We start from the raw sequence: 48,150 nt of genomic DNA on the forward strand, positions 1-48,150 counted from the left end.
GATGTAGTCGAGCAGCGAGGTCTTGCCGTGGTCGACGTGGCCCATCACGGTCACGACCGGCGGACGGGTCTGCGCCTCGGCATTCGTCTGCTCCTCAGCGCCCTCGATCAGCAGTGCTTCGGGGTCGTCCAGCTTGGCAGCAACCGCCTGATGGCCCATTTCCTCGACCACGATCATCGCGGTCTCCTGGTCCAGGACCTGGTTGATCGTGACCATCTGGCCGAGCTTCATCATCTGTTTGATGACCTCGGCGGCCTTCACCGACATCTTGTGCGCCAGATCGGCCACGGAGATGGTTTCCGGCACGTGCACTTCGCGCACCACCGGTTCCGTCGGTGCCTGGAAGGCGTTGCGATTGTCGTCGCCGTGACGGTTGCGGCCACCCTTGGAACCCGCACGCCAGCCGTCCACACCACCGCCGGTGTCGCCGCGCGTCTTCAGACCGCCGCGCTTGCCACCGCGGGAATCTTCCTGCCAACCCGACTTGCCGCGGCCACCCTTCTTGTCGCCGGACGGTGCGGCCGCAGGTGTAGATACCGGTGCAGCAGCCTTCTTGGCAGCGGGAGCGGTGCGCGCTTCGCCCGCCGGCTTAACCGGCTTGTGCAGCGTGCCCGATTGCTCGGCCTTCTTCGTTTCTTCGGCCTTGCGCTCGGCAGGCGTCTTCAGCACGCGCGCCGGCGCGTTCATCATTTCGCGAATAGCGCGCGCCTCGGCCTCGGCAGCTTCGCGGCGCTTGCGTGCAGCGTCCTCTTCAGCCTTGATCTTGTCGGCGGCAACGCGGGCCTCGTCGGCGGCCTTCTGCGCGGCTTCGCGCTCGCTCGCCAGACGTGCGGCGTCCTCCTCGGCCTTGCGGCGCGGGGCTTCGTCCGACGCTTCGGCTGCGGCGCGGGCGGCTGCAGCTTCTTCCTCCGCCTTCTTGGCGGCGAGTTCAGCCTGGCGCTTCTGCTCCGCTTCGGCAGCTTCCTGGCGCGCGCGACGCTCGGCCTCTTCGCGCTCCATCGCTTCCTGGCGCGCCTTGAGCTCGGCTTCCTGGCGGGCCAGCAACTCGGCCTGACGGCGTTGTTCTTCCTCGCGGCGCGCCATCTCTTCAGCATCGACCACCGGAGCAGCCGGTGCGGCTTCCGCGTCCGCGGCCGCCGAAGTCGGCTCATCACGCTTGACGAGCACGCGCTTCTTCTTGACTTCCACTTGCACGGTGCGCGTCTTGCCGGTGGCATCCGCCTGGCGGATCTCGCTGGTTTCGCGTTTCGTGATCGTGATCTTCTTGCGCGCGCCATCCTCGGCGCTGCCGTGTGCTCGCTTGAGATAGTCGAGCAGACGGGTCTTGTCCGATTCGGTGATGACGTCTTCCGGCGTCGCCTTTTGCACGCCCGCGGCCTGCAATTGTTCCAGCAGCGCCGATGCGCTACGGTTCAATTCGCCAGCGAGTTGGGCAACTGTTGTGCTTGCCATTCAAACCCTTTCGATGCTTGGTTTCAGTGAGGATTGCGATAAACGATCAACGTTTATGCGACTCACGAAAACCAGTGTTCACGCGCCTTCATGATCAGCGCCTTGGCCTGTTCTTCGTTGACGCCGGTCATTTCGACCAGTTCGTCTACGGCCAGCTCGGCCAAGTCGTCACGCGTCTGGATGTTCCCCTCGGCCAGCTTGCCGATCAGCTCCGGGGTCAGCCCCTCGAGGTCGCGCAGGTCTTGCGACACCTTCTCGACCTTTTCTTCCTTCGCCAGCTCCATCGTCAACAGCACGTCACGGGCGCGGTTGCGCAGCTCGTTGACGGTGTCTTCGTCGAACGCTTCGATTTCCAGCATTTCCTGCAGCGGCACGTAGGCAACTTCCTCGAGCGAGCTGAAGCCCTCTTCGATCAGGATGTCGGCCACTTCCTCGTCCACGTCGAGCTTGTCCATGAACAGCTTGCGGACCACGGAGCTTTCCTCGGCCTGCTTCTGTGCCGATTCGGCCGGCGTCATGATGTTGATCTGCCAGCCGGTCAGCTCGGACGCCAGGCGAACGTTCTGGCCACTGCGGCCAATGGCCACTGCGAGGTTTTCCTCGTCGACCACCACGTCCATGCTGTGCTTTTCTTCGTCAACGACGATGGACTGCACCTGCGCCGGCGCCAGCGCACCGATCACGAACTGCGCCGGGTCTTCCGACCACAGGACGATGTCCACAGCCTCGCCGCCGACTTCATTGCGCACAGCCGTCACGCGCGTACCGCGCACACCGACGCAGGTGCCGATCGGGTCGATGCGCTTGTCGTGCGCGACGACCGCGATTTTCGCACGCACGCCCGGGTCACGCGCAGCGGCCTTGATCTCGAGCAGGCCCTGTTCCATTTCAGGCACTTCGTTCTCGAAGAGCTTGATGAGGAACTCGGGGCACGTGCGCGAGAGCTCGATCTGAGGGCCGCGTGCGCTGCGGTCGACGTTCAGGATGTAGGCACGCACGCGGTCGCCGGTGCGCAGATTTTCCTTCGGGATCATCTGGTCGCGCGTCAGCAGCGCTTCGACGCGGCCGGATTCGACGATCAGGCCCTTCTTGTCGGCACGCTTGATGGTGCCGGTCATGATCTTCTCGCCGCGATCCAGGTAGTCGTTCAGGATCTGCTCGCGCTCCGCATCGCGGATGCGCTGCAGGATCACCTGCTTTGCCGCCTGGGCGCCAATGCGGCCAAACTCCACCGACTCGATCTGCTCTTCGATGAAGTCGTCGACATTGATATCCGGGTCCTGCTCCCGGGCTTCGAACAGCAGGATCTGCTTGTCCGGCTCCTGCAGCCCAGCATCGTCGGGAACGACGAGCCAGCGGCGGAAGGTTTCGTGTTCGCCCGACTCACGGTCGATCGCCACGCGCACATCCACGTCTTCTTCAAAGCGCTTCTTGGTCGCCGAAGCCAGTGCAGCTTCCAGCGCCCCGAACACCACATCCTTGTCGACGTTCTTTTCGCGCGCAAGCGCATCGACGAGCAACAGAACTTCGCGGCTCATTGCTTGTTCCCTTTGTTTCGATTTCCTTTGAAGTCCAGCACGGGCACGAGCCGGGCGCGGTCGAGTTCCGACAGCGTGAATTCCAGCAGCGCCGGGCCATCCTTGCCCTCGAATTCGAGGCCGATCCGTTCCTGGCCGGGCTCTCCCGTCGGAGCCTGAACGATTCCCGTGAAATTCTTCTGCCCACCCACCGGCAGGCGCAGCGTCACCTTGGCCTCGAGGCCTGCGAAACGCGTGAAGTCGGCCAGTGTGCGCAGCGGGCGGTCCAGCCCCGGCGAGGACACTTCGAGCCGCTCGTAGTTGACATTTTCAACTTCGAACACACGCGTGAGCTGATGGCTCACTTTTTCGCAATCTTCAATGACGATGCCGCGTTCCGCCTGATCGATATACACACGCAGCAACCCTGCCGGCGCGCGTTCCACTTCCACCAGCTCATAACCCATGGCGGCGAGGGTTTTCTCAATCAGATCAGTCAGATGCACGTTTTTCCTGAAGAATGTCCCGGTATTGCCAACCTGCCGAAGCAAAAAAAAATGGGCGCAACGCCCATATCATTCGCCCATCTTCTGCAGGATGACCTTTGATTAGACTCGCATTGTACTGCGTCTTGTGGCAAAACGCAAAAGTTGCCCACCATGGCTGCTCGGGCGGGCGCCGTGGCGAATTCCGCACACAACGCCCTTCAACGCCATCTCAGCGCTTGCCGCCACGTTTGCCGCCGCGAGCCTTGTTGCCGTTCGGCATGCCGCCGCCTTTTCCGCCCGGGCGCTTGTTGCCTGGCACGCGGTTTCCGTCTCGCATCGCCCCGCCTGGGCCGCGCCCGTCCGGGCGGCCGCCCATGCGGGTGCGCGCAGTCAGCGTGGTGGGGCCGCCCACGTTGATGTAGCCCATCGAGGTCTGCATCGGATCAGGCTGCCGGGGGCTGGACTGCCGGCGTTGCGGCGGCAGCGCGCGGTTGCCGTTCTCGATCCCGAGGCCGCGCGACTGGAAGTTCGCTTCGCCGGTGAAGCCGGAAGACATCGGCCCCATCAGCACGGGCGCCGGCTGGCGGCGACGATTGCCCTGGCGGTTCTGCTCACCGGAGCCGGCCGCGGGCACCTTCATGCCTAGCGTGCTCATCAGCGTACGCACGTCCTCGGCCGGCACCTCCTGCCAGCGTCCCCGCTTGAGGCCGCGCGGCAGCACGAAGCTGCCGTAGCGCGTGCGGATCAGCCGCGACACCGTCAGGTTGACCGCCTCGAACATGCGCCGCACTTCGCGGTTGCGGCCTTCGGTCAAGGCGACGTGATACCAGTGGTTGACACCCTCGCCGCCGCCGTCAACACAGCGCAGGAAGTTCGCTTCGCCATCCTGCAGCTGGATGCCGTGAAGCAATTTCTGGCGGTCGGTTTCCGTCAGCTCACCAAGCGTGCGCACCGCGTATTCGCGCTCGACGCCGTACCGCGGGTGCATGAAACGGTTCGCAATATCGCCGGAGGTGGTGAAGATCAGCAGCCCTTCGGTGTTGAAATCCAGGCGACCAACGGCGACCCACTTGCCGGTCTTCATGCGCGGCAGCGCGTCGAACACGGTCGGACGGCCTTCCGGATCGGACTGGCTGACGATTTCGCCGGCCGGCTTGTGGTACAGCAGCACGCGCGGCGGCTTGTTGGGCAGCTTGCGCTGGATGAGCTTGCCGTTGACCCGCACCTGATCGGTCGGAAGGATACGCTGACCGATGTGCGCTGGAAGCCCGTTCACGGAAACACGGCCCTGCAGGATCAGGTCTTCCATGTCGCGGCGCGAGCCCAGGCCGGCATCCGCCAGGATCTTGTGCAGCTTGGGGGCGTCGTCCTCGGCGGTGAGCTCCCGGACCTTCGGGGGCTGCGGATTGCCGCCCGCGTCGGTCTCGGAGTCATACGCGCCCGAAATCACATACTGGAAGACATCCTCGGCGCCCTTGACACCCTTGGGGCCCTTGCCGCCGCGGTTCTGGTTCTGCGCTCCAGCCTTGCCCTGCGGCTTGCCGCTGCGGTTTTGACCCTTGGCGCGGCCGCCCGCGTTCTTGCCAGCCGCGCCCTCGGTACGCTCGGCGCCTTGCTGGCCATCGTTCTGGCGACGGCGGTTCTTGCCGAAGCGGCCCCGCGGGCCCCTGCGCTCGTCCTGGCCCTCGGCTGATGCAGGCTCGGGCTGCGCAGCGCCCTCTGCTGCCGCCACCTCAGCGGGGGCTTCCTTGGGTTTCCGCGTGCGCGGCGCGCGGCTCTTGCGCGGCTGCGCCGACTGGTCGGCATCGGGCGCAGCGGCAGCATCCGCCCCCTCACCTTCCGGGCGGCTGTCCTGCTGCTGGCGTCGCGAAGCGACAAGGTTGCGCAGACCGCGGCGCAGTCCCTTGCGACGAGGCGCGGACGATTCGGCGCCGTCGCTGCCTTCTTGTCGGGGCGGCTGCGCGTCGGCGTCGGCCGGCATACGTGTATCCATGGAATCTGGCTCGGTGCTCACAACGTCTTTCAAATTTGGGGGTTCAGGCCACGCGCCGACTGAGCGGCTGGCGCGGCATTAAGAGTGTTCGTTGGCGGGGGCCGAAGGTGCCTCCGCCATTGCCTTGTGTTCGTCGACCGGCGTGTCTTCATCGACTTCCGGCTCAGGTTGCGCTGCGGCGTCGGCCGGCATGGCCACATGGGCGGCCTCCGCTTCTGCCTGCGCTTCGGGCACCGCTTCGGCGACGGCCTGTTCCGCCTCGGCCACGCCCGACGATTCGGCCGCCTCGATCGCCTCGACCGTCGGGCCCGCGTTGGCGGCGCCGTCATCCGGCGCCCCGTTGACGAGCGCCGTCAGCTCGTCCACTGCAGCCGCGCCGCCCGCGCCACCGTCGAACTCGATGGCGCCTTGCTCCAGCAGACTGGCTTGCGCCTGGGCACGCGCATCTTCGAGCGGCGGCAGCTCGTCGAGCGAACGCAGGCCCAGGTCGTCGAGGAATTGCTTGGTGGTCGCGTACAGCGCCGGACGGCCAGGCACGTCACGATGGCCGATCACCTCGATCCAGCCGCGGTCTTCGATCTGCTTGATGACCTGCGTGTTGACCGTCACGCCGCGGATATCTTCGATGTCCCCCCTGGTAACGGGCTGGCGGTAAGCGATGATCGCCAGCGTTTCCATCACTGCACGCGAATACTTGGGCGGCTTTTCCGGATGCAGGCGATCAAGGTACACGCGCATCTCGGGGCGGCTCTGCAGGCGCCAGCCGGAGGCCAGCGCAACGAGCTCCACACCGCGATTCAGCCAGTCCTGTCGCAGTTCTTCGAGCAGCACGCGGATCGTGTCTGCCGAGACGTCCTCGTCGAAGAGCTTGCGCAAGTCATTGACTCGCAACGGGTCCTGCGCGCAGATCAGCGCGGTCTCGAGGACGATCTTCGCCTCTTGGGTATTCATCGGGTTGAGCGGCTCGTCATTGCTCGCGCGCGGCCGGTTGCCGTCACGCTTGAGGTTTGTCGTCCCACCGCGAAGCACGCGGCATTTCTGAATGCTGTTGCCCACCCGGGCCCGGCGCGCGAGGCCCAATGACGCCATTGGGCCTTGCACCGAAACGCAGTGGCTGTGCCCGCAAAATAGGGCCGGAGGAGCGAGTTGATCCGGTGCCGGTCAGGCACCACAAGGGCAATTTCTTCCGCCGCCGCGAGGGGCGGATACTGCGCCGGGCGGCCGCCAACGAAGAATGGCGGCTTGCCCGAATCGACTGTCCAGGGCGGCCTCTCGCGGCCTTTGCGCTGGATGGCATCGCTGGGCGCCGCGCTTGGCATTGTTGATGTGCGCGGCTGGCGAGTCGAATTGTTGTCGATTGTAGGGCAATTTCGCGCGGCGCCGCAACCACGAAGATCTTGAGCGCCCATCCCCTGCGCCGGATGGCGGTTGGCCCGTGCTTCAAACGGCTACAGCACAAGACAAAAGCCGTGTGAAGAAAGCATCTCGGGCAGCCACATCGCACGCGCAAGCCCCGCGAGGCCAAATGCGGCAATGGCGGCGGCGGCCAGGCGGCGCGCCCAGCGCCTGCGTGAGAACTCGCGTGCCCAGCCGGCCACGCCCGACATCAACAGCAGGTTGGGCAGTGTGCCGGCACCAAAGGCGAGCATGACGATCGCGCCCGACGCCGCGTTGCCAGCCAACAACGCTACAGCCAATGTGCCGTACACCATGCCGCAGGGCACGAGGCCCCATGCCAGGCCCGTGACGTAGCGCTGCACGAGCGGCGGTTGCCCGCGCAGCTTGGCACCCAAAGCTGCAGCCACGCCAGATACGCTGCCGGTCAGCCGGCCGAGCACGCGCTCGAGCCGCGAACTGCGCCACGCATCCCCGCCCGATCGCACAAGCAGCAGCAACCCGTAGGCAAGCAGCAATGCGCTGGCGAACGCAAACAGACCGCGCTGAATGGGCAGCCACTGCTGGCGCCAGACCGTTGCACCCATCGCTCCCATGGCCGCACCGAGCACGCCGTACATGGTCAATCGTCCGGCATGCATGACTGCCTGCTCAAACCACAGGCGGCGGCGCGAGACCACGCGCACCACCACGCCACGCTCTGCGGCCAGCGCGATACCACCGCACATCGCCACGCAATGCACGCCGCCCAGCAGCGCAATCAGGAAGACACTCGTGAGGACAGCCGCCGTCATTTTTCTGAGGTAATTTTGATATGGCGCAAGGTTGGTGTTTTACCGCGACAAATCCGCGGCAAATCGTGCGCTTTACGGAATGGGAGCTGCCCGATAACGGGGAGGCCGCCGCTATAATGGGCGCCAGTTGCGCCAAACGCATTACTCATCCCGACCTCCTGATAATCACAATCACTGCGCCCTGTGCTCACACGAATCGCCCTCTCCGACCAAGCCTCGCGTTGTTCCACCTGCGTTCTCGGGCAAATCTGCCTGCCGGTGGGAATGAGCTCGGATGACGTGCGCAAAATGGACGAACTCGTCGAAGAGCGCATCCGCATCAAGAAAGGACAGACGCTCTACGCGCTCGGCGAGCCGCTCGAAGCGGTGTATGGCATCCGTTTCGGCACGCTCAAGACGCATGTGACGCTCGAAGACGGGCGGCACCAGATCACCGGTTTCCATCTGCCGGGCGAGATCGTCGGGCTGGACGGCATTGGCGAGATGCGGCACGTATCGGACGCCACGGCACTCGAAGACACCGAAGTGTGCGTCGTGCGTTACGACGACCTGCAACAGCTCTCGCGCCGACTGCCCTCGCTGCAGCATCAGTTCCTGCGCATCATGAGCAAGGAGATTTCGCAGGATCACCTGATGCTGCTGACACTCGGTTCCATGCGCGCGGAAGAACGGCTGGCGGCGTTCCTGCTGAACCTTTCCAAGCGCTCGGCGCAGCGCGGTTATTCTTCGACCGAGTTTGTGCTGCGCATGAGCCGCGAAGAGTTGGGCAGCTATCTGGGCTTGAAGCTCGAAACCGTGAGCCGGCTGTTCTCGCGCTTTGCCGAGGCCGGGCTCATCCAGATCCGCCAACGCCACGTCAAGCTGATCGACCTGGCAGGCCTGCGCCAGGTGATGAGCGGCCAGGCTGCCTAAGCTGCCACTCACCGCCCGCCCCTCTTACACGAGCGGGTGTTCATGCGCTTCGAGTTTGCCGATGCCCGGCGACACGTACAGCGTGAGCGCGCTCGACAATCCGCACAACAGCCAGAACACGAAGAACGACACGGTATAAACGGCCTCGTCTGATACCGTGATCTGCTCGCCAAAGAAGCTCAGGTCGGCCGGGTTCACGACCGCGAACACGACCAACTCGGCCAGCGCGGCGCACAGGAACGCCGGCCACAGGATCCACATCAGCAGCCGACGCTTCATCGAGCGCCTCCGCGAACGTCATGGACCGGCACCGCGACAGGCTTTTCGACGACGAGCCCGCGTCGCACCACGTTGTCGTGGATCACCGCATCCGGGTGCGATGCCGCCAGCCAGATGGTCACGCCGCAGCCGATCATGGCAACGAACGGGCCGGCCATCAGGAGCCACGGCCAGGGTTCGCGCCACCACGGCCGGGCGGACGAGGAAGATTGCGTTGCATGCATCGTTGCCTCCTGTTGAGATGCCGCCTCAGCGCGGCACGATGAAACTGGACGGCTCGCGCAGCACGAGGCTGTGGCTGTCATTGTCTGCGTGGATGACAAACTGAATCTTGTGTGAACCGGGAGCCGTGTCATCAGCCGGTCGGCGCACGCGCACCGGCAGCAGACGGTTGGCCGCGGGAGGCAGCACCAACGTGGTGGATTCCCCCCGAGCGCCCTGCACGTCGAGTTGCGGCAACCCTTCTGCGGCAATGGTCACGTGCAGCGGCTGCTCGGAAGCGTTCATCAATTGGAGGCGATAGACGTTCTCGATCTTGCCGCCATCCACTTCGCGCGCGAGCGCACCGCGATCGCGGATGACGTCCACCTTGAGCGGTTGACGCATGGCCAGCGCAGCAACAAAGCCGGCGACGAGCACCACCATGATGGTCGCGTACACCAGCACACGCGGGCGCAGCATGTACCGGCGAGCCTCCTTCGGGTTGAGCCCCTCGAGCATGGCCCGCTCAGACGTGTAGCGGATCAGGCCGCGCGGATAGCGCATCTTGTCCATGACCTGATCGCACGCGTCGATGCAGGCACCACACCCGATGCACTCGTACTGCAAGCCCTGGCGGATGTCGATGCCGGTCGGACACACCTGCACGCAGATGCTGCAGTCAACGCACGAACCCAGGCCTTGCGCTGCAAAGTCGGCATTGCGCGAACGGCTGCCGCGCGGTTCGCCGCGCTGCGTGTCGTAGGTCACGACGTAGGTGTCGCGGTCGACCATCACGCTCTGGAAGCGTGCATACGGGCACATGTAGCGGCACACCTGCTCGCGCATGAAACCGGCATTGCCCCACGTGGCGAAGGCGTAGAACAGCATCCAGAACATTTGCCACGGCCCGAGCGAGAGCGTCCACACCTGCAGGCCCAGTTCGCGGATCGGCGTGAAGAAGCCGACGAAGGTGAAGCCCGTCCATAGCGCGATCAGCAGCCAGGCGGCGTGCTTGGCTGCCTTCAGGCGCAGCTTGCGCAGGCTCCAGCGCTCGCCGTCGAGCCGGATGCGGGCGAAGCGGTCGCCTTCGATGCGCCGCTCGATCCACATGAAGATTTCGGTGTAGACCGTCTGCGGACACGCATAGCCGCAGAAGAGCCGCCCGGCCACCGCCGTAAACAGAAAGAGCCCCAGCGCGGACAGCACCAGCAGCACCGTCAGGTAGATCACGTCCTGCGGCCACAGCACGAGGCCGAACAGGTAGAACTTCCGTGCGCCCAGGTCGAACAGCACCGCTTGGCGGCCATTCCACTGGAACCACGGCAAGCCATAGAAGACGGCCTGCGTGGCGAGCACCAGCCAGACGCGCCAGCGGGCAAACGCCCCTGTCACCGCGCGCGGGTAGATCTTGCGCCTGACCTCATAGAGCATCTGCTCGGTCGGGCCTTCGTCTGCGCCCGCGGCTGCAGTGGCCGGCGCCATGGGGCGCCAGGCGGCTTCCCGATCGCTCATGGCCGTGCGCCCGCGCCCGTGTTCGACAGGCCCCACACGTAGGCGGCGAGCATGCGGATCTTTTCGGGGGACAGCAGGTTCTCGTGTGCCGGCATGGTGTTGCTGCGGCCCTTAAGGATGGTCTCGACGATGGTCGCTTCGGAACTGCCGTACAGCCACGTGCGGTCGGTCAGGTTGGGCGCGCCCAGTGCCTGGTTGCCCTTGCCGGTGGCCATGTGGCAGGCCGCGCAGACGGACTTGAACGTGGGCTCGCCGCGCGCTGCCTTGATCGGGTCGTACGACAGGCCCGAGAGCGAGCGCACATAGTTCGCCACATTCACCGCCTGGTTGGCATCGACCACACCAGCCAGCGACGGCATCGTGCCCTGCCGCCCCTTGGTGATCGTCGTCAGGATCGTGTCCGGATCGCCGCCGTACAGCCAGTCGTTGTCGGTCAGATTCGGGAAGCCCTTGGAGCCGCCGGCGTCGGAGCCGTGGCACTGCGCGCAGTTGTTCAGGAACAGGCGCTGGCCGATCTCGTGCGCCTGCGGGTCTGCGGCGATCTGCTTGATGTCCATGCTCGCGTAGCGCTCGTAGACGGGCCGTACCTGCGCATCGGCCGCGGCCCGATGCGCGGCCAGCTCGCCACGCGTGGAGAACCCGAGCACGCCGCCATAGGCACCGAGCCCTGGATAGAGGATCAGGTACGCCACGGCAAAGATGCACGACAGCAGGAACATCCACATCCACCAGCGCGGCAGCGGATTGTTCAGCTCGCGCAGGTCGCCGTCCCATACGTGACCGGTATCGTCGCCCGCCTTCTGCCCCGGGGCGATCTGGATACGCCGCTGCGAGAACAGCAGCCACACGCACCACGCGATGCCCACCAGGGCTATCGCCGCGATGTAGTACCCCCAGAAATCGGAAATGAAGTCGCTCATGATTGGGTGTCCTTATTGACGCGGGTGCGACGCATCGATGCGCGCCCCGGCGACCTCAGCCTCATCAGGCAGCATGAAGGGCAGCATCGCCGATTCGGCATTGGCGGCGCGACGATGCGCCGAGAATGCCCACCAGGAGATGCCCACGAACAGCACCAGAAACACTGCCGTAGCGATTGCACTCAACATGGCCATGGTTTACTCCTTTGCCGCCACCGTGGACGGCGCGGCGGCTGCGGCCACATCGCCCACGTTGCGCAGTTCCACGCCGAGGCCCTGCAGATAGGCCACCACGGCGTCTTCCTCGGTCTTGCCGGCAAGCTGCTCGCGTGCACCGGCAATCTGCGCATCGGTGTACGGCACGCCAAGCTGGCGCAGCACATGCATCTTCGTTTCGATGTCGCGGTTGTCGAGCGGCGTCTTGGCAAGCCACGCGTACGACGGCATGTTCGACTCAGGCACCACCTCGCGCGGGTCGCGCAGGTGGATGCGATGCCAGTCGTCGGAATAGCGCTGGCCCACCCGCGCCAGATCCGGACCGGTACGCTTGGAGCCCCACAGGAACGGGTGATCGAACACCGATTCTCCGGCCAGCGAGTAGTGCCCGTAGCGCTCGGTCTCCGCACGCAGCGTGCGCACCTGCTGCGAGTGGCAGCCGACGCAGCCTTCGCGGATGTAGATGTCGCGCCCGGCCAGCCGCAGCGGCGAATACGGCGCGATGCCCTTGACCGGCTCGGTGGTCGAATGCTGGAAGAACAGCGGCACGATCTGCACGAGCCCGGCAATGCTGACGACGACGAGCGTCAGCGCGATCAGCAGACCGACGTTTTTCTCCAGTGTCTCGTGCGAGAAGAACTTCTTGGATGCGTTGCTCATGTTCGTCTCCTCACTGTGCCGCGACCAGCGGTGCCTGCGCGGGTTGAGGAATGGGTGCGTCGACCGCCTTGCTGCCCTGGATGGTCTTGAACACGTTGAAGGCCATCAGCAGCATGCCGCCGAGGAAGCACAGCCCCCCGAGCAAGCGGATCACGTAGAACGGATACGTTGCCTTCACCGCTTCGACAAAGCTGTAGGTGAGCGTACCGTCGGCCTCGGTGGCGCGCCACATCAGGCCCTGCATCACACCGGCAACCCACATGGCGGCGATGTAGAGCACCACGCCGATGGTCGCCACCCAGAAGTGCACTTCGATCAGGCGCGTGCTGTACATGCGCTGCTGGCCGAACAGGCGCGGAATCATGTAGTACATCGAGCCGATGGTGATCATCGCCACCCAGCCCAGCGCGCCGGAGTGCACGTGGCCGATGGTCCAGTCGGTGTAGTGCGACAGCGCGTTGACGGTCTTGATGGACATCATCGAGCCCTCGAACGTCGCCATGCCGTAGAACGACAGCGCCACCACCAGGAACTTGAGGATCGGATCGGTGCGCAGCTTGTGCCAGGCACCCGAGAGGGTCATGATCCCGTTGATCATGCCGCCCCACGACGGCGCCAGCAGAATCAGCGAGAACACCATGCCGAGCGATTGCGCCCAGTCCGGCAGCGCGGTGTACTGCAGGTGGTGCGGGCCTGCCCACATGTAGGTGAAGTTCAGCGCCCAGAAGTGCACGATCGACAGACGGTACGAATAGATCGGGCGCTCCGCCTGCTTGGGCACGAAGTAGTACATCATCCCGAGGAAGCTGGTGGTCAGGAAGAATCCCACCGCGTTGTGGCCGTACCACCACTGCACCATCGCGTCCTGCACGCCCGCATAGGCCGAATACGACTTCCACAGCGACACCGGCAGTTCTGCGTTGTTGACGATATGCAGCAGTGCAATCGTGATGATGTACGCGCCGAAGAACCAGTTCGCCACGTAGATGTGCTTGGTCTTGCGTTTGACGATGGTGCCGAAGAACACGATGGCATAGGCCACCCACACCACGGTGATGAGGATGTCGATGGGCCATTCCAGTTCGGCGTATTCCTTGGAACTGGTGATGCCCAGTGGCAGCGTGATGGCCGCTGCCAAGATCACCGCCTGCCAGCCCCAGAACGTGAACGCCGCGAGCTTGTCGGAAATCAGCCGCACCTGGCACGTGCGCTGCACGACGTAGTACGACGTGGCAAACAGCGCGCTGCCGCCAAACGCAAAGATGACGGCATTGGTATGCAGCGGACGCAGCCGGCCGTACGTCAGCCATGGCACGCCAAAATTCAGTTGCGGCCAGATCAACTGGGCCGCGATCAGCGCACCGACCGCCATCCCGACGATGCCCCACACGATCGTCATGATCGAGAACTGGCGCACTACGCGGTAATTGAAGGTCTGGGTGTGCCGCAACGCGCTGGACGATTCCATGCTTGCTCCCCAAGAGTGTTGGTGTAATACGACCATGTTAAGAAGCGGGCGGCCACCCGGCCTTGACGTGCATCAAGGCTGCGGGCCACGCGCTGTCAAGAAGTTCCATCTCGCGACACGGCGTCGCGCGCAGGCGTGTCGGGGTCGAGCAGGATCGATTCAGCGGGGGCCCGGAGGTCGTCGTACTGGCCGGAACCCACAGCCCACCACAGCGCACCGACGATCGCCGCCACCAGCATCAGCGAGAGCGGAATCAGCAGAAGCAGCGTTTCCATGAGCCCGCCTAAGCCGCGCGTGACAGGCGCCACGCGTTGAGCGCAACCAGTAGCGACGACACCGACATGCCGATGCCCGCAGCCAGCGGCGAGAGCCACCCGAGCGTGGCAAGCGGGATGCTGATCGCGTTGTAGGCGAACGCCCAGCCGAGGTTCTGGCGCACCACGCGCATGGTGCGGCGTCCGATCGATATGGCTTCACTGATGGCGACGAGGCGCGGCTCCGTCAGCACGGCGTCCGCGCCGGCCTGCGCGAGCGGCGCGCCCGAGCCGATCGCGATGGAGACCTGCGCCTGCGCGAGCAGCGGCGCATCGTTGATGCCGTCGCCCACGGCCAGCACGTGTGCGCCTCGCGCCTGCAGCCTGCGCACATAGGCACGCTTGTCTTCAGGGCTGGCACCGCCGACGGCATGGTCGATGCCAAGGCCGTTCGCCCACCACTGCACGGTTTGAGGCGAATCACCCGACACCAGATGCAGGCACAGCCCCTGCGCACGCAGCGCGTCGAGGCAGGCACGCGCATCGGCGCGCGGCACATCGGCCAGCGTGAAGCGCGCCAGCGGCAACCCGTCGCGGCCAAGCCAGACCGACGTGCACGCCGCATCGGGCGGTGCCTCCTGCATCGGCGGTTCGCAGCCATAGCGCAGCGAGCGCGGGGGCTCATCCGCATAACGCCGTGCCGCGAACGACCGCACACCCAAGCGCATCGTGCTGTCTCCGACACGGGCGTGGACGCCCTGTCCAGGCACGTTTGTCACTGCCGACACCTCGGGCTCGGCAGCCCATCCGGACGCGGCCGAGCGCAGCGATTGCGCGATCGGATGGTTTTCGGATTGCTCCATGGCCGCGGCTATCGCGAGGCACGATTCCGCATCGACGTCGGCGAAGGTCTCGATGCGCACCAGGCGCAGTCGGCCTTCGGTGAGCGTGCCTGTCTTGTCCAGCAGCACATCGGTGACGGCGGCGAGGTGTTCGATGGCGTGGCCGCGCGTGACCAGCACACCGCGCCGCGCCAGCGCTCCACTGGCTGCTGCCAGCGCAGAAGGCGTTGCCACCGACAGCGCACACGGACAACTCACCACCAGCACCGCCACCGTGACGGCAAACATGCGTGACGGGTCGATCCACCACCACGCCACTGCAGCCAACAGCGCCCAGCCGAGCACGACCGCCACAAAGCGCCCCGCTACCCGATCGGCGAGTTCCGCAATGCGCGGCTTGTCAGTCAACGCACGTTCGAGCAGATCGACAATCGCGGACAGGCGCGTCTGCGCTCCAACACGCCCCACGCGCACGCGAATGGCACTGGCCACGTTGTAGCTGCCGGCCAGCACCGTCGCACCGACATCGCGCGGTTGCGGCAGGCTTTCACCGGAGAGGAGCGATTCGTCGATCTCGGTAGCGCCCCGCTCAATGGCGCCGTCGGCCGGCAGGACTTCGCCGGCGCGCACTTCGACGCAATCGCCCGGCTGAAGCAGCGCCACCGGAATGGTCTCGAGGGCGCCTGTCGCCGCGTCGATCCGTCGGCACGTGGCCGGCAACTGGCGCACCAGCGCTTCGGCGCCGGACACTGCGCTCTGCCGGGCGCGCAGCTCGAGATAACGCGCCGCGAGCAGGAAGGCGACGAACATCGTCACCGAGTCGAAATACGTTTCACCGTGGCCGCGCACGGTGGCCAACACGCTCGCGCCAAAGGCGGCGCCGATGCCGAGCGCGACCGGCACATCCATGCCGACATGCGCGTGGCGGAGTTGCTGCCACGCACTGACGAACATCGGCCGCGCCGAAATCAGCATCACGGGCACCGTCAGCGCAAGGCTTGCCCACTGCATGAGGCGCGTCTGGCTAAGCGGAATATCGCTACCATGCAGATACACCGGCCACGCATACATCATCACCTGCATCATCCCGACCATGGCAATGCCCAGGCGGATCAGCAGGCTGCGGCGCTCACGGGCCTCGGCCGTGCGGCGCACCGAGGGCTGGTCCGGCCATGCCTCGTAACCGACGTCCGCAATGGCGGCAAACACGCTGGACAACTGCGTGGCGCCGGCATCGCAAACGATGCGCGCACGTTCCGTGGCGTAGTTCACGGTCACGTCACGCACGCCCTTCACCTGCGACAACGCACGCTCGATGAGCCAGACGCAGGCCGCGCAACGCATGCCGACCAGGACGAGAGCCAGTTCTTCCGTGCCATCAGCACGCGCACGCACGAAGCGTTCGCGCATGACCGGCAGATCATAGGTCGCCCACACGGCTTCGGCCTCGGTGCGGCGCTCGCCGTCGATCGGCTTGGCAAATGCGATGGGGCCGTCGTAGACGTGCCCCATGCCGGAGGCGTGCAGCGTCTGTGCGACGACCTGGCAGCCGGCGCAGCAGAAGTCGCGCCGCTGTCCGGCGATATCAGCGCGCAGCGGAGCCGCCCCTTCCAACGGCGCCGCACAGTGATAGCAAGCGACGCTCGAGGCCCCCGCAAGGCGAAGCGACCCTCCGCCATCGACCGGCAGGGAGGGGCTGGGGGCAAGGGTGGTCCTCATGATGAAGACCATGCTAGCGGGCCCCGGCGTGCTGGCCCTTGATGCGTATCAAGGCTTGTCGATTCAAGGCGTGGGAGCATTTGCGGCGATTACTGCACTCGCCGCGGCTGGTCACCCTCACGCAAGAATGAATCGGCGCCTATAGTAAAAAACTGCACCGGGCAAACAGGAGGGCGCGACGTGGCAACCGAATTCAGCCTGTACAACATCCACTGTGAATGGGGCGAGCACGGGGCCTCTGCCCTGGCGCCGCACTGCGACGCAGTCATCGTGGTCGACGTGCTGTCGTTCTGCACCTGTGTGGACGTCGCCGTGGCGCGCGGCGCACGTATCTATCCATACCCCTGGCGAGATGGCAGTGCAGAAACGTTTGCCCGGCGCGCCGGCGCCATGCTCGCGGGCAATAACCGGAGCCAGCCGGGCTATACGCTCTCGCCGGCGTCACTGCGTGGACTGCCGGCGGGCAGCAGCCTCGTCCTGCCGTCCCCCAACGGGGCAACGCTGGCGCTGGCCACGGGTTCCACGCCGACATTCGCGGGCTGCCTGCGCAATGCGCGCGCAGTGGCGGAAGCCGCTTCGCGCCTGGGCCGGCGCGTGGCGGTCGTCGCTTCGGGCGAGCGCTGGGCGGACGGCAGTCTGCGCCCAGCCCTTGAAGACTGGCTCGCAGCCGGGGCCATCGTGCATCACCTGTCGGAAACGGTGGCGGGCTTCCTGCCGCAGGCGCTGTCGCCCGAGGCGCTGGCGGCGCGCGCGATCTACCGTGAAGCATCGCAGACCGGCATGATCAAGACGTGGCTGCTCGATTCGGTGTCCGGCCGCGAACTGTGCGAACGCGGCTTTGCAGAAGACGTGACCATCGCTGCGCAGACCGACGTGAGCGACTTCGCGCCGATGCTCGTGGAAGGCGCATTCCGCAACGTAAACCGCAAGACCGAGCGCGCGCCGCAAGATTTCTTTGGCGCGAGCCTGCGCCCGGCCCCGGTGCCGCCGTCGCACCGCAATCCGCCGCTGCCGCACTGACCGGCCGGCACGCGGCGGCGGAGGTGCCGTCAGGTCAGTGACGTATCGATGTCGCGCCGCGGCGACTCGAGGTATTCGCGCGACTGCATCTCGATGATGCGCGAGACAGTGCGATGGAACTCGTGGGCCATCTGGCCCTCGGTGTACAGCTCGTCGGCGGGCACCTCGGCCGACATCAGCAGCTTGACCTTGTGGTCGTAGAACACGTCGATCAGCCAGGTGAAGCGGCGCGCCTCGGACGCCATGCGCGGCGTCATCTTCGGCACATCGGCCAGGATGACGGTGTGAAAGCGCGAGGCGATCTCCAGATAGTCGTTCTGCGAGCGCGGCCCGCCACACAGCGTGGCGAAATCGAACCACACCACGCCTCCCGCCTTGCGCTGGGCGCGGATTTCGCGATGTTCGATATGCAGTACCGGCGATTCGTCCGGCACTTCGGCCACGGCGGCAAACGCATCGCGCAGCGCCGAGTTGGCCTTGGCGCCCAGCGGGGTGTGATACGCCTGCACCTGCTCCATCGCGCGCTTGCGGTAGTCGACGCCGGCGTCGACGTTCAGGATGTCGAGCTTCTCCTGCAGCAGCGCAATCGCGGGCAGGACGCGTTCGCGGTGCAGCCCGTCGGGGTACAGCTGGTCAGGCCGATAGTTCGACGTCATCACGAACTGCACGCCGTTGGCGAACAACTGGTCCAGCAAGCGGTGCAGGATCATTGCATCGGCCACATCGCTGACGTGGAACTCATCGAAGCAGATCAGCCGGTACCGCTTTGCGATGCGGCGTGCGAGTTCGTCCAGTGGATCGGCGCGACCGCGCAGCTCCTCCAGCTGACGATGCACCTCGCGCATGAACTCGTGAAAGTGCAGCCGCGTCTTGCGCACCACGGGCACGCAGCTGTAGAACGCGTCCATCAGGAACGACTTGCCGCGCCCCACCCCGCCCCACATGTAGACGCCGCGCGGCAGGTCCGGACGCACCAGCATCTTGCGCAGGGCATTGGAGCGCCGAGCCTTGTAGGCGACCCATTCGTCGTAGCACTGCTGCAGGCGATCGACGGCACGCTGCTGCGCCTCGTCGGGCTGGTAGCCCCGTGCCTTCAGTTCCTGTCGGTAGGTTTCCTGGACGTTCATCTGCTTGAAAGTGCGTAGCGCCGGCCTTTTAGCGGCTCAAATGGACCGATGCCCGGCATCTTGTGGATGACCGGGCACCGTGTGCTCGCCTGGCGGCGTGCGATTACATGTTGAGCTGACGCTTGTCGACGGCCAGCGCGGCTTCGCGCATCACTTCCGACATCGACGGGTGCGGGTGGCAGATGCGGCCGATGTCTTCCGACGCAGCCTTGAACTCCATCGCCACCACAGCTTCGGCGATCAGGTCCGACGCGTTGGCGCCGATCACGTGCACGCCCAGGATCTCATCGGTCTTCGCATCGGCGATGACCTTGACGAAGCCATCGGATGCGCCCATGCCCAGCGCACGGCCGTTGGCCATGAACGGGAACTGGCCGGCCTTGATCTCGCGGCCCTCGGCCTTGAGCTGCTGCTCCGTCTTGCCGACCCATGCGATTTCCGGGTACGTGTAGATGACCCACGGAATGCAGTTGTAGTCGATGTGGGGCTTCTGGCCGACGATGCGCTCGGCGACCGCCACGCCTTCGTCTTCAGCCTTGTGCGCCAGCATCGGGCCGCGCACCACGTCACCGATCGCCCACACGTTGGGCAGCTTGGTCGCGCAGTGGTCGTCCACCTCGATGAAGCCGCGTTGGTCCGTCGCCAGGCCGATCGCTTCCAGACCCAGGTTGTCGGTGTTCGGCACGCGGCCGATCGAGACGATCAGCTTGTCGCACTCCAGCACCTGCGCAGCGCCGGCGGCGTCGGTGTAGTTGACCTTCACGCCCTTGGCGGAGGATTCGATCTCGCCAACCTTCACGCCGACGTTGATCTTCAGGCCCTGCTTGGTCAGCAGCTTGTTGGCTTCCTTGGCTACGGATTCGTCCGCCGCACCGAGGAAGCTCGGCAGCGCTTCGAGGATCGTCACTTCGGCACCCAGACGGCGCCACACCGAGCCCAGCTCCAGGCCGATCACGCCAGCGCCGATCACGCCCAGCTTCTTCGGCACTTCGGCAAACTTCAACGCGCCTTCGTTGTCGGCGATGGTCACGTTGTCCACCGGCACGTTCGGCAGGTGGCGCGCCTTCGAGCCCGTGGCGATGATCACGTGCTTGGCAGTCACGACTTCCGTGCCGGCCTTGCCCGCGATCTCGACCTGGTAGCCGGCGTCGGTCTTGCCGACGAACTTGCCGTAGCCCTTGAGCAGCGTCACCTTGTTCTTGCGGAACAGGAACTCGATGCCCTTGGTCATCTTGCCGACGATGTCGTCCTTGCGCTTGAGCATCTTGGCCACGTCGACCTTGACGCCGTCCACCGTGATGCCGTGGTCGGCCAGGTGGTGGTTCACGTTCTCGAATTCTTCGGACGAGGCCAGCAGCGCCTTGGACGGAATACAGCCCACGTTCAGGCACGTGCCGCCCAGACGCGGCTCGCTCTTCGGATCGTCATAGGCGTTGCCTTCGCAGCACGCCACGTTCAGGCCCAGCTGGCCAGCGCGGATGGCGGCGATGTAGCCGCCGGGGCCGGCGCCGATCACCAGCACGTCAAATTGTTTGCTCATGGAGAAATCCTTTGGTCCGTCGTTTCCACTCAAGCGGAAACGTCAACAATCGGTTTCAACCTGTTCACGTCCGTTGCGAGCGGCCCGAAGTTGATCCGAGACGTGCAACCGTACATGGGTACGGTGAACATCGCAGGTTCAAGATCGGGTCGCGCAACAGGACCGTGGGCAGGTTTACAGATCCAGCAGCAGGCGGGCCGGGTCTTCCAGCGCTTCCTTCATCGCCACCAGGCCCAGCACGGCTTCGCGGCCGTCGATGATGCGGTGGTCGTACGACATGGCGAGGTAGTTGATCGGACGGATCACGACCTGGCCGTTCTCGACCACCGGGCGCTCCTTGGTAGCGTGCACGCCCAGGATGGCCGATTGCGGCGGGTTGATGATCGGGGTGGAGAGCATCGAGCCGAACGTACCGCCGTTCGAGATCGAGAACGTGCCGCCGGTCAGGTCGTCCAGCGTCAGCTTGCCGTCCTTGGCCTTCTGGCCGAATTCGGCGATCTTCTTTTCGATGTCGGCCAGGCTCATCTGGTCGGCATTGCGCAGGATGGGCACCACCAGGCCGCGCGGCGAGCCGACCGCGATACCGATGTCGAAATAGCCGTGGTAGACGATGTCGTTGCCGTCCACCGAGGCGTTGAGGATCGGGTACTTCTTCAGCGCGTGGACAGCCGCCTTCACGAAGAACGACATGAAGCCCAGCTTCACGCCGTGGGTCTTCTCGAACTGGTCCTTGAACTTGGCTCGCAGGTCCATCACCGGCTTCATGTTGACTTCGTTGAAGGTGGTGAGGATTGCGTTGGTCGACTGCGACTGGATCAGGCGCTCGGCAATACGGGCGCGCAGGCGGCTCATCGGCACGCGCTCTTCCGGACGGTCGCCCAGGGCAGCGAAGTCCACGGGCGCGGCCACTTGCTGCAGCGCCGGACGTGCGGCTTGCGGAGCCGCGGCAGCAGCCGGCTTGGCGCCACCGGCCACGGCACCCAGCACGTCGCCCTTGGTGATGCGGCCATCGCGGCCCGTGCCGGCCACCTGGCCAGCCGACAGGTTGTTCTCGGCCATCAGCTTGGCGGCCGACGGCATGGCCACGCCACCCGTGGCTGCGGCAGCCGGTGCCGGCGCAGCGGCGGCCGGAGCCGGTGCAGCTGCTGCAGGCGCCGGTGCGGCGGCGGCCGGGGCGGCAGCGCCAGCCTTGCCTTCGGTGTCGATCTTGGCCAGCAGCTGCTCCGACGTGACGGTCGCGCCGTCCGCCACCAGCACCTCGGCCAGCACGCCAGCGGCCGGCGCCGGCACTTCCAGCACGACCTTGTCGGTTTCGACTTCGATCAGGATTTCGTCCTGGGCCACGGCTTCGCCCGGCTTCTTCTTCCAGGAGATCAGCGTGCCTTCTTCAACGGACTCGGAAAACTGCGGGACCTTGACATCAACGATAGCCATTTCAGTGGTTCCTTGGATTCATGTGCGCGCGCTCGATTGCATTTGCGACGCGGCGCTTCTATTCGGTAAACGGTGAAATCGGGAGCGGAGATGCGCCAAGGCGACAGCCGAAGCTGCCGCCCTGGTGCGCGCGTCGCTTACTTGGTCAGCACGAAGCCCTTGAGCTTGGCGAATGCTGCGTCGATCAGCGCCTTCTGCTGCTCGTTGTGCTTCGCGTAGTACCCCACTGCCGGCGATGCAGAGGCCGGGCGGCCCGCGTAGCCCAGCTTCTGACCTTCTGTCATGTTTTCCATGATGTAGTGCTGCACGAAGAACCAGGCGCCCTGGTTCTGCGGCTCGTCCTGGCACCACACCACCTCGGTCAGGTTCGGGTATTTTTTCAGCTCAGCCGCGAACGCCTTGTGCGGGAACGGATAGAGCTGTTCCACGCGGATGATCGCGGTGTCGGTCAGGCCACGCTCCTTGCGGGCGTTGACGAGGTCGTAGTAGACCTTGCCCGAGCATGCGACCACGCGCTTGACCTTGGCCGCGTTCAGGTCTTCGGCCGTGTCGCCGATGACCGTCTCGAAGTGGCCCTTGGCCAGGTCCGACAGCGGCGAGACGGCATCCTTGCTGCGCAGCAGCGACTTCGGCGTCAGGATGATCAGCGGCTTGCGGAACAGGCGGATCATCTGGCGACGCAGCAGGTGGAAAATCTGCGCCGGCGTGGTCGGCTGCACCACTTGCATGTTGTGGTCTGCGCAGAGCTGCAGGTAGCGCTCCAGGCGCGCCGAGCTGTGCTCCGGGCCTTGGCCTTCATAGCCGTGCGGGAGCATCAGCGTCAGGCCCGAGGCGCGGCCCCACTTCACTTCACCCGACGAGATGAACTGGTCGATGACGACCTGCGCACCGTTGGCGAAGTCACCGAACTGGGCTTCCCAGATGACGAGTGCATTCGGCTCGGCCGTCGAGTAGCCGTACTCGAAGCCCATCACGGCTTCTTCGGACAGCACCGAGTCGATCACGGTGAACGGTGCCTGGTTGTCCGACACATTCTGCAGCGGGACGTACGTACCGGCATCCCAGCGCTCGCGGTTCTGGTCGTGCAGCACAGCGTGGCGGTGCGTGAACGTACCGCGGCCGGCATCCTGGCCGGTGATGCGCACCGGGTAGCCCGATGCCACCAGCGACGCAAAGGCGAGGTGTTCGCCCATGCCCCAGTCCAGCGGCAGCTCGCCCTTGCCCATCTTGGCGCGGTTGTTGACGACGTTCTCCACCAGCGGGTGCAGCTTGAACTGCTCGGGGATCGTGGTGATGCGCTCGGCCAGGCGCTTCAGCTCGGCCATCGGCACGGCGGTGTCGGCGGCATCCGTCCACTTGCGGTTCAGGAACGGCATCCAGTCCACGGCGAACTTGTTCTTGAAGTTCGACAGGACCGGGTCGACCGTGTGCTTGCCGGCGTCCATGGCGGCGCGGTATTCCTGCACCAGCGCGTCCGGCTCTTCCGGCTTCAGCGTGTTCTGCGTGACGAGCTTGTCTGCGTACAGCTTGCGCGTGCCGGGGTGCTGGCCGATCTTCTTGTACATCAGCGGCTGCGTCATTGCCGGCGTGTCCTGCTCGTTGTGGCCGAGCTTGCGGTAGCAGATGATGTCGACCGCCACGTCCTTCTTGAACTCGGTGCGGAAGTCGATGGCCAGTTGCATGGCCAGCACGACGGCTTCCGGATCGTCGCCGTTCACGTGCAGCACCGGCGCCTCGATCATCTTGACGACGTCGGTGCAGTACAGCGTCGAGCGCGAATCGCGCGGGTCCGACGTCGTGAAACCGATCTGGTTATTGATGACGATGTGGATCGTGCCGCCCGTGCCGTAACCGCGCGTCTGGGCGAGGTTCAGCGTTTCCATCACGACGCCTTGGCCGGCGAAGGCCGCGTCACCGTGCACCTGCACGGCCAGCACCTGCTCGCCGGTCTTGTCGCCGCGGCGCTCCTGGCGCGCCTTGACGGAGCCTTCCACGACAGGGTTGACGATTTCCAGGTGCGACGGGTTGAACGCCAGCGACAGGTGCACGGGGCCGCCCGGCGTGGTCACGTCGCTCGAGAAGCCCTTGTGGTACTTCACGTCGCCGGCCGGCAAGTCGTCCACGTGCTTGCCTTCGAATTCGGCAAACAGGTCGGCCGGCATCTTGCCGAGCGTGTTGACCAGCACGTTCAGACGGCCGCGGTGGGCCATGCCGATGACGATTTCCTGAACGCCCTTGGCACCGGCGTGCTGGATCAGTTCGTCCATCGCCGCGATGAAGCTCTCGCCGCCTTCGAGCGAGAAGCGCTTCTGGCCGACGTACTTGGTATGGAGGAAGCGCTCGAGGCCTTCGGCGGCCGTCAGGCGTTCCAGGATGTGCTTCTTCTTTTCAGCCGAGAAGGTCGGCTTGGAGCGGATCGACTCCAGGCGCTCCTGCCACCAGCGCTTCTGCGCCTGGTCGCTGATGTACATGAACTCGGCGCCAATGGAGCCGCAGTAGGTTTCGCGCAGGTTGTTGATCAGCTCGCGCAGGCTCATCGACTCCTTGCCGAAATACGTGTTGCTGGCATTGAAGATGATGTCCTGGTCGGCTTCGGTAAAGCCGTAGAAAGCGGGGTCGAGGTCCGGAACCGGCGGGCGCTCCTGGCGCTTGAGCGGATCCAGGTCGGCCCAGCGCAGGCCCACGTTGCGGTACGCGGCAACCAGCTGCGTCGCGGCCACGCGCTTGCGGCCCATGTCGGAGTCGGCAGAGGCGACGATCGTGCGGATCGGGCCTTGCTTGGCGCGCTCGGCAAACGACGTGATGATCGGGGCGTGGGGGATATCCCGGGCGTTCGAGCCGTCGACGGCGGGGACGTTCTGCAGCGCATCGAAATAGGCGCGCAGTGCCTCGCTAACGGACGTGGGATCTTGCAGATACGCTTCGTACTGGTCTTCAACGTAGGCGGCATTGCCACCGGACAGGTACGAGGTGTCCAGGTACTGCTTGTACAGCTCAGTCATGGGGCGCTCACTTTTCTCCGGGTCTGCCGGAGTTCAGCGGGTTCATCAACCTTCCGCGACACGGCTTGACCGGTTAGCGGATCGCAAACTTTGAATCGCCTGAAATCACCTGGTCGGACCGGATCTCGCGTGGCGGGAAGGAGGGACCGAGACAGCTTTTACAGACAAGTTGTGCGGGAAGGACCTAAGTCTTCACGGACAGGAAGCATAGCACGTTTATGATCAATATTCCGGTTCTTTGACGCGTCAATGAAACGTTGCTTTATCGCGTCGAAAGCATGACTTTGATCACATTCCGGCCGGCGAGATGCGGTCCACCCAATCGGTGATCAATCCGTCCAGTCCGGCGCTCCACAGCCGCTGCGCGCGGTCGACGTCGTTGACGGTGTAGCAACAGACGCGGAAGCCTGCCGCGTGGGCCTGCGCGATGATCTCCGGCGTCAGTTCGCGGTGGTTGGCGTCGAGCGCCACGCAATCGAGGGCACGCAGGCGAGCCAGCCAATCCGCTGGCAGCTTGTCGAGCAGCAGCGCACGCGGCAGTTCCGGCGCGGCATCGCGCGCGGCGGCCAACGCCTCTTCCGAGAATGACGACAGCAGCGGCGGCACGTCCGCGCCCGCCCACAGCGCGCGGGCATCGAGCGCAACCGCCGCCCCCGTGCGCCATTCCGCGCCCGGCACCGGCTTGATCTCGATGTTGGCGAGCAAGCCGTTGGCGCGCAGATAGCGTGCGATGGCCGCAAGCGTCGGCACCGGCTCGCCGGCGTAGGCAGCGCTATGCCAGCCGCCGGCGTCCAGCTGGACGATCTGGTCGAGCGTGAACGCATCGAGCCGGCCGGTGCCGCTGGTCGTGCGATCCAGCGTCGCGTCGTGCAACAGCACCGCAACGCCGTCGCCCGACAGCTTCACGTCGAACTCGAACATGCGGTAGCCGAAGGAGGCGCCGTGGCGGAACGCGGCCAGCGTGTTTTCCGGCGCGAGCTTGCCTGCGCCACGGTGCGCGATCGCGCGCGGATACGACCAAGCCGGCAAGGGGCGCACGTCGCTCATGCCAGGGCCTCGATGCGGCGCGTCGTCTGCGGGTCGAACCAGTGCAGGTGATCGGCCGAGGCCGTGATCGGCAGCTTGTCGCCTGCCTTCACCGTCGCGTGCGGTTCCAGGCGCACGACGATCGGGTGCCCGGCCAGGGAGCCGTACGCGAACGCATCGGCGCCCAGCGCTTCCACCACGCGCACATCGACGAAGGCGATGGCCTGATCCGCCGAGCATGGCTCGATATGCTCCGGACGCAGGCCCATCAGCGCACGCTCGGGCAGGTGCAAGCCCATCGGCAGGTGGCCCAGCGTTGCCGCGGCATCACCCTCCTTCGCGCCATCCACGCGGATCTGCGTGCCGCCGCCGGCATGGCGTGACACGGGCACCAGGTTCATCGGCGGCGAACCGATGAAGCCTGCCACGAACGTGCTCGCGGGGCGCGAATACACCTCCAGCGGCGTGCCGATCTGCTCGACGCGGCCAGCGTTGAGCACCATCATGCGGTCGGCCAGCGTCATGGCTTCGACCTGGTCGTGCGTGACGTACAGGCTGGTGGTGCGCAGGCGGCGGTGAAGCTCCTTGAGCTCCAGGCGCATCTGCACGCGCAGCTTGGCGTCGAGGTTGGAGAGTGGCTCGTCGAACAGAAACACCGCCGGCTCACGCACGATCGCACGGCCCATGGCCACACGCTGGCGCTGGCCGCCAGAGAGCTGCCGCGGCTTGCGATCGAGGAGCTTGCCAAGTTCGAGAATGCCCGCGGCCTGCTCCACACGGGCTTGAATATCGGCCTTGGGCAAGCCGCGGATCTTCAGCCCGTATGCCATGTTGTCGAACACGCTCATGTGCGGATACAGCGCGTAGTTCTGGAACACCATCGCGATGTCGCGCTCGGCCGGTTCCAGTTCGTTGACCACGCGGTCGCCGATCCACACCTCGCCGCCGGTGATGGGCTCCAGGCCCGCCACCATGCGCAGGAGCGTGGACTTGCCGCAGCCCGAGGGGCCGACGATGACGATGAATTCACCATCGCCGATTTCCATGTCGATGCCGTGCACGACCTGGAGGTTGGCGTAGTGCTTCTGGACGTTGCGTAGAGACAGTTTTGCCATCTTGAGTCTTCGATTCTCTTATTTCTCGGTTTCCACCAGGCCCTTCACAAACCACCGCTGCATGCCGATCACCACGGCCGCAGGCGGCAGCATGGCGAGCATCACGACGGCCATTAGCAGGTTCCAGTCGGTGGCGGAATCGCCGGAGCGCGAGATCATCTGCGTCACGCCCAGCACGATCGGCGTCATGTTCTTTTCCGTCGTGATGAGCAGCGGCCAGAGGTACTGGTTCCAGCCGTAGATGAACTGGATCACGAACAGCGCCGCGATGCTCGTGCGCGAGAGCGGCAGGACCACGTCCCAGAAGAACTTGAGCGGGCCGGCGCCGTCGATGCGCGCGGCTTCTGCAAGCTCGTCCGGAATGGTGAGGAAGAACTGCCGGAACAGGAACGTGGCCGTCGCCGATGCGATGATCGGAATCGTCAGGCCGAAGTAGCTGTTCAGCATGCCGAGGTCGGACACGACCTTGTATGTCGGCAGGATGCGCACTTCCACCGGCAGCATCAGCGTGACGAAGATCAGCCAGAAGAAGGTCTTGCGCAGCGGAAAGCGGAAGTAGACGATCGCGAAGGCGGAGATGATGGAGATCGCGATCTTCCCGAGCGAGATGCCCAGCGCCATGATGAGGCTGTTCATCAGCATGGTGCCGACCGGCGTGGCGGAGTTGCCCATGCCGTGCGTGAGCACTTCGCGGTAGTTGTCGATGAGGTGCGGACCGGGAATCAGCGTCATCGGCGCCTGCAGCACGTCTTCGGCCGTCAGCGACGAGGCGACGAAGACCACATACACCGGAAACGCCACGACGATCACGCCCAGGATCAGCACGACGTGGGTGAGGAAGTCCAGGAATGGACGGCGTTCGATCATGAAGTGTGCCCTCCTTTCAGTATTGGACTTTGCGTTCAACGTAGCGGAACTGCACGATCGTCAGCACGATCACCAGCACCATCAGGATCACCGACTGCGCCGCCGAGCCACCGATGTCCAGCCCGCGCACGCCGTCCTGGTACACCTTGAAGACGAGCGTCTCGGTCGCCTTGAACGGGCCGCCCTGCGTGACCGAATCGATGATGGCGAAGGTATCGAAGAACGCATACACGACGTTTACGACCATCAGGAAGAACGTGGTCGGCGAGAGCAGCGGAAAGATGATCGACCAGAAGCGCCTCCATGGCCCGGCACCGTCGATGGCCGCTGCCTCGATCAGCGATTTGGGGATGCTCTGCAGCCCGGCCAGGAAGAACAGGAAGTTGTAGCTGATCTGCTTCCACGCCGCGATGATGACCACGAGCAGCAGCGCCTGGTTGCCGTTGAGCACGAAGTTCCAGTCCACGCCCATCTTGCGGATGACGAGCGACACGATCCCCAGCGACGGGTTGAACAGGAAGCTCCAGAGCACGCCCGCCACGGCCGGCGCAATCGCATACGGCCAGATCAGCAGCGTCTTGTAAAACGTGGCGCCACGCAGCGCGCGGTCGGCAAAGTACGCCAGCGCCAGCGAGGTCCCGAGCCCGACCAGCGTCACGCCGATGGCAAACACCGCCGTGGTCTTGAACGAGCCGAGATAGTTCGGGTCGGCAATGAGGTCGTGGAAGTTCTCCAGCCCGACAAACTCGAGGTTGATGCCGAAGGCGTCCTGGCGCAGCAGCGACTGATACAGCGCCTGCCCTGCGGGCCAGAAGAAGAACACCAGGGTGATGACGATCTGCGGGGCCACCAGCGCATACGGCAGCCAGCGCGATCGGAAAACGACGCGTTTTTCCATGCGACATTCCAAAAACGCACCGCCGGCCTGCTGCTAGCAAGGCCGGCGGTTGACGACAAGCGCAGGGCTGCGCTTATTCCTTGACGGTCTTCTCGAAGCGGGCGAGCAGCTCGTTGCCGCGGGCAACGGCTGCGTCCAGCGCTTCCTTCGGCTGCTTCTTGCCGGCCCAGACGGCTTCCAGCTCCTCGTCGATCACCTGACGGATCTGAGGGAAATTGCCCAGGCGGATGCCGCGCGACTTGTCGGTCGTCTTGACGATCATCTGTTTGACGGCTACGTCGGCGCCGGGATTCTTGTCGTAGTAGCCCGACTTCTTCGTCAGCTCATACGCTTCCAGCGTCACGGGCAGATAGCCCGTCGACTGGTGCCAGTCGGCTTGCACTTCCGGACGGGACAGGTACGTGAAGAATTTCGCCACGCCCTTGTACTCCTCGGCCTTGTGGCCGCCCATCACCCACAGCGAAGCGCCGCCGATGATCGTGTTCTGCGGGGCACCCGCCACGCCGGCTTCGTACGGAAGCGGCGCGGGGCTGAAGCTGAACTTGGCGTTCTTGCGGATGTTCGCCAGCGCCGCGGACGAACCCGTGTGCATAGCGCACTCGCCGGCGATGAACTTCGCCTTCGGCTCGTCCTTGCGGCCGGCGTAGGTGAAGTAGCCCTTCTTCTGCATGTCCAGCAGGTTCTCGATGTGCTTGATCTGCACCGGCCCGTTGAAGTTCAGGCGAGCCTTTGCACCACCAAAGCCGTTGTTCTCCGTGGCGAACGACACGTTGTGCCACGCCGAGAAGCTCTCCAGATGCACCCACGACTGCCAGTCCGTCGTGTAGCCGCAGGAGTAGCCGGCCGCCTTCAGCTTGGCTGCGTCGATGGCCACTTCCTGCCACGTTGCGGGCGGCTTGTTGGGGTCAAGGCCGGCCTTCTTGAAGGCGTCCTTGTTGTAATACATGATCGTCGTCGAGCTGTTGAACGGGAACGACAGCATCTCGCCCTTGTTCGACGTGTAATAACCCGCCACGGCCGGCACGTAGGCCTTCGGGTCGAACTTCTCGCCGGCGTCCTTCATGATCTTGGCGACCGGCACGATGGCGCCCTTGGCGTTCATCATCGTTGCGGTACCGACCTCGAACACCTGCAGGATGGCCGGTGCATTGCCGGCGCGGAAGGCCGCGATGCCCGCAGCCAGCGATTCATCGTACTGGCCCTTGTAGACCGGCACGACCTTGTAGTCGGACTGGCTCGCGTTGAACTTGTTGGCGATCTCATTCACCTTGTCGTTCAAGGCGCCTTCCATCGAATGCCACCACTGGATTTCCGTCACTGCGTACGCGCCTTGCGCAAACGTACACGCGGCCAGCACTGCCGCCGCCCCCGCAATCCTTTTGATCGTCATTGTTTCTCCTGTATTACGACGTTCTGGCGGGCTGCCTCGCTCCGCCCCACGGCGCGCCGACTCTAAACGAACGGTCGGACACTTTTATGACAGCGGGATGTTACGTCTCTTTCTGTCACAAAGACATCGGGAAATCCCTCCAAAGCTTGCCGACAAAGCGCCGTTAGAATGGATTGAAGGCAATCTTTCCCCGCTTTTTTTGCACTTGCAGCATGCTCGCTCCGCCCACCACACCTGCCGCCCCCGACTCGCCTGAAACCGCGCCGGTCCTTGCCGTACGGCGCGTTCCGCTACCGCTGCGCCAGCTTCCCGATGATGCACTGCGCAATATCGTCGGCGTCTTCACCGACGTGGACGGCACGCTGACAACGCGGGGCAAGCTCCCCGCGCTGACGTACTCCGCGCTCGAGCGACTGCACCGCGCCGGCATCAAGGTTGTACCTGTGACGGGGCGTTCGATCGCGTGGTGCGAGGTCATTGCGCGGCTGTGGCCCGTCGATGCGGTGATCGGCGAGAACGGCGCGTTCGCCATGCGCGTCGATTCGCGCGGGCACCTCGCCACCGATTTCGTCGACGATGCCCAGACGCGCGCACGCAATCTCGAGCGCATCCGCGAGGTGGGCGCGGAGATCCGGCGCGCGGTACCGGGCTCGGCGCTGGCGTCGGACCAGGCGTGGCATGCCGCGGATCTCGCCGTCGACCATGCGGAGCAAGTCCCGCCGCTGCCCCCGCACGCCGTGCAGCACATCGTCGACATCATGCGCACGCACGGCATGCATGCAACGGTGAGCTCGATCCACGTCAACGGCTGGTTCGGCAAGCACGACAAGCTCAGCGCCAGTGTGTCGCTCGCGCGCCGCGCATTCGGCATGGACCTGCACGTCGAGCGCGAACGCTGGGTGTTCGTGGGCGACTCGGCCAACGATGCGGCGATGTTCGAGTTCTTTCCGCTCTCGGTGGGCGTGGCCAACGTGGTCGACGTGATGGATCACCTGCCGATGCCGCCCGCCTACCTCACCGTGGCCGAAGGCGGCGGCGGTTTCGCTGAAGTGGCGGAGCGCATTCTTGCCGCTCGGCCGCCATCCCTGCCCGCGCCGCGCGCCTGACCACTCCTGCGTTCCCTGCCGCACGCGGCACGGTGCTTGCGCCGAAATTGGGCGTTGCACCGCTTTGCATCACGTGACAGCCTCACAACGGTGCAGACGGCGGCAGCGCCCTTTCAACGTCCCGACAGGAGGTTCCCCATGCAAACCCAGGAACTGCGGCAGCGGTTCGAACACGCTGAGAACACCATCGCCGAACTCGCACGGACGTGCTCCACGCACCAGGACGTGCCACAGTCGCTGAAGCAGTCGATCCAGGAACTGGACCAGCAAGCCCGCGAGTGTCACTCGCGTGTGCAGGACGGCAACGAGCAGACGTTCATTGAGGCGGTCGACAAGCTCGAGGCCTGCTCCGACCGCGCCAAGATGGCCTGCCAGAACGCCAGCAACGTCGACCAGACCGTGCAGTCCGCGGTGATGCGCACGCACCAGGAACTCTCGCAGCTCAAGCACAGCCTGCATTGAGCGCCCGACGGCATTCACGCAAAAAAAGAGGCGGATTCCCTCATCGGAAATCCGCCCAATCCCAATCGCCAAGCTCGACGATATTCAGCGCAGCCGGCTTCGATGATGCTTCAGTCGAAGCCGAGCTCCTGCAACTTGCGTGTGATGGTGTTGCGCCCGATGCCCAGGCGCGTCGCGGCTTCAACGCGGCGGCCGCGCGTGACGCCAAGGGCCGCCTCCAGGATGGCCTTCTCGAAGCGGCGCGTGAGGAGATCCATCACGTCGGGCTGACCGGCCTCCAGCATGGCCTTGGCTTCGCCGGCCAAGGCGCGCTCCCAACCCGCCGTCGACGAGGCGCCCGCGGCGACGGTGGTCGTCAGCACGTCGCTGGCCGCAGTCGCGCCATACGGCTCGTGCGACGGCTCGCTGACGAAGACCGGCCGTGCCGCGCCCTCGCCCGTGGCAGGCAGCATCTGCGCGCTGCCGCGCACCAAGTCCGCCGGCAGGTCCTTGATCTCGATCATCTGCGCCGGCGCCATCACGGTCAGCCAGTTGCAGAGGTTTTCCAGCTGGCGCACGTTGCCCGGAAACGGCAGCGTCGCGATATGCGCCAGCGCCTCATCCGACATGCGCTTGGGCTCGACGCCCAGCTCCTTTGCGCTCTTCTGCAGAAAATGGCGCGCGAGCAGCGTGATGTCTTCCGGGCGCTCACGCAGGGCCGGCAGGCGCAGGCGGATCACGTTGAGGCGGTGGAACAAGTCCTCGCGGAACAGGCCGTCCTTGACGCGCGTCTCCAGGTTCTGGTGCGTGGCCGCGATGACGCGCACGTTGGCCTTGAGCGGATTGTGGCCGCCGACGCGATAGAAATGCCCGTCCGAGAGCACGCGCAGCAAGCGCGTCTGCAGGTCGAAAGGCATGTCGCCGATTTCGTCGAGGAAGAGCGTGCCACCCTCCGCTTGCTCGAAGCGACCGCGGCGCATGGTCTGCGCGCCGGTAAAGGCGCCGCGCTCGTGGCCGAACAGCTCGGACTCGAGCAGGTCTTTCGGGATCGCGGCAGTGTTCAGCGCGATGAAGGGGCCGCTCGCCCGCGGGCTGTGCTTGTGCAGCGCGCGCGCCACCAGCTCCTTGCCCGTGCCCGATTCGCCGGTGATCAGCACGGTCACATTCGATTGCGACAGCCGGCCGATCGCCCGGAACACATCCTGCATGGCCGGCGCCTGGCCCAGGATCTCGGGTGCATCGCCGAGGCGGTCGTCGATCTCTTCCTCGCGCAGGCTTTCTTCCAGCGCGCGCCGGATGAGCTCGACCGCGCGGTCCACGTCGAACGGCTTGGCGAGGTATTCGAACGCCCCGCCCTGGAACGCTGCGACGGCGCTGTCCAGATCGGAATACGCCGTCATGATGATCACGGGCAGCCCCGGGTGCCTCGCGCGGATGGTCTGCAGCAGATCGAGCCCCGAGCCACCCGGCATGCGTACGTCGGAGATCAGGACTTGCGGCGTCTCTTCATCGAGCGCATTGAGCGCATCGCGCACGTTGGTGAAGCTGCGCGAGAGCAAGCTCTCACGCGCGAGCGCTTTTTCGAGGACCCAGCGGATGGATTGATCGTCGTCGACTATCCAGATTGGCTTCATGTGTTGGTTCGTCTGCTTGACTTCGTCTCGCCTGATCCCTCGCGCCGCTTCAATGCAGCGGCACGAGAATACGGAAATCGGTCTGCCCCGGTCTGCTCTCGCACTCGATCAGACCGTCGTGCTGCTGCACGAACGTCTGCGCGAGTGTCAGGCCCAGCCCGCTTCCGCCTTCCCGCCCCGACACCAGCGGAAAGAAAATGCGTTCGCGGATGTCGTCCGGGATACCAGGACCGTTGTCCACGACATGCAAGTCCAATGCCAGCTTGTAAAGCTGTTTTGCGATCGTGACTTTGCGGGCGACGCGCGTGCGCAGGATGATCTCCGCATCGCCCTGGGCCATGCGGGGACCAAGCGCATGCGCCGCGTTGTGGACGATGTTGAGCACGGCCTGGATGAGCTGCTCCTTGTCGCCGCGGAACTCCGGCAGGCTCGCGTCGTAGTCGCGCACGATACGCAGCCCTTGCGGAAACTCCGCCAGCACCACGGAGCGCACGCGCTCCAGCACCTCGTGGATGTTCACGTCGCCCACGATATGCGGGTGCCGGTGCGGCTCCAGCAAGCGGTCAACCAGCGTCTGCAGCCGGTCGGATTCCTTGATGATGACCTGCGTGTACTCGCGCAGTGAGCGCTCTGGCAGTTCGAACTCCAGCAGTTGCGCGGCCCCGCGGATGCCACCCAGCGGGTTCTTGATCTCGTGCGCGAGGTTGCGGATCAGTTCCTTGTTGGCGGATGACAGGTCCAGCAAGCGCTCCTCGCGTTCGCTGCGGATCTTCTGCTCGTTTGGCAGCAACTCCAGGAGCACCGCGCCCGGCGCAAAGTCGATCGCCCCGACCACGGCGTGCGCGTGCAGCGTCTCCTGGCCCAGGCGCTCGAGCGACACATCGCGGCGCTTGGCGTCGAACTGCCGCCCCGCCACGGTGGCGATCATCTCGGCCAGCTCGGACGGCTCCGCAAACAGCTCGTGCAGCGACATCTCCACCAGCTGGCGACGTGACACGGCCAGGGCAGCTTCCGCGGCGGGGTTGGCGTAGAAGATCGTCAGCGCCGGATGGCGGACGAAGAGGACGGGATTGGGCACCGCGTCGAGCCCGGGGTACGACGGGGGTGCGCCATGCGAAAACGGAATGGAGGGCAGCCCGTCGAGAGATTCGGGAACACCTGCCGACGGCGCGGAAGGCGTCGTCTGTTCCTGGACATCGCGGCGTGCCGCTTTGGGAATCAGTCGACGCGTCACTCAGCTACTCCTTTAGATTGCCCAGCTCCCGGCGGATCGAGTCGACATTCGCCTGGCTGCGTTCGATGTCACTCTTCAACTGCGCGGTGCGGTCCAGATATTTCTGGTAGTTGCGTTCGTTGCCCTGGCGCTCGGGCTGGCCGTTGTTGTATTCGGTCTTCAACGCCTGGAGCTTGCGCTCCTCTTCAGCCAATTCTGCTTCCAGCACCTGGCGGCGCTCGCCGTCACGCGCCTTCTGCGTGGCGCTGTCCACCCGCGGGAAACCGTTGCTCTGCGCCGGCGCCGGAGCGGCCCCGGCACTGCGCGGGCTGCGCGTCCCCGGCACGGTCACCACGTCGGGCAGCGTCAGTTTCCGGCACCCCTTGACGTTCCCGCTGTTGCGGTACTCCGGCACGCCGTTCGGGCCGGTGCACAGATAGACGTCATCGGCGTACGCGGGGGCCTGCGCGGACAGCGTGGCAAGCAGTCCGAATGCGATGCGTGAGGAAGGACGGAACATGAGTGGAACCTGGCTGAAACGTCGATCGGGTGCCGCTGTTCGGCAAATGCGGCGGACGCTCATTCTAGCCACAAAACCCCTCGCGCCAACAGAAAAGGGCGACCTGCGCCGCCCTTCTCCCTAAACGATGTCATGTCCTTGCCCCACGGTTGCATCGCATGGGGCAGCGGCACATTACAGCGAGTAGTACATCTCGAACTCAAGCGGGTGCGTCGTCATGCGGAAGCGCGTGACTTCTTCCATCTTGAGCTCGATGTAGGCGTCGAGCATGGCGTTGGAGAACACGCCGCCGCGGGTCAGGAACTCGCGATCCTTGTCCAGGTACTCGAGGGCCTGGTCCAGGCTCGAGCACACGGTCGGGATCTTTGCGTCTTCTTCCGGCGGCAGGTCGTACAGGTTCTTGTCGGCAGCTTCGCCCGGGTGGATCTTGTTCTGCACGCCGTCCAGACCGGCCATCAGCAGCGCAGCGAAGCCCAGGTACGGGTTCATCAGCGGATCCGGGAAGCGGGTCTCGATACGACGGCCCTTCGGGTTCGCCACGTACGGAATACGGATCGAAGCCGAGCGGTTACGCGCCGAGTAGGCCAGCTTGACCGGAGCCTCGAAGCCTGGCACCAGGCGCTTGTACGAGTTCGTGCCCGGGTTGGTGATGGCGTTCAGCGCGCGAGCGTGCTTGATGATGCCGCCGATGTAGTACAGCGCGAATTCCGACAGGCCTGCGTAGCCGTTGCCCGCGAACAGGTTCTGGCCGTCCTTCCACACCGACTGGTGAACGTGCATGCCCGAACCGTTGTCGCCCACGACCGGCTTCGGCATGAACGTAGCCGTCTTGCCGTAGGTGTGCGCGACGTTCTGGATCACGTACTTCTGCAGTTGCGTCCAGTCGGCGCGTTGCACCAGCGTGCTGAACTTCGTGCCGATTTCGTTCTGGCCCTGGCCAGCCACTTCGTGGTGGTGCACTTCAACCGGAATGCCCAGCGATTCCAGGATCAGGCACATTTCCGAACGCATGTCCTGGAACGTGTCGATCGGGGCAACCGGGAAGTAGCCGCCCTTCTTGCCCGGACGGTGGCCCGAGTTGCCGTGCTCGAACTCCTTGCCCGACGACCATGGTGCTTCTTCGGAATGGATCTTCACGAAGCAGCCTTGCATGTCGACGTTCCACGTCACGCCGTCGAAGATGAAGAATTCGGGTTCCGGACCGAAGTAGGCGGCGTCGCCCAGGCCGGAGCTCTTCAGGTAGGCTTCAGCGCGCTTGGCGATCGAGCGCGGATCGCGGTCGTAGCCCTTGCCGTCCGACGGTTCGATCACGTCGCAGGTCATCACCAGCGTCGGCTCTTCGTAGAACGGGTCGATGTGGGCGGTGCTGGCATCCGGCATCAGCAGCATGTCCGACGCTTCGATGCCCTTCCAGCCGGCGATCGACGAACCGTCGAAGGCGTGGCCGCTTTCGAACTTGTCTTCGCCGAAGTGCGAAACGGGGACCGAGACGTGCTGCTCCTTACCCTTGGTATCGGTGAAGCGGAAATCGACGAACTTGACGTCGTTTTCCTTCACGAGCTTCATCACGTCTGCAATGCTTTGGGACATGCCATTCTCCTGGTAGCGCGATAACGCAAATCATTGTGAGCCGGTTGTGTGACGGATCGCTGCCATATCGGCTGCAACTCGCGCTCACCCCCGAAACATCTTCTTTCTGGCAAGGTCGCCCGGCATGGCCCGACGCCCCTGAAAAAGACCGCGGGAATCTTAGCAGAAACCATGCCAATTTCCGTCCGCCGAGGGGCATGCGCTCCCGCAAACAGTGCAGGCCCGCAGGAGCCCAGGCCCGGGGCGGGAGAGTCGCGTTCCCGACCGGACCGCCCCGGCTCCGACGCCGCACCACGGTGAACCGGCAGGCTGTCTGACCAGCATAGCCAATGCACGCAGGCGGTGCATAAAAACCGAATCAGCACTATTTGAGTGCGAGCGAACCATGATGGCACCATTACGGGGATTTTCGCCCGCGCCACAGGGGCCCAGCGCTAAAATGGTCGCTTTCCATTTCGCCGTCCGATGCCATGACAGCCACCACACTCACTCGCGAGTCCCTGCTGGAAGCCGCCGCCGCGCGCCGCCAGGCCGATCAGCTGCCGTATTTCGGGGCGCTGTCACCGCAGGAGACTGCTGCGCTCCTGGCTGCCGACCCGCAGGCCCGGCTGGTGGACGTGCGCACGCGCGCCGAGCTGGACTGGGTGGGCACGCCAGATGTTGCGCCGGGCCAGTTCGTGCATGTGGAGTGGAACCAGTATCCGGGCGGCGTGCGCAACCCGAACTTCCTGAACGCTCTGGAAGCGGCTGTACCGAAGGACGCACCCGTGCTGTTCCTGTGCCGCAGCGCTGCACGCTCCAAGCACGCCGCCGCCGCCGCTGCACAAGCGGGCTACACGCTGGCAATGGACGTACTGGAAGGCTTCGAAGGCGCGAAGGACAGTGAAGGCCACCGCAAGACCGTGGAAGGCTGGTGCTTCCGCGGCTTGCCGTGGCACGGCGCGTAAACCGGCTCGGGCCTGGTCAGGAGGCCGCTGCGGCGTCCGCCTCGAAGATCTCGCCGCCGAGCGCCAGCGCGCCTTCTCGCAGTACCGCGTAGGCGCGCGCCACGGCCTCGGGCGTCCCCTTTACCCCCAGGTCGATGTGCGAGCGGGCATAGCGCTCGCCGCGGGCCGCATCGCCGACGCTCGGCAGGCTGAAGACCTTCACGCCGTCGAACTCGGCTTCGATGCGCTCCATCAGCGGTGTCAGCCGCGACTCCGGCAGGCCGAACACCAGGAACGATCGCTCTTCGCGCGGCGCGCGGTGGAATTGGTCGGCGTAATACGTGTCGAGCACCCACTCCATCATCGGCCACGCCATCACCGGAAAGCCCGGCATGAAGTGGTGATGCGCCACAGAGAACCCGGGGATCTTGTTGTAGCTGTTCGGGATGATGCGCGCGCCCTTTGGAAACTCACCCATCTTGAAGCGATGCTGGTTTTCGGGCGTGGAGATATCCGCCTTGACGGGATCGCCGCCGGCCGTGTCGATGATGCGCTGGGTGATCAGTTCGCGCGCTTCGCTGTGCAGCTCCAGCGGCACGCCGAGCGCCGCGGCGGCGCATTGACGCGTGTGGTCGTCGGGCGTGGCACCGATGCCGCCGGTGCAGAACACCACGTCGTCGCTGGCGAACGTGCGCTTGAGCACGCTGGTGATGCGCGCGGGCTGGTCGCCAACGTACTCGGCCCACTCCAGTGCTAGGCCGCGCTCGCCAAGCACTTCGATCAGCTTGCGCAGGTGTTTGTCTTCGCGGCGGCCGGAGAGGATCTCGTCGCCGATGATGATCATGCCGAAAGCCATGTCAGTCCTTGTTGCTTAGTCGCGGGGCAGCTCAATGGTGTGCACGTCGATGACCGATGCCTCGACCCGGCGTGCAGGGGGTGCCTCTGCGCGCAACCGCGTGAGCGCGCGCAGGCAGAAGTGCCCGAACCAAAGCGCCGAAAAGATGAAGATCAGCACATACAGCCAGATGACCGCGATGGCGATGATCGGGAACAGCACGATCGTCACCACCGACGACACCCACAGCAGTGTCGGCGCCGAGCCCAGCATGCCGACCGCAATGCCGATGCCCAGCAGCGGCAGCCGGTAGCGCTGCATGATCGCTCGGCGCTCGTCTGCGCTGGCGTGGTCAGCCAGCGCGTCGTAGGTCATCAGCCGATACGTGAGCCAGCCCCAGAGCAAGGGCGGGATCAGGGCAAAGAACGGAGGGATCAGCCACAACGGCAGCGTAAGAATCGCCACCAGGATGAACACGGCCGTGCACAGCAGCGCATGCAGCACGCTACCCGCGATGGAGCCGCCCTTGCGCCGTTCGAGCTGCGGGTAGCTGCGATCGAGAAACCGCATGACCGAAGGCACCGACGTCACGCTCACAAAGACGAGGATCGACACGACGATCACCGGCACAAGCAACGTGATGACAAGCAGCGGTGCGACGGCCGACCACAGGCCCGTCATGCCGATGGCACTGAGGCCGCTCTTGATCCAGCCCATGAAGGCCCAGCTTTCGACGGCGCTCCGGGCCATGCCGTTCATGGCATCCCAGCCGAAATACAGAACGCCGCCCCACACCACCAGGGCCACGATAAACGGCAGCACGGTCAGGAACAGCATGCGCGGATGCAGTTGCGACAGCAGCGCGCGGCCAAACGAGCGAATCAGGTCGTTCATGCGGGAATCGGGGAATCTGCGAGCGGACAGCCTAGCACAGCGCGCCGACATGACGCGCGCTGCTTCGCTCGCACTTAGGCGCGGCCGAAGAGCCGCTTGATGCCCAGCCACTGCTGGCGCAGCACGCCGCGGCCGTAGTCGCGTGAGCGGCCTTGCGGCGCCGGAAGCTGATCGCGGATGCCGGTGGCGTGGTACTCCGGCGAGAAGACGGCGGTGCCGAACAGCATGTCCCACCACGGGAACAGCACGCCGAAGTTGCAGCCGCCCAGCACACCCGGCTTGCCGGGCACCTCGTGCCCCAGCCCGATGGCGTGGTGCAGCCGGTGGAAGCGCGGCGAGATCAGCAGCCGCTCGCCGAGCCAGCCAAAGTGCAAACGTACGTTGGCGTGCTGCAGGCTCTGCAGCAGTTGCGAGATGGCGACCAGCAGCACGTACTGCGAAGGCTCGACGCCGATGACCAGCGCCGCGATGGCAAACACCGCGCCGCGCAGCACGTCGTCGATGATGTGATTGCGGTCGTCCGACCACAGCGTCATCTGCCGCTGGCTGTGGTGCAGCGCATGCAGGCTCCACCACCAGTGGAACTTGTGCGATAGCCGGTGATACCAGTAGTCGAGCAGGTCGAACAGCACCAGATAGACCAGGAAGCTCACGATGGCGATGGACGTCACGCCCGGCCACCAGTCTTCCACGTTCAGGTGCGCCCAGCCCCAGAAACGCAGCTCGCCGTCCAGCGCATCGATGAGCGGCTGCAGCGTGAAGAACATCAGCAGCGGAAAAAAGCCGAGCCGGTGGAACAGCGTATAGATGACATCGGCGCGCACGGCCTTGCGATCGTGCATCGGCTCTACGGGACGCCAACGCTCCAGCGGACGAAAGACGAGCAGCAACACGGCGATCTGCAGGAGACCCATCAGTAGCCACTCGGTGCCGGGGTAGGCATCCTCGACATAACCGCCGAGGCCGATGGCATAGGTGAGCGGCATCACGACATGCTGAAACAGCAGGTCCTGCGCTTGCGTGAAGGTGTCGGCAATCCAGTCGAACATGTCAGTGTGCCGCCGGGTGAGCGGCAAACCAGGCCTTGTACTGCGGATGATCGCGCAGGGTGGCAAAACAGAAACCCTTGCGCTCCAGGCCGGTGATCAGCGGCTCCAGATCGGCGGGCGCCCACGGGTCCTTGCGCGACCAGATGCCCAGGTGCGCCATCGTGATGTCGCCATCGCGCAGGCTCGCGAGCGCCTTGTCGAGCAAGGCCGCATTCGAATACCGCTCGGACGGCAGCTCGTCGCCGAGAAAGCCCGCCGGCGCCCATGCCACATGCGCAAAGCCGCATTGCTGGGCCCAGCGTTCCGTCGTCGCAGAAAGATGGCCGCCGGGCGCGCGCCACAGCGGGTCCATCGGCTGGCCGGTCATGGCCTTGAAGCGTTCGGCGCTGCGCTTGAGTTCGGCGCAGAATTCGGGCTCGCCCCAGACGACGCTGCGGCCGCCCTGCTCGCCGAACTGCGGGCGGAAGCGGACCTTGCCGGCGCCAGCCTCGCCCTTGTAGTAGACGTGATCGAAGGTGTGCGTACCGAAAGCGTGGCCGTCGGCCGCGAGCGATTTCCAGTACGGCACCCATCCGTCATCGAGCGTGCTGTCGCCGTGGATCGTCTTCTCGTTGGCAAGGAAGAACGTGGCGTGGACGCGGTGGCGGCGCAGCGTGTCGGCAATCAGCTGCGCCTGGCTCATGCTGCCCGTGTCGAACGTCAGGTACACCGTGCCCTTGCAGGCGCCGGCGTTGACCCCACCCGGCGCAGCCGTGGCGATCGCGCACAGGCTCAGCGCCGCTGCGGCAGCCACCGTACGCAGGATCAGGCCGGGCTTCATGATGACCACGCCTCAGATGAGCGGCGCGCGCGAACGGAAGTAGATGCCATGCGGCGAGCGGCCGACCTTGATCTCTTCCACCACCTTGCGGCTGGCAACGTCAACGATGGCCACGCGCTTGGCCCAGCGGCACGTCACCCAGAGCTGCTTGCCGTCGGCGGTGAGTTCCATGTCGTCGGGGCCTGGTGGCAGTCCGGTGATGTCGCCCACCTTGGTCAGCGTCTGCTGATCGACGATGCTGATCGTGCCTGACACGCGGTTCGACAGGAACAGATGGCGCTTGTCGCCCAGCGCGCGGAAGTTGTGTGCACCCTTGCCGGTCTGGATGCGCTTGACGCTGGTGCGGTTGCGCCAGTCAATGACTTCGACGTAGTCCGCGCCCGTCATGCCGACGAGCAGGTATTTCTGGTCGGTCGTGACCCACACGCCTGCGGGGGCCGAGCCGATGGTCATGCGCCACATCACGGTCTGCGTGGGCAGGTCGATGGCCATGACCTCGTTGGAATCCTGCAGCGTGATGAAGGCGATCTTGCTGTCGGCCGTGAACGCAATGTGGCTCGGCGTCTTGGCGGCGGGAATCTGCTTGGCGATGGTGAGCGCATGGCCGTCCCAGCGGTACACGTCGACCCGGTCCAGGCGGTTGCCGGTGGTCAGAAACCACTTCTGGTCGGGCGAGAAGCCGATCTGGTATGGGTCATCAATGCGCGGCACCCGCTGCTGAATCTTGCCCGTGATCGGGTCGAGGAACACCAGATCGTTGCCGACCGCGTTCGCCACGATCAGCGATTTCTCGTCTGGTGTCGCAATCAGGTGGTGCGGCTCCTTGCCGACGGGGAAGGTCTCCAGCACCTTGCGGGTGTCCTTGTCGATCAGGGTGACGCTGGCGTCTCCCGAATTGAGCACGGTGACGACTTCAGCACGCGCGGCATGCGTTGCCGCCAAGGCGGCGGCCGACAGGACAAGCGTGGAAAACCAGCGGGAGGCAAACGAGGCGCGCACAGCGGACATAACGAGAAGATTCAGCGACTTAGCCAGCCATTCTAACGCCGGCCCTCAGGCGGTCGCTGACACAAATCAAAAAAGAAAATGGGAACTTTCGGCGCGCAAGACAATGCACAGCCGGGCTACCGCTGCATCGACTCCCATACCTTCTGCAGCCGCTTGACCGACATCGGCACGGGCGTGCGCAATTCCTGCGCGAACAAGGCGATGCGCAACTCCTCCAGCATCCAGCGGAACTCTTCCATGCGCGGGTCGGTGCCGCCCTGCCCTTGCACGCGCAGCGCCTTCTCGGCGCGCTGGTATTGCTGGATGAGCGGGGTCATCTCGTGCATGCGCTGCGTGTCGCGCGTGGGATCCGCCTTGAGCTTGTCGATGCGCAGGGCGATGCCCTTGAGGTAGCGCGGAAAATGCGTCAGCTGCGCATACGGCGTCGCTTCGATGAAACGCTTGTGCATCAGCACCTTCAACTGCGCGTCGATGTCCGCATAGGCGGCGGCAAACGGTTTGGCGATCTGCAGCTTGCGCGGCAGGTGGGCGTACTCGGCCAGGATGGCGCCCACCAGCCGCGCAATCTCCTGCGCCAGCAGCGTAAGGCGTGCTCGGCTCTCGTCCTTGCGGGCGCCGAAGCTGGCGTCATCGGTGGGCAGTGGGTCCTGCAGGCAGGCGCGCTCCAGCGTGGCGTCCAGGATCTGGTTACGCAGTTCATCCTGCGTGCCCAGGTTCATGAACTGGATCGCCATCTGCGACAGGCCGGGGATGTTCTTCTCCAGGTACTTCAACGGCTCGCGCAGCTGGATCGCAAAGAGCCGGCGCAGGCCCAGGCGGTGGATGCGTGCCGCCTCGGCGGGGTCGTCGAAGACTTCCACGTCGCAGTGATCGCCGGCGTCGACGAGTGCCGGGTAGCCGAACAGCGTCTGGTTGCCCTTGCGGATTTCGAGCAACTCCGGCAATGCCCCGAAATTCCACGTCGTGAGACCCGAATACAGCGCAGCGTTCGAGGGTGCGTCGCCCTTGCTGCTCTTGGCCGGCTTGGCACCATCCTGCGCGCCGGCCACGGCCGCGTCCTTGGCGGCGATCGACTGGAACGTCTGCTGCGCCCGCCCGCCCAGTTCCGCGCGCAGCTGGGCCAGGTTGCGGCCCATGTCGAGCTGGCGGCCGTGCTCGTCGATCACCTTGAAGTTCATGAAGTGATGCGCGGGCAGCGTTTCGAGCTTGAAGTCGGCACGCTTGAGCGGCGTGCCGGTCTGCTCGCGCACGTCGGCGATCAGGCGGTCCAGCAGATCGCCGTCGCCGAGCTTCACACGCGAGACGAATCCGGCCGCGTAATCGGGCAGCGGCACGCAATGGCGGCGCAGCTTCTGCGGCAGGCTCTTGAGCAGCAGGTGCACCTTCTCCTTGAGCATGCCGGGCACCAGCCATTCCGCCCGCTGCGCGGGCACCTGATTGAGCGCATACAGCGGCACCGTCAGCGTCACGCCGTCGCGCGGGCTGCCGGGCTCGAAGTGGTACGTCAGGCCCATGTCGATGCCGGCGATCGGCAGCGTCTTGGGGAACAGGTCGGTGGTGATGCCGGCCGCCTCGTGCCGCATCAGGTCATCGCGATTCAGGTACAGCAGCTTCGGGTTACCCTTGGCCGCCTCGGCATACCAGCGCTCGAACGAAACCGTGTGGTAGACGTCCGCCGGAATCTGGCTGTCGTAGAACGCGTAGATCAGTTCGTCGTCCACCAGCACGTCCTGCCGGCGGGACTTGTGCTCGAGATTCTCGATCTCGCGCACCAGGCGCTGGTTGTGCGCAAAGAACGGCAGGCGCGTCTCGAATTCGCCATCGACGAGCGCCCGGCGGATGAACAGCTCGCGCGCCTCCTTCGGCTGCATCGGCCCGAAATGCACGCGGCGCTGCTGGTAGATCGGCAGGCCGTACAGCGTGCCGCGCTCGAAGGCCATCACCTGGCCGGCCTTCTTCTCCCAATGCGGATCGCTCCACGACACCTTCAGCAGGTGCGCGCCGACCTTCTCGACCCACTCCGGCTCAATGCGTGCGAGCGTGCGGCCGAACAGGCGGCTGGTCTCCACGAGCTCTCCCGCCACCACCCACTTGCCGGCCTTGCGTGCGATGGCCGAACCGGGCCACAGGAAGAACTTGATGCCGCGTGCGCCCAGGTATTCGCGGCCTTTGCCGTCGGCCTCTTCAATGCGCACGCCGATGTTGCCGAGCAAGCCCGTCAGCAGCGCCAGATGCAGTTGCTCGTACGTCGGCTCGGATTCGTTGAGCTTCCAGCCCTGCTCCGCCACCGTGGTGTGCAATTGCGAATGCACATCGCGCCATTCTCGCAGCCGTACGTGCGAGAGGAAATGCGCGCGGCAATTCTCCTGCAACTGCTTGTTCGATTTCTTGTGCGCGACCGCCTCTTCAAACCACTTCCACAACTTCACCCAACCGAGAAATTCAGACTTCTCGTCGGCAAACTCGCGGTGGGCCTGGTCGGCCTGCTGCTGCAACTCCTGCGGGCGCTCGCGCGGGTCCTGCACCGACAACGCGCTCGCAATGATGAGCATTTCGCGCAGGCATTGGTGGTCGCGCCCGGCCAGAATCATCCGCGCGACACGCGGGTCCAGTGGCAGGCGGGCGATCTGCTTGCCCAGGGGGGTCAGCGCATTCTCGTCGTTGACGGCGCCGAGTTCCTGCAGGAGCTGGTAGCCATCCGCAATCGCCCGGCCCAGCGGCGGCTCGATGAACGGAAACTGCTCGACGTCGGTCAGCCGCAGCGCCTTCATGCGCAGGATCACCGACGCCAGCGACGAACGCAGGATCTCCGGATCGGTAAAGCGCGGCCGCGCGATGAAATCGGCCTCTTCATACAGACGGATGCACACGCCGTCGGCCACCCGGCCGCAACGGCCCGCGCGCTGGTTCGCCGCGGCCTGCGACACCGGCTCGATCTGCAATTGCTCGACCTTGTTCCGATACGAATAGCGCTTGACGCGCGCCAGCCCCGTATCGACGACATACCGAATGCCCGGCACCGTGAGCGACGTCTCCGCCACGTTGGTGGCCAGCACGATGCGCCGCGCGTTGGACGGGCGGAACACGCGTTCCTGCTCCTGCACCGACAGCCGCGCAAACAGCGGCAGGATCTCGGTATGCGCCGGATGGTGCTTGCGCAGCGCCTCGGCTGCTTCGCGGATCTCGCGCTCGCCGGGCAGGAAGATCAGCACGTCGCCGGGGCCTTCGCGGGCCAGTTCGTCCACCGCGTCGACGATACCGTCATAGAGGTCGCGGTCCTTGTCATTCTCGTCGCGCTGAACGGGGCGATAGCGCACCTCGACCGGATACAGCCGGCCGCTGACCTCGATGACCGGCGCCGGCCCTTTCGGCCCCGCAAAGTGCTCGGCAAACCGCTGGGCGTCGATGGTCGCCGAGGTGATGATCACCTTCAGATCGGGCCGGCGCGGCAGCAACTGCTTCAGGTAGCCGAGCAGGAAGTCGATGTTGAGGCTGCGCTCGTGCGCCTCGTCGATGATGATCGTGTCGTACGCGCGCAGCAGCGGGTCGTTCTGCGTCTCGGCCAGCAGGATGCCGTCGGTCATCAGCTTGACCGACGCGCCCGCCGAGAGCGTGTCGTTGAAGCGCACCTGAAAGCCGACGTGCTCGCCCACCGGCGTGCCGATCTCCTGCGCGATGCGCTTGGCGGTCGACGTGGCGGCAATCCGTCTGGGCTGCGTATGGCCAATGAGCCCGGTGCCACCCGCCCCGATGCCTCGCCCGATCGACAGGCATATCTTGGGCAGCTGCGTGGTCTTGCCCGAGCCCGTCTCGCCGGAAACGATTACCACCTGGTGTTTGGCGATGGCCCCGGCGATTTCGTCGCGCCGGGCCGACACGGGCAGCGCTTCCGGAAACGTGATCGGCGGAACGGGATTGGCGCGTGCGCGGCGGGCCTCGAGGGCGGCCGCGAGCGCTTCCGGCGTCGGCGTGGGGCGGCGCGGGCGGCGGCCATCACCGCCCGGCTGGCGTGCAGGCCGGTTGGCGTCGTGGGGCTGCGGTCGAGAGGGTGCCGCAGAGCGCGGCCGGGCGTGGGAATCTGACATCGGCCGGGATTATAATCCGCGCATCTTTCCTGCACCGGCCGCGCTCTGCGCCTACCCTGCCCCCGCCCGTGACCGCTCGTTCCTCCGCCCCCGCCGCCGGCGTTCCGCCCAGTGTTTCGCTGGTCGCCCACACGCCAGCCCCCGACGTCGCCCCGATTGCACCCACGCCAGAACAGCAGCAGTTTGTCGACTGGCTGCGTGCCGTGGCGCCCTACATCCATGCGTTCCGCGACAAGACCTTCGTCATCGGATTTGGCGGCGAATTGGTCAAGGCCGGCATGCTGGGTTCGCTGGTCAACGACGTCGCCCTGCTGCACGCCATGGGCATGCGCATCGTGCTGGTGCACGGCTCGCGCCCGCAGGTGGAAGAGCAACTGGCGCTGCGCAACGTGCAGACGCAGTTTGTCGACGGCGTGCGCGTGACCGACAACGCGGCGCTTGAATCGGCCAAGGAGGCCTCGGGCGAACTGCGCCTGGATATCGAGGCGACTTTCAGCCAGGCGCTGCCCAACACGCCGATGGCGGGCGCGCGCATCTCGGTGGTGTCCGGCAATTTCGTGACGGCGCGGCCGGTCGGCATCGTCAACGGGGTGGACTTCCAGCACACCGGGCTCGTGCGCAAGATCGACGCCGATTCGATCCAGCAATCGCTGTCGAACCGCAAGATCGTGCTGCTCTCGCCGCTGGGCTTCTCGCCGACGGGGCAGGCGTTCAACCTGTCGATGGAAGACGTGGCCGCCAATACGGCCGCGGCGCTCAAGGCCGACAAGCTGATCTTCATCACTGAAGTGCAAGGCCTGGTGGACCGGGTGGGCAAGCTGCAGCAGGATCTGTCGATGGAGATGGCCATCGAGCGCCTGCGCGACGGCAGCCTGTCGCACGACGTGGCGTACTACCTGCAGCACATCGTCAAGGCCATGCGCGGGGGCGTGCGCCGCGCGCACCTGATTCCGTTCGCGCTGGACGGCAGCATCCTGCTGGAGCTCTTCCTGCACGATGGCGTGGGCAGCATGGTCTCGCACACCGACCTGGAATACCTGCGCGAAGCCACGCTGGACGACGTGGGCGGCATCGTGCAGCTGATCGAGCCGCTGGAAGCAGACGGCACACTCGTGCCGCGCGAGCGCCGCCTGCTCGAGCGCGACATCGCCAACTTCTCGGTCATCGAGCACGACGGCATCATCTTCGGCTGCGCGGCGCTGTATCCGTACCCGAAGGAAGGCGTGGGCGAAATGGCGTGCCTGACGGTGTCCCCCGACAGCCAGGGCACCGGCGACGGCGAACGCCTGCTCAAGCACATCGAGGCGCGCGCGCGCGCCATCGGCCTCAAGCACCTGTTCGTGCTCACCACGCGCACGGAGCACTGGTTCCTCAAGCGCGGCTTCGTGCGCGCCAGCGTGGACGATCTCCCGGAAGACCGCCGCAAGCTGTACAACTGGCAGCGGCGCTCGATGGTGCTGATGAAGAAGCTCTGAGCCGCGGTATGTCCCCGAGCGGCGTGCCGGAATCGCAGGCGAACCGGCTGCGCGCCTTACAATAGCGGGATTCGCGCGCGCCCCATGGCGACGCATCCGCCACAAGAGTCAAAGAGAGGAACCCCATGGCCCGCATGGTCCACTGCGTCAAGCTCAACAAGGAAGCCGAAGGCCTCGACTTCCCGCCCCTGCCCGGCGAACTGGGCAAGAAGATCTGGCAAAGCGTGTCGAAGGAAGCCTGGGCCGGCTGGCTCAAGCACCAGACCATGCTCATCAACGAAAACCGCCTGAACATGGCGGATTCCCGCGCCCGCCAGTACCTGCTCAAGCAAACGGAAAAGTACTTCTTTGGTGAAGGCGCCGACCAGGCTTCCGGCTACGTGCCCCCGCCCTCGGCCTGATCCGCCCTGAAGAGCAGAAAAGCCGTTCAGTATGCGCTGAACGGCTTTTTTTGTTGGCTGACCCGTCCTGAATAAGGTTGACACTTTTTCCTGGTGGAGCAAGGAGAGTCAA

41 protein-coding genes are annotated in these 48,150 nt (G+C 65.2%); 7 read left to right on the forward strand and 34 right to left on the reverse strand.

Translation table 11 applies throughout. From position 1 onward, the window contains the following. The 6 genes from A6M56_RS14405 to A6M56_RS14430 all read right to left on the reverse strand — a co-directional run. A partial coding sequence (locus A6M56_RS14405; protein WP_286758206.1) for a translation initiation factor IF-2 N-terminal domain-containing protein occupies nucleotides 1-1,452 on the reverse strand: 1,452 nt, incomplete at its 3' end. A 62-nt stretch (nucleotides 1,453-1,514) separates the two neighbouring features. Then, nucleotides 1,515-2,990: a transcription termination factor NusA gene (gene nusA, locus A6M56_RS14410; RefSeq protein ID WP_045786652.1), complete on the reverse strand. Its 1,476-nt coding sequence runs from the start codon at nucleotides 2,988-2,990 to the stop codon at nucleotides 1,515-1,517. Next, a complete protein-coding gene (rimP, locus tag A6M56_RS14415; protein WP_045786651.1) occupies nucleotides 2,987-3,475 on the reverse strand; it encodes a ribosome maturation factor RimP in 489 nt (162 codons plus the stop codon). The genes nusA and rimP overlap by 4 nt, the downstream gene beginning before the upstream one ends. Nucleotides 3,476-3,686: 211 nt before the next feature. Then, on the reverse strand, nucleotides 3,687-5,438 hold the full coding sequence (locus tag A6M56_RS14420; RefSeq protein WP_045786650.1) for a pseudouridine synthase: 1,752 nt from the start codon (nucleotides 5,436-5,438) through the stop codon (nucleotides 3,687-3,689). A gap of 90 nt (nucleotides 5,439-5,528) precedes the next feature. Next, on the reverse strand, nucleotides 5,529-6,401 hold the full coding sequence (gene scpB, locus A6M56_RS14425; RefSeq protein WP_102080245.1) for an SMC-Scp complex subunit ScpB: 873 nt from the start codon (nucleotides 6,399-6,401) through the stop codon (nucleotides 5,529-5,531). Between the two features lie 497 nt (nucleotides 6,402-6,898). Continuing rightward, the gene (locus tag A6M56_RS14430; protein ID WP_045786649.1) at nucleotides 6,899-7,639 is read right to left on the reverse strand and encodes a sulfite exporter TauE/SafE family protein; all 741 of its coding nucleotides are present in this window, start codon (nucleotides 7,637-7,639) and stop codon (nucleotides 6,899-6,901) included. Between the two features lie 183 nt (nucleotides 7,640-7,822). On the opposite strand from A6M56_RS14430, the gene fnr reads away from it, so the two are divergent. Next, on the forward strand, nucleotides 7,823-8,551 hold the full coding sequence (fnr, locus tag A6M56_RS14435) for a fumarate/nitrate reduction transcriptional regulator Fnr (protein WP_082062820.1): 729 nt from the start codon (nucleotides 7,823-7,825) through the stop codon (nucleotides 8,549-8,551). 24 nt (nucleotides 8,552-8,575) lie between these two features. Here fnr and A6M56_RS14440 read toward each other — a convergent pair whose 3' ends face one another. The 9 genes from A6M56_RS14440 to A6M56_RS14480 form a co-directional block, all read right to left on the reverse strand. Continuing rightward, nucleotides 8,576-8,830, reverse strand: coding sequence for a hypothetical protein (locus A6M56_RS14440; protein ID WP_045786647.1), 255 nt, complete (start codon nucleotides 8,828-8,830; stop codon nucleotides 8,576-8,578). Beyond that, nucleotides 8,827-9,054, reverse strand: a complete 228-nt coding sequence (locus tag A6M56_RS14445) for a FixH family protein (RefSeq protein ID WP_045786646.1) — start codon at nucleotides 9,052-9,054, stop codon at nucleotides 8,827-8,829. Before A6M56_RS14445 ends, A6M56_RS14440 begins: the two co-directional genes overlap by 4 nt. 25 nt (nucleotides 9,055-9,079) lie before the next feature. Next, entirely contained in the window at nucleotides 9,080-10,543 is a 1,464-nt protein-coding gene (ccoG, locus tag A6M56_RS14450) for a cytochrome c oxidase accessory protein CcoG (RefSeq protein WP_045786645.1), read from the reverse strand. Beyond that, nucleotides 10,540-11,463 (reverse strand): cytochrome-c oxidase, cbb3-type subunit III, encoded by a 924-nt coding sequence (gene ccoP / locus A6M56_RS14455; RefSeq protein ID WP_045786644.1) that lies wholly within the window; start codon nucleotides 11,461-11,463, stop codon nucleotides 10,540-10,542. The genes ccoG and ccoP overlap by 4 nt, the downstream gene beginning before the upstream one ends. A 12-nt stretch (nucleotides 11,464-11,475) precedes the next feature. Next, nucleotides 11,476-11,658, reverse strand: coding sequence for a cbb3-type cytochrome oxidase subunit 3 (locus A6M56_RS14460; protein WP_045786643.1), 183 nt, complete (start codon nucleotides 11,656-11,658; stop codon nucleotides 11,476-11,478). Between the two features lie 3 nt (nucleotides 11,659-11,661). Continuing rightward, complete coding sequence (gene ccoO / locus A6M56_RS14465) at nucleotides 11,662-12,339, reverse strand: cytochrome-c oxidase, cbb3-type subunit II (protein ID WP_045786642.1); 678 nt, start codon at nucleotides 12,337-12,339, stop codon at nucleotides 11,662-11,664. A gap of 10 nt (nucleotides 12,340-12,349) precedes the next feature. Next, nucleotides 12,350-13,807: a cytochrome-c oxidase, cbb3-type subunit I gene (gene ccoN / locus A6M56_RS14470; protein ID WP_045786641.1), complete on the reverse strand. Its 1,458-nt coding sequence runs from the start codon at nucleotides 13,805-13,807 to the stop codon at nucleotides 12,350-12,352. 95 nt (nucleotides 13,808-13,902) lie between these two features. Next, nucleotides 13,903-14,082: a cbb3-type cytochrome oxidase assembly protein CcoS gene (gene ccoS, locus A6M56_RS14475; protein ID WP_045786640.1), complete on the reverse strand. Its 180-nt coding sequence runs from the start codon at nucleotides 14,080-14,082 to the stop codon at nucleotides 13,903-13,905. Nucleotides 14,083-14,090: 8 nt separating this feature from the next. After that, entirely contained in the window at nucleotides 14,091-16,622 is a 2,532-nt protein-coding gene (locus A6M56_RS14480; protein ID WP_045787839.1) for a heavy metal translocating P-type ATPase, read from the reverse strand. Nucleotides 16,623-16,802: 180 nt separating this feature from the next. On the opposite strand from A6M56_RS14480, the gene A6M56_RS14485 reads away from it, so the two are divergent. Further along, entirely contained in the window at nucleotides 16,803-17,642 is an 840-nt protein-coding gene (locus A6M56_RS14485; protein WP_102079691.1) for a 2-phosphosulfolactate phosphatase, read from the forward strand. Between the two features lie 29 nt (nucleotides 17,643-17,671). Here A6M56_RS14485 and zapE read toward each other — a convergent pair whose 3' ends face one another. The 9 genes from zapE to ugpB form a co-directional block, all read right to left on the reverse strand. Further along, a complete protein-coding gene (zapE, locus tag A6M56_RS14490; RefSeq protein WP_045786638.1) occupies nucleotides 17,672-18,769 on the reverse strand; it encodes a cell division protein ZapE in 1,098 nt (365 codons plus the stop codon). Between the two features lie 103 nt (nucleotides 18,770-18,872). Further along, on the reverse strand, nucleotides 18,873-20,309 hold the full coding sequence (lpdA, locus tag A6M56_RS14495; protein ID WP_045786637.1) for a dihydrolipoyl dehydrogenase: 1,437 nt from the start codon (nucleotides 20,307-20,309) through the stop codon (nucleotides 18,873-18,875). Between the two features lie 174 nt (nucleotides 20,310-20,483). Next, nucleotides 20,484-21,743: a 2-oxoglutarate dehydrogenase complex dihydrolipoyllysine-residue succinyltransferase gene (gene odhB, locus A6M56_RS14500; protein ID WP_045786636.1), complete on the reverse strand. Its 1,260-nt coding sequence runs from the start codon at nucleotides 21,741-21,743 to the stop codon at nucleotides 20,484-20,486. A 137-nt stretch (nucleotides 21,744-21,880) separates the two neighbouring features. Further along, nucleotides 21,881-24,745, reverse strand: a complete 2,865-nt coding sequence (locus A6M56_RS14505; protein ID WP_082062819.1) for a 2-oxoglutarate dehydrogenase E1 component — start codon at nucleotides 24,743-24,745, stop codon at nucleotides 21,881-21,883. Nucleotides 24,746-25,033: 288 nt separating this feature from the next. Continuing rightward, entirely contained in the window at nucleotides 25,034-25,792 is a 759-nt protein-coding gene (gene ugpQ, locus A6M56_RS14510; RefSeq protein ID WP_102079690.1) for a glycerophosphodiester phosphodiesterase, read from the reverse strand. Next, nucleotides 25,789-26,886, reverse strand: a complete 1,098-nt coding sequence (locus tag A6M56_RS14515) for a sn-glycerol-3-phosphate import ATP-binding protein UgpC (RefSeq protein ID WP_045786634.1) — start codon at nucleotides 26,884-26,886, stop codon at nucleotides 25,789-25,791. Before A6M56_RS14515 ends, ugpQ begins: the two co-directional genes overlap by 4 nt. Before the next feature lie 18 nt (nucleotides 26,887-26,904). Continuing rightward, complete coding sequence (gene ugpE, locus A6M56_RS14520) at nucleotides 26,905-27,753, reverse strand: sn-glycerol-3-phosphate ABC transporter permease UgpE (protein WP_102079689.1); 849 nt, start codon at nucleotides 27,751-27,753, stop codon at nucleotides 26,905-26,907. Between the two features lie 16 nt (nucleotides 27,754-27,769). Beyond that, the gene (gene ugpA, locus A6M56_RS14525) at nucleotides 27,770-28,651 is read right to left on the reverse strand and encodes a sn-glycerol-3-phosphate ABC transporter permease UgpA (protein WP_102079688.1); all 882 of its coding nucleotides are present in this window, start codon (nucleotides 28,649-28,651) and stop codon (nucleotides 27,770-27,772) included. 73 nt (nucleotides 28,652-28,724) lie between these two features. Next, on the reverse strand, nucleotides 28,725-30,041 hold the full coding sequence (gene ugpB / locus A6M56_RS14530; RefSeq protein ID WP_062737531.1) for a sn-glycerol-3-phosphate ABC transporter substrate-binding protein UgpB: 1,317 nt from the start codon (nucleotides 30,039-30,041) through the stop codon (nucleotides 28,725-28,727). 212 nt (nucleotides 30,042-30,253) lie between these two features. On the opposite strand from ugpB, the gene A6M56_RS14535 reads away from it, so the two are divergent. Further along, nucleotides 30,254-31,147, forward strand: coding sequence for an HAD family hydrolase (locus A6M56_RS14535; RefSeq protein WP_045786630.1), 894 nt, complete (start codon nucleotides 30,254-30,256; stop codon nucleotides 31,145-31,147). 138 nt (nucleotides 31,148-31,285) lie between these two features. Next, entirely contained in the window at nucleotides 31,286-31,609 is a 324-nt protein-coding gene (locus tag A6M56_RS14540) for a hypothetical protein (protein ID WP_045786629.1), read from the forward strand. Between the two features lie 110 nt (nucleotides 31,610-31,719). Here A6M56_RS14540 and ntrC read toward each other — a convergent pair whose 3' ends face one another. From ntrC to A6M56_RS14560, 4 genes are all read right to left on the reverse strand, one after another. Further along, nucleotides 31,720-33,222, reverse strand: coding sequence for a nitrogen regulation protein NR(I) (gene ntrC, locus A6M56_RS14545; protein WP_045786628.1), 1,503 nt, complete (start codon nucleotides 33,220-33,222; stop codon nucleotides 31,720-31,722). Nucleotides 33,223-33,271: 49 nt separating this feature from the next. Next, nucleotides 33,272-34,456 carry a nitrogen regulation protein NR(II) gene (gene glnL, locus A6M56_RS14550; RefSeq protein ID WP_045786627.1) on the reverse strand — a complete coding sequence of 395 codons (1,185 nt, stop codon included), beginning with the start codon at nucleotides 34,454-34,456 and terminating at the stop codon, nucleotides 33,272-33,274. Nucleotides 34,457-34,460: 4 nt separating this feature from the next. Then, nucleotides 34,461-34,955, reverse strand: a complete 495-nt coding sequence (locus tag A6M56_RS14555) for a DUF4124 domain-containing protein (RefSeq protein ID WP_102079687.1) — start codon at nucleotides 34,953-34,955, stop codon at nucleotides 34,461-34,463. A gap of 174 nt (nucleotides 34,956-35,129) precedes the next feature. Next, nucleotides 35,130-36,545 (reverse strand): 3-hydroxylaminophenol mutase, encoded by a 1,416-nt coding sequence (locus A6M56_RS14560; protein WP_045786625.1) that lies wholly within the window; start codon nucleotides 36,543-36,545, stop codon nucleotides 35,130-35,132. A 470-nt stretch (nucleotides 36,546-37,015) separates the two neighbouring features. Between A6M56_RS14560 and A6M56_RS14565 the strand changes: the two genes are divergently transcribed. Continuing rightward, nucleotides 37,016-37,492: a rhodanese-like domain-containing protein gene (locus tag A6M56_RS14565; protein ID WP_045786624.1), complete on the forward strand. Its 477-nt coding sequence runs from the start codon at nucleotides 37,016-37,018 to the stop codon at nucleotides 37,490-37,492. A 16-nt stretch (nucleotides 37,493-37,508) separates the two neighbouring features. Here A6M56_RS14565 and A6M56_RS14570 read toward each other — a convergent pair whose 3' ends face one another. The 6 genes from A6M56_RS14570 to hrpA all read right to left on the reverse strand — a co-directional run bounded on the left by A6M56_RS14570 (nucleotide 37,509) and on the right by hrpA (nucleotide 46,162). Beyond that, a complete protein-coding gene (locus tag A6M56_RS14570) occupies nucleotides 37,509-38,327 on the reverse strand; it encodes a competence/damage-inducible protein A (RefSeq protein WP_045786623.1) in 819 nt (272 codons plus the stop codon). 15 nt (nucleotides 38,328-38,342) lie between these two features. Continuing rightward, nucleotides 38,343-39,200, reverse strand: a complete 858-nt coding sequence (locus tag A6M56_RS14575; RefSeq protein WP_045786622.1) for an EI24 domain-containing protein — start codon at nucleotides 39,198-39,200, stop codon at nucleotides 38,343-38,345. 74 nt (nucleotides 39,201-39,274) lie between these two features. Beyond that, complete coding sequence (locus tag A6M56_RS14580) at nucleotides 39,275-40,249, reverse strand: sterol desaturase family protein (protein ID WP_045786621.1); 975 nt, start codon at nucleotides 40,247-40,249, stop codon at nucleotides 39,275-39,277. 1 nt (nucleotide 40,250) lies between these two features. Further along, complete coding sequence (locus A6M56_RS14585; RefSeq protein ID WP_062737525.1) at nucleotides 40,251-41,069, reverse strand: polysaccharide deacetylase family protein; 819 nt, start codon at nucleotides 41,067-41,069, stop codon at nucleotides 40,251-40,253. A gap of 12 nt (nucleotides 41,070-41,081) precedes the next feature. Next, a complete protein-coding gene (locus A6M56_RS14590) occupies nucleotides 41,082-42,077 on the reverse strand; it encodes a YVTN family beta-propeller repeat protein (protein WP_045786619.1) in 996 nt (331 codons plus the stop codon). A 116-nt stretch (nucleotides 42,078-42,193) separates the two neighbouring features. After that, nucleotides 42,194-46,162, reverse strand: coding sequence for an ATP-dependent RNA helicase HrpA (hrpA, locus tag A6M56_RS14595; protein ID WP_102079686.1), 3,969 nt, complete (start codon nucleotides 46,160-46,162; stop codon nucleotides 42,194-42,196). A gap of 68 nt (nucleotides 46,163-46,230) precedes the next feature. Between hrpA and argA the strand changes: the two genes are divergently transcribed. Both argA and A6M56_RS14605 read left to right on the forward strand, forming a co-directional pair. Beyond that, entirely contained in the window at nucleotides 46,231-47,637 is a 1,407-nt protein-coding gene (argA, locus tag A6M56_RS14600) for an amino-acid N-acetyltransferase (RefSeq protein WP_045786617.1), read from the forward strand. A 125-nt stretch (nucleotides 47,638-47,762) separates the two neighbouring features. Further along, nucleotides 47,763-48,038 carry an oxidative damage protection protein gene (locus tag A6M56_RS14605; protein ID WP_045786616.1) on the forward strand — a complete coding sequence of 92 codons (276 nt, stop codon included), beginning with the start codon at nucleotides 47,763-47,765 and terminating at the stop codon, nucleotides 48,036-48,038. Nucleotides 48,039-48,150: the final 112 nt, after the last annotated feature.

This window comes from Ralstonia sp. RL, from assembly GCF_001683835.1.
Classification (GTDB): Bacteria; Pseudomonadota; Gammaproteobacteria; order Burkholderiales; family Burkholderiaceae; genus Ralstonia; species Ralstonia mannitolilytica.

Coding starts and splice junctions, on each gene's coding strand:
- nusA (WP_045786652.1), bottom strand. CDS start 2,990: ATGAGCCGCGAAGTTCTGTTGCTCGTCGATGCGCTTGCGCGCGAAAAG.
- A6M56_RS14420 (WP_045786650.1), bottom strand. CDS start 5,438: ATGCCGGCCGACGCCGACGCGCAGCCGCCCCGACAAGAAGGCAGCGAC.
- scpB (WP_102080245.1), bottom strand. CDS start 6,401: ATGAATACCCAAGAGGCGAAGATCGTCCTCGAGACCGCGCTGATCTGC.
- A6M56_RS14430 (WP_045786649.1), bottom strand. CDS start 7,639: ATGACGGCGGCTGTCCTCACGAGTGTCTTCCTGATTGCGCTGCTGGGC.
- A6M56_RS14440 (WP_045786647.1), bottom strand. CDS start 8,830: ATGAAGCGTCGGCTGCTGATGTGGATCCTGTGGCCGGCGTTCCTGTGC.
- A6M56_RS14445 (WP_045786646.1), bottom strand. CDS start 9,054: ATGCATGCAACGCAATCTTCCTCGTCCGCCCGGCCGTGGTGGCGCGAA.
- ccoG (WP_045786645.1), bottom strand. CDS start 10,543: ATGAGCGATCGGGAAGCCGCCTGGCGCCCCATGGCGCCGGCCACTGCA.
- ccoP (WP_045786644.1), bottom strand. CDS start 11,463: ATGAGCGACTTCATTTCCGATTTCTGGGGGTACTACATCGCGGCGATA.
- A6M56_RS14460 (WP_045786643.1), bottom strand. CDS start 11,658: ATGGCCATGTTGAGTGCAATCGCTACGGCAGTGTTTCTGGTGCTGTTC.
- ccoO (WP_045786642.1), bottom strand. CDS start 12,339: ATGAGCAACGCATCCAAGAAGTTCTTCTCGCACGAGACACTGGAGAAA.
- ccoN (WP_045786641.1), bottom strand. CDS start 13,807: ATGGAATCGTCCAGCGCGTTGCGGCACACCCAGACCTTCAATTACCGC.
- ccoS (WP_045786640.1), bottom strand. CDS start 14,082: ATGGAAACGCTGCTTCTGCTGATTCCGCTCTCGCTGATGCTGGTGGCG.
- A6M56_RS14480 (WP_045787839.1), bottom strand. CDS start 16,622: ATGAGGACCACCCTTGCCCCCAGCCCCTCCCTGCCGGTCGATGGCGGA.
- zapE (WP_045786638.1), bottom strand. CDS start 18,769: ATGAACGTCCAGGAAACCTACCGACAGGAACTGAAGGCACGGGGCTAC.
- lpdA (WP_045786637.1), bottom strand. CDS start 20,309: ATGAGCAAACAATTTGACGTGCTGGTGATCGGCGCCGGCCCCGGCGGC.
- odhB (WP_045786636.1), bottom strand. CDS start 21,743: ATGGCTATCGTTGATGTCAAGGTCCCGCAGTTTTCCGAGTCCGTTGAA.
- A6M56_RS14505 (WP_082062819.1), bottom strand. CDS start 24,745: ATGACTGAGCTGTACAAGCAGTACCTGGACACCTCGTACCTGTCCGGT.
- ugpQ (WP_102079690.1), bottom strand. CDS start 25,792: ATGAGCGACGTGCGCCCCTTGCCGGCTTGGTCGTATCCGCGCGCGATC.
- A6M56_RS14515 (WP_045786634.1), bottom strand. CDS start 26,886: ATGGCAAAACTGTCTCTACGCAACGTCCAGAAGCACTACGCCAACCTC.
- ugpE (WP_102079689.1), bottom strand. CDS start 27,753: ATGATCGAACGCCGTCCATTCCTGGACTTCCTCACCCACGTCGTGCTG.
- ugpA (WP_102079688.1), bottom strand. CDS start 28,651: ATGGAAAAACGCGTCGTTTTCCGATCGCGCTGGCTGCCGTATGCGCTG.
- ugpB (WP_062737531.1), bottom strand. CDS start 30,041: ATGACGATCAAAAGGATTGCGGGGGCGGCGGCAGTGCTGGCCGCGTGT.
- A6M56_RS14535 (WP_045786630.1), top strand. CDS start 30,254: ATGCTCGCTCCGCCCACCACACCTGCCGCCCCCGACTCGCCTGAAACC.
- A6M56_RS14540 (WP_045786629.1), top strand. CDS start 31,286: ATGCAAACCCAGGAACTGCGGCAGCGGTTCGAACACGCTGAGAACACC.
- ntrC (WP_045786628.1), bottom strand. CDS start 33,222: ATGAAGCCAATCTGGATAGTCGACGACGATCAATCCATCCGCTGGGTC.
- A6M56_RS14555 (WP_102079687.1), bottom strand. CDS start 34,955: ATGTTCCGTCCTTCCTCACGCATCGCATTCGGACTGCTTGCCACGCTG.
- A6M56_RS14560 (WP_045786625.1), bottom strand. CDS start 36,545: ATGTCCCAAAGCATTGCAGACGTGATGAAGCTCGTGAAGGAAAACGAC.
- A6M56_RS14565 (WP_045786624.1), top strand. CDS start 37,016: ATGACAGCCACCACACTCACTCGCGAGTCCCTGCTGGAAGCCGCCGCC.
- A6M56_RS14570 (WP_045786623.1), bottom strand. CDS start 38,327: ATGGCTTTCGGCATGATCATCATCGGCGACGAGATCCTCTCCGGCCGC.
- A6M56_RS14575 (WP_045786622.1), bottom strand. CDS start 39,200: ATGAACGACCTGATTCGCTCGTTTGGCCGCGCGCTGCTGTCGCAACTG.
- A6M56_RS14580 (WP_045786621.1), bottom strand. CDS start 40,249: ATGTTCGACTGGATTGCCGACACCTTCACGCAAGCGCAGGACCTGCTG.
- A6M56_RS14585 (WP_062737525.1), bottom strand. CDS start 41,069: ATGAAGCCCGGCCTGATCCTGCGTACGGTGGCTGCCGCAGCGGCGCTG.
- A6M56_RS14590 (WP_045786619.1), bottom strand. CDS start 42,077: ATGTCCGCTGTGCGCGCCTCGTTTGCCTCCCGCTGGTTTTCCACGCTT.
- hrpA (WP_102079686.1), bottom strand. CDS start 46,162: ATGTCAGATTCCCACGCCCGGCCGCGCTCTGCGGCACCCTCTCGACCG.
- A6M56_RS14605 (WP_045786616.1), top strand. CDS start 47,763: ATGGCCCGCATGGTCCACTGCGTCAAGCTCAACAAGGAAGCCGAAGGC.